The sequence below is a fragment of the Vibrio wakamikoensis genome, from assembly GCF_050337275.1.
In the GTDB taxonomy this organism is placed as follows: domain Bacteria; phylum Pseudomonadota; class Gammaproteobacteria; order Enterobacterales; family Vibrionaceae; genus Vibrio; species Vibrio chaetopteri.
The window spans coordinates 115343-173013 of sequence record NZ_JAKJST010000015.1 but is presented as its reverse complement, the minus strand read 5'-3'; the positions used below and the strand labels follow the sequence as shown (position 1 = coordinate 173013).

Below are 57671 nucleotides of genomic sequence, written 5' to 3'. Positions count from 1 at the left end.
TACCGACACGACTACCGTACTGGTGAATTTGTTCTGGGTCATCTACAACTTAATTGTGCTCGGAGTTGCATTAGCGGTTGCTGCCGAAGAAAAACAAGTGCGTATGGCGCACCGTATTGACGTCAATTATCCAGTGTCGTTTATGACCACATCGGGACACCATTACCCGGCGACACTTAAAGATTTTTCGTTTAGTGGCCTTGGTATGCAGATAGATCCAGCCATTGAAATTCAACTTGGTGACGAGATCCTAGTAGCGCTAGAGCGCTATGGCATTAAAGAGTCGTTTCGCTGCGTCGTACGCTTTAGTCGTGATGGAGTGGTCGGCACCCAGCTCTTGCCTATGACAATGGAAAAAGAAAAACGTTTTGTTCAGTGTACGTTTGCCCGCTCAGACACATGGTCTAAGTGGCAGCAAGCCTATGAACACGACAAGCCGCTAGAGAGTTTGAAAAGTATGCTCTATGCCAGCGCGGTTGGAATAAGAAAAATGATTGAGTTTAGCCCCTCGGTAATCAGAGTGGCAGTTTTTAAGTGGGTCGATATGATGAGGAACCTTGCCTCCTATCGTCCTCGCTGGATTGTATAGGATATTAGAATGAAACTGATTCACGCGTTAACGCGAGTGATGCTCGGGGCGAGCTGTTTGCTGTCTGCCTCTGCTTTGGCCGATTTTGTTGATACGTCTCCCAAGCAAGTAAGCTATACCTTCAGCGAGATTGCTGGTCCTTCGTCGATCACTATTCGTGGTAGCGGTGGCACTGCTTTTCTTGGGTTTGGCTCTCGCCTTGATCAGATCATAACGGGTGGCGAGCTAGAGTTGTATTTTTCGCCTTCTCCAGCATTGCGCGCACGCGTGTCACACCTTCGTGTCTATCTCAATGAAGAGCTGATGGATGTCGTCGACTTCCAGCAAGATGGTGCCCACAAGCTTGAGAAAACCATCCGTCTCGATGGTCGTTTCTTCAAAAACTACAATCAGATAAAGTTCGAGCTCATTGGTCGCATCGACCAAGAGTGTAGCGATGCCAGCGATCCGGCATTATGGTGGGAGCTAGGTTCAGCGAGTCGCATTACCCTTGATGTGCGTAATATTGATGTGGCTAACGAACTTAGTTTACTTCCCGCGCCGTTTTTTGATGCACGTGACCTAAAAAACGTCACCATTCCAGTGGTATTGCCGAGCGATTTTGGTACTCAAAATCTGCATTCTGCTTCAGTAGTGGCGTCTTATTTTGCTAGCCAAGCAAAATGGCGAGAGGTGAGTTTCCCTGTTTACCAACAAGATGCGCCGAGCCAGCATGCTATTGTGCTTGCGACCAATGATCATCGACCAGACCTAGTTAAAGATCTACCAGAGATCACTCAACCAACGATCCAAATGGTCACACACCCGACGGTTCCGGGAAAGAAGCTGCTGTTGGTATTGGGTAAAGATGAGCAGCAACTGGAATTAGCGGCACGCGGTTTAGTGGCTGGCAGTCAGTTGATGTCGGGCGAAGTTGCGTACATCAACAGCGTGACGAATGTTGCTCCGCGTAAACCTTACGATGCGCCCAACTGGTTGCCGACAGACAGAGCCGTTAAGTTCTCTGAGCTTATTGAGGGGAGTTACCAGCTTGAGTCGCAAGGGGTCGAGCTAAACCCTATTCGTGTTGATTTTACTCTGCCACCGGATCTGTTTACTTGGAACGCGAACAGCGTTCCAATGAAACTCAGCTATCGCTATTCGCCACCACTAAAAGGCACCAAAACCTCGCGTTTGAATATTTCCGTTAACGATCGCTTTGTACGTGCGTTTCCGCTCGATGAAAACAGAAGTGAAGGTGAGCAAGACACGTGGCGAGTACCTATCTTAGGCACCGAGTCGTTTACTGGTAAGTCATCGACGCAACTGCCAGGGTTTAAGATCTCACAAAACAACACGCTGGCGTTCAATTTTCAAATAGCCAATGTATCTACTGGTGTTTGTGAAGGGATTGGACCTACAATCAATTATGCGGCAATTGACGGTGCGTCGACACTCGATTTTTCTGGCTTCCCACATTACATTCGCATGCCGGATGCACAGTCCTTTGTAAGCTCGGGCTTCCCATATTCACGAATGGCTGACTTGTCTGAAACAGCTGTAGTGATCACTCCGAAGCCAAGTGCAAAAGAAGTCGAGCTACTGCTAAATACGGTGGGCTTTATCGCTAAGAAAACCGGTTTACCTGCTTATCAGTTCAGTTTGTCTGAGCAATGGGATGAGTCGGCTTTAAGTGACAAAGATATTTTGGTACTGGGCGTGCAGGCGGCGACTAAGCTCGATCTCACATCGACGGCGTTAACGCACGTTAGCTCTAGCGAGGCCGGTCGCTTTATTGAGGCGACAACCGTGTCTGAAAAGCCACAAACGCAAGGGCTGGCAAAGCTATCGGGTCGCCAAGCAACGGTGAGCGCCAACGTGCGTGCTCGCGGCGAGTTTGCGTCTATTGCCAGCTTTGAATCGCCGTTTTCTAAACAGCGCACAGTAACCGTGTTGTCTGCTCGTAATGATGGTTCCGTTCCTCTTCTGTATGGTGCAATGAACGATCGAGCCAATAACGTTAGTGGCTCAGCGGTGGCGATCACCCTAAGTGACATCGTGAGTCATCAAGTTGGTGACTACTATTATGTCGGTTCACTGCCGCTCTATGACCTGGTTTGGTACCACTTCTCTGATAGACCTATGTTGATGGTCGCCATCGCACTGCTATTGGTTGTGGCCTTTACTATGGTGATGTGGCGTATGCTTTCACGCTATGCAAGACGCCGCTTGGCGAGTCAGGTTAGCACTCACAAAGGAGCCTAATGATGAGAACATGGTTGTTCGCATTTGCCATGATGCTAAGTACTGTTGCACCCGTGAGCCAAGCCGAGACTTGGCAGCAGTGGCAGGAGTTTAAATCTGTCTACATGACCGCTGAGGGGCGCATTGTCGATGGCTCTGACGCCAGACTTATCACCACATCGGAAGGGCAGTCTTATGCGATGTTTTTTGCCCTTGTCGCTAATGATAAAGCCGCGTTCGATACGCTATATAACTGGACTCAACAGCACCTTGCTGGTGGCGATCTTACTGCTCGCCTGCCTGCTTGGTTATGGGGTAAAACGTCGCAAGGTTACGGCATTATCGACAGCAATTCGGCGTCAGATTCGGATCTGTGGATAGCGTATACCTTGATTGAAGCGGGACGCTTATGGGGCAGTGATTACTATCAAAACGTTGGATACCTATTAGCCAAGCGCATCCTCAAAGAAGAAACGGTCTCTTTTGGTGCGGGTAATAGACAGCTTCTGCCCGGCAAACAAGGCTTTGAGCAAGGTGACAAGGTCAAACTTAACCCAAGTTATGTACCGTTACCTGTTTTAGCTGCCTTCGCCCATCACGATACTGCGGGACCGTGGCGCGAACTGTACTCCGGCTCTCTCGCATTGCTTCTCGACAGTCAGCGCAAGGGCGTGAGTCCGGACTGGTTGCTCTATGATGGTAAGACAATTAGTTATGACGCAAAGACCACGGATATTGGCAACTACAATGCGATCCGTAGTTACCTTTGGGCTGGGATGATGCCAAGTGACATGGAAGGCGCACTGCCAATTGTTGACTCGTTTAAGCCTTTTGTCTCACTGGCCATTGAGCAGCAGTACACACCGCTTAATACTTATGCGCAGAGCGGAAAAATGGAGCAGAGTGCTCCTATTGGCTTTGATGCAGCGCTATTACCTCTGATCGGCTTGAACGCAGACGAAGAGGTGACATCAAACTGGGCAGAACGAGTGCGTGAAAACCTCGTCACCGATCGCAATAACGAGTATTACAACAATGTGTTAGCGTTATTTGGATTAGGCTGGTACGACAATCAATATCGATTCAATGGCCAAGGAGAGTTGTTAGTGCCGTGGGCGGAGAGTGGTCAGCCGTGAAGGTAACGAGAGCATTGAGCCAAATTTCTGCTGCGCTTTTGAGTGTACTTTGCTCCTCCGCGTGGGGCAGCGATGTACCTTCGGTGTTTTACCGCTCAGCACCAGACTGGCTTGAAAATCAGATAGTGATCGGTGAGCTCAAACAGGACGAGACCTTAGTTGAAGCGGCAGTAGAGCGTTGGCTAGCGATCACTCCAGAGAGTCCCGAAGCCTTGTTCGCGAAGGCGCGCTGGTTGGTAAGAAACAATCGATCTGATGAAGCAAGTGTTCTTTTTAAGCAATTGAATAATCAGGCCGATCCAGCTTTGGTTTCAGCCTTTGGCAATTATCTTGAATTACATACCACAGAGCGCGATCAATACAATCAAGCCTTGCTGTTGCAGCGCGGCGGTCAAAACGAAGCTGCGTTAAAACTGTTTGAGGAGCTTTATGGTTCCGAGCGTCCAGATATTATTAGTGAGCTTGATTATCTTGGACTCAAATCGACATTTCCACAGTACCAAGAGCAGGTACTTGAAGCGTATCAGCAGTTGGATCGCGCGTTTCCCAATGTGGGTGAAATTCGCTTAGGTCTTGCTCGGCACCTCTCGCGCTATGGGCGAGAGCCAGAAGCGTTAGCGATTTATCGTGACTTAGCGAATGACTCTCGTCTTGGCGTGTTCGCCAGTACTCTTTGGATGACTGAGCTACAAACTGAGCCTATGTCTCAACAGTGGATGGATACTCATGAGCTGATAGCCAGTTATCATCCAGAGAACTTAGGTATTCAACAGCAATACGAAACAGCTAAGCAGCGCTGGGATCGAGAAAAGATGCTGCGCAAAGACCCCGTATACCGTGGCAAGCTCGCTGCGTTTGCGCGCATTGAAAATCGTCAGTATGACGCCACCACATTCAAGGCACTGCAAGCGGCCAACCGCAAGTACCCAAACGATCCGGAAATCTTAGTTGCACTTGGTCGCTACCATTACCATAACAATAATTATCGAGCTTCAGTGAATGCGTTTAAGCAAGCGCAGCAGCTTGATGATTCGCCAGACCTCATCGATTTTTACCAATCTGAGATCAATTCGATTCGCTTTTGGCAAGCACTCGATGCTTCGAGGCGTGCTCTGAGTGCTGAGCAATACGATAAGGCAATGCAGCAAGCGGACTTAGCATTGTCTCTCGACAATAGTGAGCCTTTTGCTTATATCATCAAAGGGCGGGTTTATCTGGCGCAGCAAGAGTATTCCCAAGCGCATCAGGCTGCCAACAAAGCACTGACCTTGGCGCCAGACAACAGTTCTGCGCTGCAACTTTGGGTGCAAACTTATGCGCCAAATAAAGGGCATGCGGGGGAGTATGCTGCATTGCAGACGCTCAAACCGGCACAAATAGAGCAAATCGGAGCGTATGCAGCCGAGGTCGAGCACCTTGTGGTTTATGATAAGCTGCTTAAAAGCAAGTCTCTGCCAGAAAATGATCCGCTATTTCGCGCGCAGTTTAAACACGTACTCGACAGTGATGCTTACCTACCTTGGTTAAACAAAGACATTGCTGAACAGTTGCTGCGTTTAAACCAGCGCCGCTTGGCAGATACTGTGATGAGCCGTGCTTATCAACAGCACCAAGATAATGAACATACTCACGCTTATACCTTGTATTTGTCGGGTCAAGGGCGCTGGGATGAAGCGTTCGCGGTTGTGAATCAATCGCCCGCTCAGCAGCTTACGTCTGCGGAGCTTTCTACCTATTCTCGTGTAAAACTTGAATACTACCGCCAACAAATCGCTGAGCAGCAGCTTAGAGGTGATGAGCTGATCGCCTTTATTGAGAATGTTGCCCGTCATGATCGTCCAACTGCGATTGTATTGTGGTCAGAGACACCATTTGATGAGCGCGCTCAAGCAGAAATGGACGCAGTGGATATCGCGTCGCTTAGTACGCCAGAGCTTGAGCTGATGTCGCAAGCGGCGTTTGATATCGACAGTGCTAATTTTCACCGCGCTATCTATCAAGAAGCAGAGCAACGCAAAGTACTGTCAGACATTATTGAGCAGCGCCAGAGCTTGTTTGATGCCGATAGACTGCTGGCTGAAAACGAGGTTGAAGCAGCGTCAGAGATTTATTTGGCAAGTCTTAACGATGGTGTTGTACTTTCTCAACAGCGGCTGAGCACTTGGCTCAGCGCTGCGCCACAATACATCGACCCTGTGTTGGATATTCAAGCGCAGCGCGTGTTTGAGCTTAGCAACGAGCAAATCGTTAGCAGCTTATCTTTGGCGCTGGAAACCGACAATCAGCCCTACATCAACTTTTTCAACAACCATTTGCCATTAAAACCTCTGAACGCTTTCAATTATTGGCAGTTGCAAGAAGCGTCGTTGTCTCAATCTAGCGATGCGTTGACTCAGCAGTATTCGCGTCAAGCTTTGCTTTTGGATGATAAAGAGCGTTTGGGGCTGACCCGAGTCCGAGATATTGGTAGCGCGTATCGCGATGCCGATGATAACTGGATGACCAACGACATTATTGCCACACTTGATAGAATTGATGAGCGTCATCAGTCCTATTTCATTGTGGGCGGTGAGTTTAATAATGTGCCGGGTGGCTCTAAATACCTCACTGTTCCTTTTGAGCTTGGCATTGCTATCCCTGAGTGGGACGGTCGCCTTAAGCTTCGTACTGACAGCGTTTACCTCAATAGCGGCACGTTAACGTATTACGATACCAATATTGAGTTTGAGCGTGACCGAGTGGGACAAGCCTTCTCTGTTGGTTGGGAAGCTGAAAACTGGCAAGCGGATCTTGGCACCACCCCTGTTGGCTTTCGATATACCGATTGGGTAGGCGGCATTGAAGGGATCACCGAGTGGGGCGATGTGACTTTGCGAGGTAATGTCTCTAAGCGCCCTGTTACCGCGAGCTTTATCTCTTATTCTGGATTATCAGTGACGGATCGCACAGGCGTTACCACCGAGTTTGGCGGTGTGACTCGCAGTGGCGCCACGGTGAGCGCGTCTTGGAATGACGGACGCCCATACGGCGTTTGGGGTTATCTTGAGTACCATCAGCTAACTGGCAACAATGTCGCTGATAACGATAGAACCTCTGGCATGTTGGGTAGTTACTACAACTTTATTAGTAGCGATGATGAGGTGTTCTCTTTAGGTGGGGCTGTGTTTTACATGGGCTACGAGAAGAACGTCAATGAGGTAATTATCGGTCATGGTAAATACTACAGTCCGCAAAACTACACATCGTTGTCTTTGCCTGTCTCATATTATCGTCGCCACAGCTTTGATTGGACATATGGGGTGAGGGGCACGGTTTCTCTTTCGAACGCTTCCTTTGATGCGCCATACAATATCCCAGGCGGCACAGCTTCGTCATCAAGTGGCGTGAGTGCAGGACTGCAGTTTTATACCGAGTATCGAATGAGTGACCATTGGAGCTTTGTTGGCTATGTATCGCAGCAATTTTCGAGTGATTACCAGCCGAGTGTATTCAATGTCTATCTCAAGTATCACTTCGATCCTAACTGGCGTAAGGCTCGGCTACAGCCAGATCCACTAAGACTGTACGCGGACTATTTCTAGTCCGCGCATTTTGCTTTTTGTCGAGTTTACTGCGGGGGCTGTTTGAAGAATTTAGCGCGCTGTTTGACCCATTTGTTTGCCCAGTCAACAGGGGCATTTTGGTAGGCGCGTTCAACGGTTTGGTTTAAAACACGCACTGATGGTACATAGTTGAGTGTCTCTTTAGCACCACCCAGTTTAGCGATGTCGATGTCCGTCAATGAGCGGGCAGCAAACATCAATGAGTTGAGATAAACCGTTCCTGATTCGTATTTGTTGATGGCAGTATCAGTGAACAGCGCTAAGCCTTTTCTATTCATTGCCCATCGCTCACCAAGCCCAGGATAGCGCATAGTGTCAATGTGCTCGCCATCAATGTAGAGTTTGTAGGCGACATCTTCTGTCTCTGACGCAAAAAACACCATGGCAATACGATGCCAAGTATTGGCCTTAATAAGTCCTGCGTAATTCGGTGCGAGACCTATCTCGCCTTCCGGCGATAGGAAGATATCGGGTGCGCTGCTGCTGGTGTCAGCATCGATTATCGCTCGGTATTTACTGCTGTCATTTTCTAGCTCAGGCCATAGAGCATCAAAAACGATAGTGTAATAAGAGAGGCGGTCTTGATCGGCGAAGTCACCGTTAGTATCAAGTTCTGTAGCAAGCTGGAAGCGACCGTTATCTGATGCTCCTAAGGCGCCTAGTTCTATTACCGAAGCGTTGCTACCATCGGGAAGCAGTGGCAGAGAAAAAGATTCACTTGTGCCGCAGTTCAGTAGTTCGTCATTGCAAGATAAAAGTTCATCCGATGTATTCGTGAGCGTAAGGCTCGAAGCGATGTTTTGCTCTGGTGCAAAGATATCGTTCGCATCTTCAAAATTCCAAACAGAGGTAATGTTCGGGGCGTTTTCATCACAGCTGAACAGCAGTTCGTCAGTGTCGATGTATTGGCAGTTTGCGGTACGCTCACGGGCGTAGGCATCAAAAATCTCCCAAGCTTCGCCAACAAATTCTGCATCTTCTTTGCGGTAATAACTGCCATTAAAGAACAGCTCAGGATTCCAAGCAGCCGATTTAAAGAGGCCTACGTGATAGGTTTTGGCTGAATCGATATCGTCTAACGCTGGACCATGGTAATCAAGGCCACTTTCATAATTAAGCATAGCGCTAAGCGCTTCGCCTGATACGCTCACTTGATACAGTGATGAGAAACCTGGCGTATTGGCAGGCTGGCGCTCAATCGGGTAGGCGTGATGAAAGTCTTCTTGGGTCAACGAACCTGGAGCCCAGATTTCGCTATCTTCAATTTCTCCGCGATTGAGGAAGCTGGCATCTATCTGGTAATTGATCCCTGATTTGGGGGCTGTAAAGTCGGTCAAACTGTCATGCAGAATATCCAAGATGCCATCGCGGCTTGGCTGTTTGAGCGATACAGCAATTTCGGTGTTCGCATCGGGAGCGTAAGTTCCCATGATGCCATCAATACGACGTTTGGTTGTCTCGTTAACGGGTAACGATTCGGTAATATCAAGTTCGGCAATGGTTTCGGGCGTTATTGCGGCTTTGGTGGCTAGGTCAAACGTTACGGTGACGTCGGTGTAACCTTTGGCATTAAAATCAGGCAGCAGTACTGTTGTGCCATTTACTCTAGTGGTCTTTGGTGAGTCGTGAGTGTGTCCGCCGAGCACAAGATCGATGCCGTCAACAAAGGTCGCTAGAGCAACATCGGTGCCATGGCCAAGGTGGCTGAGCATCACCATATAGTCCACTTGATCGCCATAGGCGGCGATGATCTCGCGAGCGCGCTCGTTCCAGTCCCAACGCATTCTGAAATCGTCGATAAAGTCTACTTGAGGATTAATCTCTTCATCGAGCTCATTCCATGGCCCCGACGTCATGCCAAAGACACCCACCTTAATGCAGCCCACTTCTGCAATAGCAAAGTCTACCCCTGCAAATCCCGCAGGGTCATTGCCATAGTATTCGGTGTTGGAGGCAAGGACTGTTGATACATCATCTTTTGCGTACTCCAGTAATTGCTCAGGCCCCCAGGCAAAGTCGTGGTTACCAATCACGCGATAATCAAACTCCAACGCTTGCGTGGCCTCAAGCGTGGCATAGCCCCCTGATAATTGCTCGGCAACCGTCCCTTTTTCATAGTCATCACCACCGTTGGTAAACAGGGTATAGGGCTCTTCGGCAAGCGCATCGACATGAGCTTGTTTGATTTTGCTATAGAACTGCTCACGATAACCGAAGTGGCCGTGTAGATCTGCGACGTGGATAAAGCGAATGGTCTGCGTGTCGGCACTGGCGTCACAAGCTGGCCCATGAGACTTAGTTGGTGCAACTGGAATAGGATCGCCAAGCGATACGCTGGTGTCATCGTTACAACCAGAGAGCAATAGTGTGGATAGGGCGCTGCCTAATGCGAGCAATGTGAAGCGGGTACGTGTCATCGAAAAACCATAGCTAATCAAAGTGGAGAGCAAAAGCATGCATAGGATACCAGATTCTGGTTGGTAAAATATCATTAGCAATGGAGTTATTGGTGGGTTTTATGTGGTGGTTCGCATTCAGCAGTATTTGGGGGAGAGGGTTAGAGGGTAATAAACGCATATCGAGATGTATTGGAGCCGCCGTAGGCACTATTGGTTGGGGCGGTATAATGGCTGACTGCCAATAAATCCTGTGAATTTTTTGCGTTAAGTAAGGAAACTGTAAGAAAATGGGGGTTTCCTCCAATGTTTCTGCTTCAATGCCTTGCTGTGATGGCGCGGCATTGGTACATTTAGTGCAATTTTTGTCTTCTAATTCTTGCAGGACGAGCGAAGAATATGTTTAAAAAACTGCGTGGCATGTTTTCTAACGACCTATCGATTGATTTAGGTACTGCCAACACACTGATTTATGTAAAAGGACAGGGTATCGTCCTAGACGAGCCTTCTGTTGTAGCTATCCGTCAAGATCGTGCGGGTTCAGCCAAAAGCGTTGCGGCCGTCGGTCATGCAGCGAAACAGATGCTAGGTCGTACACCTGGTAACATTTCTGCCATTCGTCCAATGAAAGACGGCGTAATTGCTGATTTCTACGTGACTGAGAAAATGCTCCAGCACTTCATTAAGCAAGTTCACGACAACAGCGTATTGAAGCCAAGCCCGCGCGTACTTGTGTGTGTGCCTTGTGGTTCTACGCAAGTTGAGCGTCGTGCCATTCGTGAATCTGCGCTTGGCGCAGGTGCTCGTGAAGTCTACCTCATTGATGAGCCGATGGCGGCAGCAATTGGTGCTGGTCTACGCGTTTCAGAACCAACGGGTTCTATGGTGGTCGATATCGGCGGCGGTACAACAGAAGTGGCGGTGATCTCGCTAAACGGCGTGGTTTACTCATCGTCAGTTCGTATCGGTGGTGACCGCTTTGATGAAGCGATCATCAACTATGTGCGTCGTAACTACGGCAGCTTGATCGGTGAAGCAACGGCTGAGAAGATCAAACACGAAATCGGTTCTGCGTACCCTGGTGACACGGTTGAAGAGATCGAAGTTCGCGGTCGTAACCTTGCTGAAGGTGTGCCACGTAGCTTTAGCCTAAACTCAAACGAGATCCTAGAAGCACTTCAAGAGCCGCTAACAGGTATCGTATCGGCTGTGATGGTTGCGCTAGAGCAGTGTCCGCCAGAGCTGGCATCTGACATCTCAGAAAACGGCATGGTACTAACGGGTGGTGGTGCACTACTTCGTGATCTAGACCGTCTATTGACTGAAGAAACGGGTATTCCAGTTGTTATCGCTGAAGATCCACTGACCTGTGTGGCTCGTGGTGGCGGTAAAGCGCTTGAGATGATCGACATGCACGGTGGCGATCTATTTACTGAAGAATAATGGTTTCTCTCTAGTTTTGGTGTGGTACTGAAACTAGAGTCCGCATCAAGGTTATGAGTACATGAAACCAATATTTGGTCGGGGTCCGTCCTTACAACTTCGGTTATTTCTTGCTGTAACTCTATCAGCCGGCTTAATGCTGGCTGATAGTCGTTTAGACACATTCTCCAATTTCCGCTATCTGCTGAACAGTGCTGTTGCGCCTATTCAATATGCTGCCAACTTACCGCGTAGTATGTTTGATGGAGTCTATGAGCGTCTTAATACGCGTCAAGGCTTAGCTGAGCAGAATATCAACCTTAAACGTGAAGTACTGCGTTTGAAAAGCGACCTTATCTTGCTCGATCAATATCGTGAAGAGAATCAGCGCTTTCGTGAACTGCTTGGCTCGTCTTTTGTGAGGGGTGAGAAGAAAGTGGTCACCGAGGTAATGGCAGTGGACACGTCACCCTATCGTCACCAGGTGGTGATTGATAAAGGCCGTATTGATGGCGTTTACGAAGGTCAGCCGGTTATCAATGAAAATGGTATTGTTGGCCAGGTGACATTCGTTGGTGCGCACAATAGTCGAATTATGCTATTGACGGATACCAACAGCGCGATCCCAGTACAGGTGATCCGCAATGACATCCGTGTTATTGGTTCTGGCAACGGTTCAATTGATGAGATCCAACTGGAGCACATTCCTACCAGTACCGATATTCAGCCTGACGATCTTCTTGTGACGTCGGGTCTTGGTGGCATTTATCCTGAAGGTTATCCAGTGGCACACGTTAAATCGGTGCAACGTGATAATCGTCGTGAGTTCGCTAATATCATCGCTGAGCCCGTGGTTGATTTTGACCGTTTACGCTACCTACTTTTGATCTGGCCGAATAATGATAGGCAGCAGCAGGAAGTGGAAGATATCCTCAATGCAGAATAAAGGATTAACACACAATTATGGCTAACAGCTCTTTTCGCAGTCATATGGTGATTGGCACGTCGCTGCTGGTGGCATTGGTGCTGCAGACCATCCCATGGCCGGGTGTTTTGGATTTTGTCCGCCCTTCATGGCTATTTTTGGTACTCGGTTACTGGGTGCTGGCACTGCCGCACCGCGTTAATGTGGGTACTGCCTTGTTTGTTGGCTTGGTGTGGGATCTGCTGGTCGGCTCGACGCTTGGCATACGCGGCATGATGATGTCGATTGTGGTTTACGTCATCGCGCTTAACTTTTTGGTGTTGAGAAACATGGCATTGTGGCAACAAGCAACCATTATGGCGCTGTTGTCTATGGTGCTCGAAGTATGCATCTTTTTCGGCGAGTATTTGATCCAAGACGTGACTTTTAATCCAATGTCGCTGTGGAGTGGTTTGATTAACTGTATACTCTGGCCATGGATGTTTTTATTGCTTCGTCGAGTAAGAAGGCATTGGCATGTCAGGTAATCAGTCTGTATCACGCGTTGTATTGGCTTCCACATCACCACGCCGCAGAGAACTATTGACTCAACTGGGCTACGAATTTTCCATCGTTAGTCCCGATATTGAAGAGCAGCAGCAAGACAATGAAGCGCCGCAAGAGTACGTGGCGCGTTTGTCGTTAGAGAAAGCCTTAGCAGGTCTTGCTTTGAGTCATCAAGAGAGCGTAGTTTTGGGTTCCGATACCGTGGTCGTGCTCGATGGTCATGTGTTGGAAAAACCGCACGACTTTGACCATGCCAACCGCATGTTGAGTAGCATGTCAGGTCAAAAACACCAGGTGCTGACAGCAGTTAGCGTGGTAAGCAAATTAAAGCAAGCATCGGTGGTGGTGACCACGGATGTGTGGTTCAAAACACTTAGCCAACAAGAAATAGAACGATATTGGCACAGTGGTGAACCGAGAGATAAAGCTGGCAGTTATGGTATCCAAGGATTAGGTGGGCGTTTTGTTACTCGGATCGAGGGCAGCTATTACGCCGTAGTGGGACTGCCGCTGTATGAAACTGACCAGCTCTTGCAAGAATTTATAAATAATTAAAATATTGAGGTGCGCTCATGAGTGCAGAGCTGTTGATAAACGTAACTCCCAGTGAAACAAGAGTTGCGATGATAGAGAGTGGAATTCTTCAAGAAGTCCACATTGAACGCGAAGCCAAACGAGGCATCGTGGGTAACATCTACAAAGGTAAAGTCAGTCGCGTGCTTCCGGGGATGCAAGCGGCGTTCGTCGACATCGGTCTGGAAAAGGCCGCGTTTCTTCATGCCTCCGATATTGTCCCTCACACCGAATGTGTTGCCGAGAACGAGAAAAAACAATTTCAAGTACGCGATATCTCTGAGCTAGTGCGCCAAGGGCAAGACATTGTGGTGCAAGTGGTCAAAGACCCACTGGGCACCAAAGGCGCTCGCCTAACCACAGATATCACCCTACCTTCACGATACTTGGTATTCATGCCTGGAGCGAGCCACGTGGGGGTTTCTCAGCGTATTGAAAGTGAAGATGAACGCCTACGCCTTAAGCGAGTTGTCGCTGATTACTGCGATGAGAATGGCGGGTTCATTATTCGTACCGCGGCTGAGGGGGCGAATGAGAAAGAGTTGGCGCAAGATGCCGCGTTTCTTAAGCGCCTGTGGACTAAAATCAACGAGCGCCGTACTAAATACAAGACACGTTCTACCTTGTATGGTGAGCTGGGTTTAGCGCATCGTATCTTGCGTGATTTCGTTGGTACCGAAATCACCCGCATTCAGGTCGATTCTCGTTTGATATTTGAGAGCCTAAAAGAGTTTACCAGCGAATTTGTTCCAGAATTAGAGTCACTGTTAGAGCTCTATGAAGGCGATAAGCCGATCTTCGACATGTTTGATACGGAGAACGAAATTCAGCGCTCATTGGAGCGCAAGGTCGATCTTAAATCGGGCGGCTATCTGATCATTGATCAAACCGAAGCCATGACCACGGTAGACATCAACACGGGTGCCTTCGTCGGTCGCCGTAACCTAGAAGAGACCATCTTTAATACCAATGTTGAAGCGACTCAGGCGATTGCTCGCCAACTGAGACTGCGTAATCTAGGTGGTATCATCATTATCGATTTCATTGACATGGGGCTGGATGAACACCGTCAGCGTGTTTTGGCTTCTCTTGAAGCAGCACTGTCAAAAGATCGCGTAAAAACCAATATCAATGGCTTTACTCAGCTTGGTTTGGTGGAAATGACCCGCAAGCGTACCCGTGAAAGTATTGAACACGTGCTGTGTAGCGGTTGTCCAACTTGTGAAGGTCGTGGTTCGGTGAAAACGGTGGAAACCGTCTGTTATGAGATCCTACGAGAGATCACCCGAGTCAACCGAGCTTACGATGCTGATAATTTTGTGGTTTATGCGGCACCTGCTGTTGCGGAAGCGCTAGAAGGTGAAGAATCACATGCACTCGCGGAACTTGAAGTCTTTATTGGCAAGCAAGTGCGTATTCAAGCAGAACCACTGTATATTCAAGAACAATTTGATGTTGTTATGATGTGATGAGAAGTTTGTGAGTCCTCGCGTTAATCAAATCATACGCCTATTTCTCTGGCTGTTACTGACCGTGCTGGTGCTACTTGCCTCCACGGTCACAGTGCTGCGTGTCGGCCTGCCTCAACTGAACAAAGTCCAACCTGAAATCGTTACTTGGATAAACCAAGGTACAGGACTGAATGTCTCGCTCAAAGACGTACGTGGTTTCTGGCGTAATACTCACCCGTCAATCTCACTGCAAGGGGTATCCGTCGGTCTTCCAGACAGTCCTGAAACCCAGTTTGAAGTGACCAACCTTGAGCTCGAATTCGACCTGGTACAAACCGTGTTGCAGCGTCAGCCTGTATTGGCGGATATGGTGATCAACGGCATGACACTAGACGTTCGTTCGGTGGATCTGCTCAAGGCGGCGGAGAGTACACCGGAGGAGCCGGTTACCAATGCGCCTGCAAAAAGCGGTGAGCAGTTGATCCAACGTTTGGATAACTTACTGTTGAGGCAGCTTGATCGATTCACGGTAGCGGATTCGACCATTCACTACACCGCTATCTCTGATGAAGCTCGTCAGTTAGATATTGAGAATTTGCAGTGGCGAAACGAAAAACGTCGCCACTTAGCGCAAGGCGTGGTGTCCATCGCCGATGCTAATCTCAATGCGCTTGAAGTGCGAGCGGACTTTGTTGATAACGGCTCTTTGACCAGTGTGACGGGAGATTTTTACGTCACAGTGGATGAAATGTCGTTGTCTCCGTGGCTATCGGATGAGCAGAAGCAGCAAACTGGCATTGAATCTGGGGCGGTCAGCCTAAGAGCTTGGCTTGAGTTAGATAATAGCAAAGCAAAAGAAGTCTATTTGGATGTGCTTCCTTCTGAGCTCAGTTGGGAAAGTGGCAATCAGCAACATGATCTGATAGTTGAGTCTGCGGTATTGCATTTACTGCCATCCACATCGGGTTGGCAGTTGAATGTGCACCAAGTCCAGGCTCGTACTGATGAAGTGACTTGGCCTGAGTTGGATATTGCCGTTGATTGGAATCGTGATAATCAATGGCAAGTCAATGTCTCTGAGCTCGATGTTGATAGCTTAAAACCATTGGCGACACTGGCTAACAACGAGACTATTAACCAATGGCTGTCGAGACTTAACCCGGGCGGCCGCATCGAAGACATTCGTATTTCTCAACTTGCAGGTGCTGATTCGATTAAGTATTCGGCGTCATTAAAGCAAATGTCGTTATCGCAATGGGGACTGTTACCTGGATTTTCTCATGTCTCAGGCCATCTGCGCGGGAACACTGAGCGGGCTTATGCGCGAGTGTCGGTTATTGATGATAAGTTCCCGTACGGCGATGTATTCCAAGCGCCTTTAAATATCAAGCAAGGCTTGGTTGACATTCATTGGGAGAATCATGGTGAGCAAGGCTGGTCACTGTGGTCGGATAAAGTCACGGCTGCCACACCAGATTTGCAAGTGCTTGGTGCCTTCCGGCTCGATTTCCCTAAGAACGATAGTCCATTCTTGTCCTTCTATGCTGAGGCTGACCTATACAACGCAGGGGAGGTGTGGCGTTACCTGCCAACTCTAGCAATGGGGCAAAGCTTAACGGATTACCTATCTGCGGCGATTCAAGCGGGTCGCGTGAACACCTCTAAGCTTTTGTGGTACGGCAAGCTCTCTGATTTCCCGTATCGCGACAACAACGGTATGTTCCAGGCGTTTGTTGGCCTGCGTGATGCCAAATTCAGCTTTGACACCAATTGGCCGCCGCTTACGGATCTGCAGCTCGATTTGTTGTTCCAAAACGAGAGCATGTATCTCGATTCGCGCTCTGCGACTTTAATGGATGTGAAAGGGCAGCGTATTACCGGTCGAATTCCCGAGCTTCGTGGTGATGGTCATCTTGAAATTGAAGCGAAAGCGGCTGGCAAAGGCAGTGCGGTACGTGACTACATGACCGCTTCACCATTGGTTGACTCGGTTGGTGCTGCGCTAACAGCGGTTCAAGTCAGTGGCGACGTTACCGCTGATTTTCAGCTCTACATTCCATTTGGGGGGGATGACACGCCATCTAGAGCTTGGGGTCATGCTGACCTAAGTGACAATCATGTTGAGATTGATGCTCCACCGATGACGCTTGAGCAAGTCTCAGGTCGTATCAAGTTCGATAATGACGTGGTTAAAGCAACGGGATTGTCAGCGAACTTGCTTGATCAGCCAATCAATTTGGACTTCCAAGGACAAAATGCAAGCAAAGGCTATGCGGTGAAGATCAACTCCGTTGGCGATTGGAGTACAGCACCACTTGAACCTTACATTGGTGATAAGGTCGTAAGCCGCTTATCAGGGCATGCACCTTGGCACCTGGATGTCGACATCCAGCTCAATGATGTGGGTTTTACTTATCAGCTTGATTTGGATGCAAACCTAGTCACGATTGCCAGCGATTACCCTTATCCACTGAGCAAGTCGTTTGGTGATGCAGGGAAAGCAAGGCTTCAGGCTTCAGGTAATCAGGAAAATATTACCGCTCGCTTGCAATTGCCGTCGGTAAAATATCAAACTGAAATTGATATCACTCAGCCGGTCCCTGTGCTTAAAGCGACTAACTTAGTGCTTGGTGAGGGTGGATTTAAAATTAGCCCAATTGTCGGCCATCACTTCCAAGTGCGCTCAGACACTATCGATTTCGATAAGTGGAGTGAGGTATTTAAAGAGCCACCGAGTGACAAAAAAGCGGTGCTGGATGACTTGCCGAAGCCCGAACTACCACTGCCAAAGCGTGCCAGTGTAGAAGCTAAAGAACTGATATTAGGCGGAATTGAATGGCACGATGTTAATTTCGATGCTAGATATAAAAAGGGTGGTTGGCAGTTTGCACTGGATAGCCAAGAGGCGAAAGGTGAAGCCAGCTACAGTGATAACAATGAACTCCATGTCGCGTTGAACCGTCTTCATATTTATGTGCCGGAACTCGATGAGATTGCTGACCAAGATGAGTCAATTATCACCCAGGAAAACCCAGAAGCACCAATTGTGACGGATTTTGAGCGTTCGCTATTTAACGCATTGCCCGATACCTTGCTGACCATCGATAACTTTTGGTTCCAAGGTTACAAAGTGGGTAAGGTCGATATGGATGTCTCTAGGCAGGGCAATAAGCTGGTTTGGAACAAGCTGCAGCTTTCTAGTGGCGCCAACCAAGTGGATATCGATGGCAGTTGGATGATGTCTGATGACCAGAATAAGACTCAAGTGAACTTCGCGGTAAAAGGTGAAAACAACAGCGATCTTATGGAACGTTTTGGTATCACAACGGGTATTCAACGCGCGCCGTTTGAAATGAAAGCCAAACTTGATTGGGATGGGGCGCCTTGGTCAATGCGCCTTGATACCGTCAATGGTGACATGAATACTAAGCTTGGCAAAGGGGTGATCTCCGACGTTAGCGGTGCGGCGCGACTACTTGGTCTGTTCAGTCTTGATTCTATTATTCGCAAGATGCAGCTCGATTTCTCGGATGTGTTTGATAAAGGCATGGCCTTTAACTCAATAACAGGCAGCGGCCGAGTGCGTGATGGCGTGTTTGTCACTAACGACATTAAGATGGACGCGGTAGCCGGTGATATGAGAATCAAAGGGTTGGCTGATCTTTCTAAACAAACTGTAGATGCAGAGGTGAGCTTTACCCCAGACATGACCTCTGGCATTCCTATCATCACCGCGTTTGCGGTAACGCCACAAACGGCGCTAGTCGTGTTGGCTGTGACGACAGTGATCTCACCTGTCGTTGAGGTAGTCACGCAAGTCAACTACTCGGTAAAAGGGCCGCTTGACTCACCGACCGTGAGTGAAATATCCCGCAGTAGCGGTGAATACACGCTGCCAGAGGATCTTAAAAAGGAGAAATAAGTCGTCTATGAGCATGGAACGCTTTGGAATCATACAAATGACCTCGGGGCCTGACCCGCAACGTAACTTTGAGCACATTGAGCAAAAAGTGGCGTTTTTGGCAGACAAAGGCATGCGCTGGATATTAATGCCTGAAAATGCGTTGGTATTCGGCCAGCGCCGAGACTACCATCAGCACGCAGAGTACTTGGGGCAGGGTGAGTTTCAAACCAAGCTTGCCAACCTTGCTAAACAATATAGCGTGAATCTGATCATTGGCAGCTTCCCTATTCGCATTTCCGAAAGCGAAGTGTCGACCACCACATTGGTCTTTGACATTAATGGTCAGCGTATGAATCATTACGACAAGCTGCACATGTTTGATGTCGATGTGAATGACGCCCACAAGACGTATCGAGAGTCCGAAACCTTTAAGGCCGGGGGCAACATTGCTATGGTGCCGACAGATTTTGGCGCGATTGGGCTATCTATCTGTTATGATTTGCGCTTTCCGCACTTGTACTGCGCACTTAGGTCGCAAGGCGCTAACGTGATTGTTGTGCCAGCTGCGTTTACCGCGGTGACTGGCAAGGCACATTGGGAAGTGCTGCTGCGAGCAAGAGCTATCGAAAACCAATGTTGGATCGTTGCCGCCAATCAATGTGGTACTCACCCATGCGGTCGAGAGACTTGGGGGCGCTCTATGGTGGTGTCTCCTTGGGGCGAGATCCAAGGTCAACTTGAGCAGCAAGCGGGCACCATTACTGCCGAATTGAATTTTGATGTGGTCGAAGAGGTAAGGCAGAGTATGCCTGTCGCTAAGCATATCCGCTTCGAGCAACATCTCCACTAATTATACTTACTAAGAGCAATCAAATATGGAACGCATAGAAGACGCGCTACTAGGCCCAACTGGTCTCTCTGAGCAAGATATTGAAGCTACGCTGGCGAGCATTGCGACTCGCCAAATTGACTATGCAGATATTTATTTTCAATCCAGCTGGCACGAATCTTTAGTCCTTGAAGACAGCATCATCAAAGATGGCTCTTTTAACATCGACCGCGGTGTTGGTGTGCGCGCTGTAACCGGTGAGAAAACCGGTTTTGCATACTCCGACCAAATCACTCTTGAAGGGCTGAAGCAGAGCGCAGTCGCAGCTCGCGGTATTGCCCAGCAAGGTCAAAGCGCTCAAGTTAAAGCGCTGACCCGCAGCGACAACCAAGCCTATTATGCGGCAGTGAACCCGCTGGAAAGCTGGGAAAAGCAGCAAAAAACCGAGCTGCTGAAACAGCTCGATGCCTACATCCGCACCAAAGAGCCATTGGTCAAAGAAGTGTCAGTGAGCCTAAGCGGTGTGTATGAGCAGATGCTGGTCGCGGCAACCGATGGCACGTTGGCGGGTGATGTTCGTCCATTGGTTCGACTATCTATTAGCGTGCTCGCGCAAAAAGGCGATCGTCGCGAACGCGGCAGTGCGGGCGGTGGTGGCCGATATGGTTATGATTTCTTTCTATCAACGGAAGAAGGTCAGCAGGTTGCTTACAACTACGCAGACGAAGCAATTCGCCAAGCACTGGTTAACCTTGAAGCGATTGACGCTCCAGCTGGCATGATGCCTGTGGTACTCGGTGCCGGTTGGCCTGGCGTACTACTCCATGAGGCGGTAGGTCACGGTCTAGAAGGTGACTTCAACCGTAAAGAGTCATCAGTCTTCTCAGGCAAGGTTGGCGAGCAAGTCACTTCAAACCTTTGTACCATTGTTGATGACGGCACGCTGCAAGATTTGCGCGGCTCACTTAACGTTGATGATGAAGGTGTGCATGGTCAATACAATACCCTGATCGAAAACGGTGTATTGAAAGGCTACCTACAAGACAAGCTCAATGCGCGTCTTATGGGCGTGAACCCAACGGGTAACGCGCGTCGTGAGTCTTATGCGCACTTACCAATGCCGCGTATGACCAACACTTACATGCTGCCGGGTGAGCACTCTCCTGAAGAGATCATCTCAACGGTGAAGAAAGGCCTATATGCGCCAAACTTTGGCGGCGGTCAGGTGGACATCACCTCGGGTAAGTTTGTGTTCTCAGCCTCAGAAGCGTACTTGATTGAAGACGGCAAGATTACCGCCCCTGTGAAAGGCGCAACGCTGATTGGCTCCGGTATTGAAGCGATGCAGCAAGTGTCCATGGTCGGTAACGACTTAGCGATTGACCGCGGTGTGGGCGTGTGTGGTAAGGCAGGACAAAGCGTGCCAGTCGGCGTGGGTCAGCCTAGCTTGAAGTTGGATTCCCTAACTGTTGGTGGCACGGACTAACTTTACACGTACGACTATAATTACTGTCATTCGGTATCCCGTCATTTGATATAACGTTATCCTTGCGAAAGCGAGGATCTCTCACAGCGCGTCATGCGCTGGAAGAGATCCCCCTTTTTCAAGGGGATGACGCCTTCTCTTATGACGCACTAGTTTTATGACCCAGTATTGTCATTCCGTAGTATTGCTATCCCGCGAAAGACTCACAAATTCTCCTCAGCAAACTCCGCCAATCGGCTTCTCACCACACCATTGAGGTGAATATTGGCACTGCCACCAAAGTTCTTAAATCGCTCTACCATGTAAGTGAGCCCTGATGTCACCGGCGTTAAGTAAGGCGAGTCAATCTGCGCTAAGTTGCCAGAGCAAACAATTTTGGTGCCTTCACCACAGCGTGTGATGATGGTTTTAATTTGCGATGCGGTTAGGTTTTGGCACTCATCAAGCAGCACAAACGCATTTTGAATCGAGCGACCGCGCATAAAGTTAATCGACTTAAATTGAATGTTAGCCTTATCGCAAATGTATTTGAGTGACCCTTCAGTACAGTGATCGTTCTTGTGCAGCGCTTCAAGGGTGTCGGTAATCGCCGCCAACCACGGCATCATCTTCTCTTCTTCAGTACCCGGTAGGAAACCAATCGACTCACCAATGTCCGGCGTGTTTCGGGTTACGATGATCTTATCGAACATGCCACGCTCTATGGTCATCTCCAGTGCAGCAGCCATGGCAAGTAAGGTTTTACCACTACCTGCCGCACCCGTGAGAATGACTAAGTCAATGTCCGGGTCGAGTAGGGCATCCATCGCCATGCCTTGGTAGATATTTTTCGGTCTGATATCCCACGCTTGACGGCACAGCATGCGCTCTTGGCTCAAGTCGCGAATCGTCACCTTATCATCGTCGATGTCGGCAACTCGCCCTGCAAAGTCGCTCGACTCGTCGATGAGGTATTGGTTGATGAAGGTTGGGTCAATCGCCTCTCGGTCGAAGGTGTGATAGGTCTTGCTGGCCAAGGTTTTGGTTTCAACCTCATCAATGTGCTCCCAAAACGCGCCTTGCGATTTTTGGAAGCCTTTTGTCAGATACTGCACATCATCAATCAGTTGGTCGGTTCGATAATCTTCAACAAAACGTACGCCAGCCCCTTTAGCGCGTAGTCGCATATTGATGTCTTTCGTCACCAGCACCACCTCGCGTGGTGAACGTTTGTTCTGCAGATAGAGCACTGCGTTCAGTATCCGGTTGTCTCCCTCTTTGTCGGCAAAGGCTTTGACGGTTTCTTGCAGTACGTAATCGGCGAGGATGGAAATGGTGCCCGTTGCCTCGATGTTGCTGGAAAACGGAATGCCTTCTGAAATCTCGTCTGGTGTGGCGTCTTTGAAAATATCTTCGAGGGCTCGAATGGCGACACGAGCATCACGCGCGACATCGCGTTTGCTGTCTTTAATTCGGTCGAGCTCTTCGAGAACCGTCATCGGAATGACGACATCGTGTTCCTTGAAGGAAAAAATGGCGTGAGGTTCGTGGAGAAGGATATTGGTGTCGAGAACGAAAATTTTACGGTCGGTATCGCCCATAGAGTCTCCTTGCCGCAACTGGCGCTTGTCCTTTGCGGTTAACTCAGATGGCGATCGAGTCAGACTGTCTGTCCACATTCGCTGGTTCTAGCCGTTTCACTAGTTCTAGCAATGCTGGGGATCTACGCTGGCTCTGATGTCCTATCTTAGTGAGTCAACCGTGTTACGTTCAATTGGAATGATATCGAATTGAACCTGATTCCCTGTAAGGCTAACGAGAGAGGTGACTATCAGGGCTTGGCGAGTAGTCATATGTCGTTAACGTTTACATTCTGAGTATAAGTGAAAAATGTTACTTTCGTTCTCAGAAATGACACTGTTTTTTTGCAGTTTGATGTCAACCACGACAATTCAAAAAAAACTCAGCTTTTCCTTGTAATTGGCGTGACCTGTATCACGCCTTCAAGTAAGATTAGCGACCTTTCATCTAGGGGATGGGGTGAGCAAAATTTGCTCTATCACCTACTATTATTTGGGCGGAGTATTGAGCTCAGTGCGCCACGATTTGGCAGGCTGTGTTACCGCTGAAATGACAAAAATCGACACGAATTGAGGTAGTCTCTCTATGACATTTGCTTTAGGGCAGCGCTGGATTAGCGATACGGAAAGTGATTTAGGTTTGGGTACGGTCGTCGCACTGGATGCGAGAACAGTATCACTTATGTTTGCAGCATCAGAAGAGAATCGCGTATACGCTCGTAGTGATGCGCCTGTCACCCGAGTTACGTTTAATGTCGGTGATGTCATTGAGTGCCAAGAAGGCTGGTCGCTAGAAGTTGAAGAAGTGATCGAAGACCAAGGTATCTTCACTTACGTGGGTACCCGTCAAGATACTGAAGAAGCGAATGTCGCTTTGCGCGAGATCTTTCTAAGCCACCAAATTCGCTTTAACAAGCCACAGGACAAATTGTTCGCGGGTCAAATCGATCGCATGGACAACTTTGTGCTGCGTTACCGCGCGCTGAGCAACCAGTATGAACAACACAAGAGTCCAATGCGTGGTCTGTGTGGTATGCGTGCAGGCCTAATTCCTCATCAGCTGTTTATTGCCCATGAAGTGGGTCGCCGCTACGCGCCTCGCGTACTGCTTGCCGATGAAGTAGGCCTAGGTAAGACCATTGAAGCGGGCATGATCATTCATCAGCAGGTACTATCTGGTCGAGCGCAGCGTGTGTTGATCGTGGTACCTGAAACCCTGCAGCACCAGTGGCTTGTCGAAATGATGCGTCGCTTTAACCTGCATTTCTCTATCTTTGATGAAGAACGTTGTATTGAAGCGTACGCGGAAGCTGAAAACCCGTTCGATACTCAGCAGTTTGTGTTGTGTTCACTGGATTTCCTTCGCAAGAGCCGCAAGCGTTTTGAACAAGCGCTGGAAGGCGAGTGGGACTTGTTGGTGGTCGATGAAGCACACCACCTAGAGTGGAGCCAAGAGCAGCCAAGCCGTCAATACCAAGTGGTTGAAGCGCTAGCAGAAAAAACGCCGGGCGTGCTGCTACTGACTGCTACTCCTGAGCAGCTTGGCCGCGAAAGCCACTTTGCCCGTTTGCGTCTTCTCGATGCAGATCGTTTCTTTGACTACGACGCATTTGTTAAAGAAGAAGAGCAATATGCTCCGGTTGCCGATGCGGTAACAGCGCTGTTTTCAGGTCAATCTCTGGCGAATGATGCTAAAAACCAAATTACCGAACTGCTGTCCGAGCAAGATGTAGAGCCACTGCTTAATGTGCTAGAAAGTAAGGCCAGTGATGAAGAGAAAGCGATAGCGCGCCAAGAGCTTATCGATAATCTGATGGATCGTCACGGCACAGGTCGCGTATTGTTTAGAAACACTCGCGCCGCCATCAAAGGTTTCCCTACACGTAATGTTAACTTGGTGCCGATGCCAATCCCGCAGCAGTACACCACTTCAATGCGTGTTTCTGGCATGATTGGCGGTAAGATGACGCCTGAAGCGCGCGCCATGAAGATGCTTTACCCAGAAGAGATCTTCCAAGAGTTTGAAGGTGAAGATTCAAGTTGGTGGCAGTTTGACTCGCGAGTTAACTGGCTGATTGAGAAGATCACCGCGAAACGCAGTGAGAAAATCTTGGTCATTGCGTCTCGTGCGAGTACTGCGCTGCAACTTGAGCAAGCATTGCGTGAGCGTGAAGGTATTCGCGCGACTGTCTTCCACGAAGGCATGTCGATTCTAGAGCGTGATAAAGCGGCGGCTTATTTTGCGCAGGAAGAGGGCGGTGCTCAGGTTCTGATCTGTAGTGAGATTGGCTCTGAAGGTCGTAACTTCCAGTTTGCTAACCAGCTTGTGATGTTCGACTTGCCATTCAACCCAGATCTTCTAGAGCAGCGTATTGGTCGCTTAGATCGTATTGGTCAAAAACGTGATATCGATGTACACGTCCCTTACCTAGAAGGCACGTCGCAAGGCATTCTAGCGCGTTGGTTTAACGAAGGTCTGAATGCGTTTGCTGAAACTTGTCCAACGGGGCGCATGGTATATGACCGCTACCAGGAAAGCATCATTAACATGCTAGCCAGCGGTGATATCAGTGAGCTTGATGATGTGATTGAAGGTTCTCGTCAATACAACCAAGAGCTGAAACACGAGCTGGAGCAAGGCCGTGATCGCCTGCTAGAAATGCACTCCAATGGCGGCGAAGCGGCGCAGCAGATTGTAGAGAAGATCTCAGCAACGGACGGCGATACTAACCTAGTGACATTTGCGCTGAGCCTCTTTGACACCATAGGTCTAAACCAAGACGACAAAGGTGAGAATGCTCTTGTGGTGACTCCATCTGAGCACATGATGGTGCCAAGCTACCCAGGTCTTCCATACGATGGTGCGACCATTACGTTTGATCGTGATACCGCGCTGTCTCGTGAAGATATGAACTTTATCAGTTGGGAGCACCCAATGATCCAAGGCGGTATCGACTTGGTGATGAGTGAAGGTGTAGGCACGAGTGCAGTATCGCTACTGAAGAACAAAGCGCTGCCAGTGGGTACGATTTTGCTTGAGTTGGTTTACGTTGTGGATGCGCAAGCACCGAAGCAAAGTGGCATTAGCCGTTTCCTACCGCCAACACCAATTCGCATGATGATGGATGGCCGTGGCAACGATCTCTCTTCACAAGTTGAGTTTGAAGGCTTCAACCGCCAACTTAGCCCAGTAAACCGTCATCTAGCGAGCAAGCTAGTAGGCTCAGTTCAAGCGGACGTTCATCGTCTAATTGAAGCGGGTAACGGCGCGGTTGAAGAGAAGGTGACTGCAGTTCGTGAAGATGCGCACAAAGCGATGTACGCGAGTCTTAACGGCGAGCTTGAGCGTCTGCAAGCCTTGAAAGCGGTTAACCCAAATATCCGTGATGAAGAGATTGAAGCGATTGAGTCTCAAATTGCTGAGCTAGATGGCTACATCAATAAGGCACAAGGTCAGCTTGATTCGCTGCGCTTGATTGTCGTCAGCCATAACTAAGCTTATATATTCGGCTTTTTAATTAAGCATTTCGCCAACCCGAGATGCGATTGATACAATGGCGCAGCGTAAGTTGCGCCTTTTGTTTTTCCTGTCAGCTATTCTGATTTCCATTGCGAGACCTTGTTATGGCCATGCTAAGCTACACCCCACCCACTGATCCTTGGACTGATATTGTCTATGAGGATGAGCACATCCTTGCGGTCAACAAGCCCTCTGGACTGTTGTCGGTTCCTGGAAAAGCGGCGGAGCATTACGATAGTATGTGGAGCCGTTTAGTCACCGACTACCCTGATATTCAGGTGGTGCACAGACTTGATATGTCGACATCAGGCCTTATGCTGCTGGCGAAAACCAAAGAGGCAGAGCGTTCGGTAAAGAAACAGTTTCAATACCGTCTGACGCACAAAATTTACTATGCTCGCGTTTGGGGCACGCCGAAAGAGAGTGAAGGGCTGATTGATCTGCCTTTGATTTGTGATTGGCCAAACCGCCCGTGCCAAAAGGTGTGCTATGAGCATGGTAAGCCGTCACAAACCTACTACCAAGTGGTTGAGCGGGAAGAGGAAACCAGTATCGTTCGTCTGTTTCCGATCACTGGGCGCTCTCATCAATTGCGCGTTCACTTGCTGGCTCTCGGTCATTCTATTGTGGGTGATGAGTTCTATGCTCATGAAGAGGCCATGAACTATTCTGACCGTCTAGAGCTGCATGCCTCAGAGCTCTGTTTCTATCATCCACAAACCGAGCAGCTTCAGGCGATTTTTGTCCCGTGTGATTTTTACCCACAGACCGAGCAACTTGTGATTGAGCACTTTGACCCAGCGCCACAATTACCGGATTATAAGACTCTTCCTCGGCCATAAATAACTGTCGGCCGTGAACATCAAAGGAGAGGTCATGGCCGCCAAAAAGATTGTATTCCTAGACCGAGATACGATCCCAGCTCACATTCCTATACCTACGCCTGCTTTTGACCACCAATGGGTCAATTACTCCAAAACTGAACCTCATGAGGTGAAACAGCGAATTGCTGACGCTGATATTGTGGTGAGCAATAAAGTGGTTTTGGGAGCCGATGTGTTGAGTAACGCAGCCAAGCTTGAGCACATCGCCGTTGCAGCAACAGGCGTCAACAATGTGGATTTGGACTACTGCCAACAGCGTGGCATTCGCGTCACCAATATTCAAGGGTATGCGACCCAATCCGTCCCTGAACACATCATTGGTTTGCTATTTGCCTTAAAGCGAAACCTTTTGGCCTACCATAGTGATATTGCTGCGGGCGAGTGGCTGCGGCAAAACAAGTTCTGTTTCTTTACTCATCCAATTCAAGATATGGCGGGCTCTACACTCGGTATCATTGGTAGTGGTGCGTTAGGGCAGGCTACGGCGGTATTGGCACGTGCCATCGGTATTAAGGTGCAGTTTGCTGAACGTAAAGGTGCTGCCCAGTGCCGCTCAGGGTATGTCGCATTTGAGGAGTGTTTAGCCAGTAGTGATGCGATAGCGCTGCTGTGCCCACTCACTGAAGAAACTCGAAACCTGATTGATACTGCTGCGCTGAGTAAAATGAAGTCGACGGCCGTGCTTATTAATACCGGTCGTGGTGGCTTGGTTGATGAGGCGGCGCTTATCGCAGCACTAAAAGAGGGAGATATTGCCGGTGCTGGCGTTGATGTCTTTATCGAAGAGCCTGCGCCTATGGATAACCCGTTAGTCGCCAATCAGCAACTGCCCAACTTAATACTGACGCCGCATGTCGCGTGGGGTAGCGATTCATCGATAACCAAGTTGTGCGAAATACTGGTCAGTAACCTTGAAGTCGCGATGGAAGGCGTTGATCAGAACCGAGTGGTATAGAGGAGCGCCATTTAGAAACCGCACAAACAAAAAGCCCCACGTGAGGTGGGGCTTTATAGTATGCATACGGTTAGCTTGCCTGTGGCTTAACTTGTCTGTGGTTTTACGACCAGCACGTTAATAGGCGAATTTTGCACCACTTTACTCGCCACAGATCCAAGGACAACCTTATCAATTTTCGAGCGTTTATGGCTTGGCATGACGATGAGATCGGCGCCAAGGCGCTCGGCATAATCAAGGATAGTCGCATAAGGCTTGCCCTCTGCAACATGTACCTTGTACACCACATCTTCGGAGATATGCTGCTCGGCAAACGCTTTTAATTGTGCTTTCACATCATTTTTCATTTGTGCTGCCGCATCTTTAGGGAAGTAGCTTGCGACCATAGACATGTGAATGCCAGGCAGAACATTCAGCAGATGCACTTCTGCATTGGAGTGTTTGGCGTGCCAAACGGCGATTTCGACGGCTTTGTCTGAAAAGCCTTTGTCATTCAGATCGACAGGAACAAGGATTTGCTTGTACATGTTATTTCTCTTTTTGGTTCCTACCCTACTAGCATAGGGTAAAGCATAAGCTTGGCTAGTATTATCCGTTCCGTTTAAAGGTAGAAGGCTCCAAGCATTAAACTTGGAGCCTAACTTACCTATGCGCTCAGGTTTTCACGACGAGCGCGACGCTTTTGATTCATCGCCATAGCAATAAGTAAAAGCAGGGCAGGTACAAATACCCACTCTTTCATTGGTCTATCCGCTTCCTGCACGATAGATTTAATTTCCCAGTCAAAGTCTAGACCAGATGCCTCAGCTGGGCTGCCAAATTCAACCATATCGATAATCATTTTACCGTCAGTTTCATTAAGCATTAGACCCATAGATGAGATACGATCGTCTGCACCAACGGCGTCATCTTCAAATGGTAGACGAACGGTCTTCTCGACGTATTTACCTTCCAGTGTTTCACCGGCGACTCTTAACTCAAGTGATTGTCCAACATTTAGGTTTTCAGTAATTTGAGCTATCTCAACCCCAGGTGAAAGAACCTTAGCTGGATAGATCATGTCCCACCAGAAACCCGGTCGGAAGAAGGTGAAAGTGAGCGCTAGAAGCAGCACCGTTTCCCACCACTTGTTCTTAGTAAACCACCACCCTTGCGTCGCTGCAGAGAAGATAAGCATCGCAATGATCGCTGAAATCACCGTCAGTGCCAAATGCCACCAAGAATCAATGCCCATCATCAATAGCTGTGTATTGAAGATAAACATAAACGGCAGAATGGCAGTACGAATATCGTAGGTAAAACCTTGAATACCGGTACGGATAGGGTCTGACTTAGCAATGGCTGCAGCAGCAAAGGCGGCGAGACCTACTGGTGGCGTATCATCAGCAAGAATACCGAAATAGAACACGAACAAGTGAACAGCAATCAGTGGGATGATAAGACCGTGTGCCGCGCCAAGCGTTACAATCACTGGCGCCATCAGTGTTGATACTACGATGTAGTTCGCCGTTGTCGGTAGACCCATACCTAAGATAAGTGAGATAACCGCGGTAAACAGCAGCATCAAGATGATGTTACCGCCGGAAATGAACTCAACGAAGTCGGTCATCACAAGGCCAATACCGGTTAGAGTAACAACACCCACTACGGTACCTGCAGCCGCTGTGGCCACGCCGATACCAATCATGTTTCGAGCACCAGAGACAAGACTTTCTGCTAGGTCAACGAAGCCCGCTTTAAGTTCTTCGGTAACATCATTGGTTTTCGCCATTAAAGCAATCAAAGGACGCTGAGTGATCAGGATAAAGATCATAAACACAGTTGCCCAGAATGCGGACAGACCTGGTGAGAAACGTTCAACCGTCAAACACCAAACCAGTACCACGATTGGTAGCAAGAAGTGTAAACCAGACTTAATGGTTGGACCCGGATCAGGAACCTCATTTAGTTCTGCATCAATCTCAAGACCGCCCTCTTTGGCGTACTTAGCCGAAATGCGTAACAAGCCAACATAAGCAAGCAGGAGAACTGCACCCACAATAGGTGTTGCTGCATCACCGAACACACCTTTAGTCCAGCCAATACCGTAGTAGACTACGGCGCTGATGACGCACAGACCCAAAATAGTACCGGTAAACGACAGCAGGCTTTGTACCAGTGTTGGGGTGTGGCGACGAGGAAGACCCGTCATACCAGCCTTACATGCTTCTAGGTGAACGATGTAGATAAGAGCAATATAAGAAATCAGTGCTGGCAGAAGTGCAGCTTTAATAACCTCAACGTAAGAGATACCGACATATTCCACCATCAAGAATGCCGCTGCACCCATAATTGGTGGTGTGAGCTGTCCATTGGTGGACGCGGCCACTTCTACTGCACCAGCTTTAGTGCCAGGAAAGCCAACACGCTTCATCAGTGGAATGGTAAAGGTACCTGTGGTTACTACGTTGGCAATCGATGAACCCGACACTAGGCCAGATAAACCAGACGCAACCACCGCGGCTTTTGCAGGGCCGCCGCGCATATGGCCAAGCAGTGAAAACGCAACTTTAATGAAGTATGCACCCGCACCAGCACGTTCAAGCATTGCGCCGAATAGTACGAATAGGAATACAAACGAGGTCGATACACCAAGTGCAACACCAAACACACCTTCAGTGGTGAGCCATAGGTGTGACATCGCTTTGTTAAGGCTTGCACCTTTATGCGCGATGACGTCCGGCATGTATGGGCCACCAAAGGTATACAGCAAGAACACCGCAGCGACCACCATCAGCGGTGGACCGAGTGCACGGCGTGTCGCCTCTAATAGCAACACCATGCCCGTGACTGCAGCGACGATATCCATTGTCGTCGGTGCTCCAGAGCGCCCAGCAAGCTGGGTATAGAATAAATAGATATAGGCGGCAGAAAAACTGCCTGCAAGCGCCAAAATCCAGTCGATGGCAGGAATTCTGTCTCGAGGCGAATTCTTCATCGCTGGATAGGCGGTAAACGCTAGGAAAATAGCGAAGGTTAGGTGAATAGAGCGCGCTTCAGTGTCGTTCAGTACGCCAAAGTTAAATATAAATGGCAGTGGTGAAGCGTACCAAAGTTGAAACAGTGACCAACATAGCGGCACGAACCAAAGAATTTTGGCAGGGATCCCCTTAGGGCTTCGTGCGCCAGTGTCAGCCTGTGCGACCATGTCTTGCACATCTTGCGACGGTTGTGTTGTCTGCGTCATGTACGTTGTCCTTTATTATTTTTGGATTCGTGACGTTTAAGCCAAAGGCTAATTAAAAAGGCACGAACCTATTTCGCATTTAACATTGTAGTCAATGGATGCAAACGTGTAGCAGTTGTTGTGTTTTTGGGCTCTTAATGACGGGCTTGGAAAGAGAGCCCAAATAGCCACACCAGTTGGATGCACTGGTGTTAATTGTTTTGAGTGTTACTCATAATAGAAAAGCTGTAGGGGAAGCGATGCCTCCCCTACGAAGTGGTCTTATTTTAGTAGACCGACTTCTTTGTAGTACTTCTCAGCACCTGGGTGAAGCGGGATAGATAGACCTGCTTTCACCATGTCTTCTTTCTTCAGGTTAGCGAACGCTGGGTGAAGACGTTTGAATGTATCGAAGTTTTCAAATACTGCTTTAGCCACATTGTATGCTGTTTCGTCAGAAACGTCTGATGTGGTTACCATAGTGGCGGCAACACCGAAGCTGTTTACGTCACCCTCTGTGCCACGGTACATACCTGCCGGTACATTGCTGTAAGCGTAGTAAGGGTTTGCTGAAACGATTTCATCGATTTTTTCGCCAGTCGCAGAGATTAGTTTAGCTTCACAAGATGTTGTTGCTTCTTTGATTGATCCGTTTGGATGGCCAACAACATAAACGAACGCGTCGATTTTGTTGTCACAAAGAGCTTGTGAACGTTCAGAACCTTTTAGTTCAGAAGCCAGTTTGAAGTCATCGTTAGTCCAACCCATTGCATCCATGACAACGCCCATTGTTGCGCGGTCACCAGAACCAGGGTTACCGATATTCACACGCTTACCTTTTAGGTCAGTCACGTTGTTGATACCAGCATCAGAACGAGCGATGATGTTGAATGGTTCTGTGTGCAAAGAGAACATCGCACGAAGCTTTTTGTAAGGGCCTTGCTCTTCAAATTTGCTCGTGCCGTTGTAGCCGTGATATTGCCAGTCAGATTGAACGATACCGAAATCTAACTCACCAGCACGCATAGTGTTGACATTGTAGATAGAACCACCAGTGGACTCTACTGAACAACGGATGTTGTGTTCCTTACGGCCTTTATTCACAAGCTTACAGATTGCACCGCCAGTAGGGTAATAAACCCCCGTTACCGAACCTGTACCGATTGTGATGAACTCTTGAGCATTAACAGCGCCTGCGCCCATTATTGCAGCGGCAATAGCACCGATTTTAACAAGTTTCTTAAATGCCATGAATTTCCCTTCCTTATTCATTATTAGCCCTGAATAACTATAGTTGTCTTCAGAGGTTTCCTATGTGGAAACGGCATCTTTTTCAATCCATATGTTGAAAAAGTGGCGCAATCATACCAAATAAATTGGAAGAAAATTACTGGATTGTTAATAGATATAGGGGATTTGTCTGTGCTAGAAATGGCAGGAGGCGATGTATTTTTGGAATATAAGTCAAATAAAACAGATAATTAAGACGAATTTAAGGGGTAGAGTTTGATTTTTTTAAGATGTGATGAGTATCACGGAACGGATTGCTCCGTGACAGATTGTTCTGAATGTTAACGTTTAAAACTTAACCAGCGTATTCAAACAAATCACATACAGAATCAAATAGTTGTTTCGTAGAGACTGTAAGCGTTGGAGTAATAAAGATGGTGTCATCGCCAGCGACAACGCCCAAGATACCTTCAGCTTTACCCAGTGAGTCTAACAATCGAGCGATGAGCTGTGCAGCTCCGGGACCAGTATGAATGACGACTAACGCGTTGTTATGGTCGATATCGAGTACCAGTTCACGCAGTGAACTCGATACAGTCGGAACGCCAAGTTCAGCAGGTAAACAATAAACCATTTCCATTTTGGCGTTGCGGGTTCTCACTGCGCCAAACTTAGTCAACATACGCGACACTTTTGATTGGTTAATATTTTCAAACCCTTCGTGTTTTAACGCGTCGACAATCTCACCTTGAGAGCCAAATCGCTCTTCTTTTAATAACGCTTTAAACGCGCGAACCAGATTATCTTGTTTGTCATTATTGCGCATATACGCCTCTTATTCTTCGTTCTACTCGCAGTGATCGCCGTATTGTGGCACAGAACCTCTATGTTAACCAACTTATCCATGGTTTCTGCCGACAATATCACTTAAACCTATGTCACGGAAAAATACCATAACCTCATAATTAACAAGGTAAAAGGTGGGTTTTAACGAGGGGGTTTACGTGCTAGTTTAGTGGCACGTTATTAGCGAGTTGCGTGACCTCGCAAAGCTGGGGTTAATTGATTGTAATCGATTAGTGAATGCTATAGCTTTTTACTAGCTGATGAAAAATTACCCTACAAAACTATGAATAAGAGATACCAATCTCAAGGAGAACTACCATGAAAGTAGCTGTTATTGGTGCCGCGGGTGGCATCGGTCAAGCCCTAGCTCTACTACTTAAGAACCGTCTTCCAGCAGGTTCTGATTTAGCCCTTTATGATATTGCCCCTGTAACTCCTGGTGTAGCGGCTGACCTTAGCCACATCCCGACGCCAGTTTCCATCAAAGGTTATGCCGGTGAAGACCCAACGCCAGCGCTTGAAGGTGCCGATGTGGTGCTAATCTCAGCGGGTGTTGCACGTAAACCAGGTATGGATCGTTCTGATCTATTCAATGTTAACGCTGGTATCGTGAAATCTTTGGCGGAAAAAATCGCGGTAGTTTGCCCGACAGCGTGTATTGGTATCATTACAAACCCAGTGAACACGACTGTGCCAATCGCAGCAGAAGTGCTTAAGAAAGCCGGTGTTTATGACAAGCGTAAGCTGTTCGGTGTGACAACACTGGATGTGATTCGCTCAGAAACCTTCGTTGCTGACCTAAAAGCAAAAGATCCAGGCGATGTGCGTGTACCGGTTATCGGTGGTCACTCTGGTGTCACGATTCTTCCTCTTCTTTCTCAAGTAGAAGGTGTTGAGTTTACGGCTGAAGAAGTAGAAGCGTTGACCAAGCGCATTCAAAACGCAGGTACTGAAGTTGTTGAAGCGAAAGCGGGTGGTGGCAGCGCAACGCTATCAATGGGTCAAGCGGCGTGTCGATTTGGTCTAGCGCTAGTGAAAGGCCTACAAGGTGAAGAAAACGTCATCGAATGCGCGTACGTTGAAGGCGATGGTGAACACGCTCCTTTCTTCGCACAGCCAGTTAAGCTAGGTAAAGATGGCGCAGAAGCTATCCTTAGCTACGGTGAGTTAAGTGATTACGAGAAAGCAGCTTTAGATGGCATGCTTGAAACGCTAAACAAAGACATCGAGATTGGTGTTGAGTTCGCGAAATAATCACCGAACCTTGCTAATTTAGCCGCTTAATATTCAAACCCAGTCTTTACTAGACTGGGTTTTTTGATCTATCCCTTAAGGAGCACGTAAAAACAGTGTTGCAAGATGGGGGATGGATGATGGAAATAGACAAAGTACGTAAGGGGATGTGGGTCGAGTCCCAGCATGGCGTGGGTCAGGTATTAGTAATCGACAAAACGTCTAATTCGGTATTGGTCGAGCCACTTGGCAGTGATGTTCAGTGGGCGTTAGACGCCGACGAGATCCAAGAAGACCAACAACTGCATAATGGCTGCGAACAATACTACTAGGATAGCGCTGAGCGAAGTCAAAGTAAAAAGGGGTAGCAACTCGAGCCGCTACCTCTTTTTTATGCGCTGCGTTTAACTGCCATATAGGCAAGTGCGACGAGTGCCTCTTTATATTCGCTATCAGGAACCACAGAAAGCGCATCAATCGCTTTATCTGCTTCTCTAAAGGCGATGTCTTCGGTGTATGTAAGCGAGCCGACACGTTCCATTGTCGCCATGATGGCGTCGATTTTGTCCAGGCCATTACCTTTCTCAATCGCTTCGCGAATCATCTCGCTCTCGTGTGCTTCACCGTGTTGCATTGCGTGGATAAGTGGTAGAGTCGGTTTGCCTTCTGCAAGGTCGTCACCAACATTCTTACCCATATCTTCACCGCTAGAGGTGTAGTCCATGACATCATCGATAAGCTGGAACGCGGTACCTAAGTATTTACCGTAGTTTTGTAGGGCAAGTTCTACTTCTGGCGTAGCGTCATTGAGTATCGCGCCAACTTGCGTAGCGGCTTCAAATAGACGCGCGGTTTTAGAATAGATAACCTGCATGTAGCTGTCTTCGCTTGTATCAGGGTCGTTACAGTTCATTAACTGTTGAACTTCGCCTTCTGCAATGACATTCACCGCATCACTCATTAGCTCCAAGATACGCAGTGAGCCGAGTGCCGTCATCATTTGGAACGAGCGTGTGTAGATGTAGTCACCCACCAATACACTCGCCGCATTTCCAAACGCCGCGTTTGCCGTTGCTTTCCCGCGTCGCATGTCGGACTCATCAACCACATCATCATGTAATAGAGTGGCAGTATGTATAAATTCTATAAAAGCAGCAGCTGTCGTGTGAGCATTGCCCTGATACCCCAGCGCTTTGGCTGACAGGATAGCAAGAAGTGGTCTTAATCGCTTACCACCGCTGCTCACGATGTAAAAACCAAGCTGATTGATAAGGCTAACTTCAGAGTTTAATTGTGCTTGTATTGTTTCATTCACTTTTGCCATATCATCGGCAGTCAGTGCTTGGATAGCTTTAAAATCCATTACGTACCCGGTTGAGCTTAGAGCCTGTAAGGCTTAATCGTTGGTTATAATCTGTGAATAATACACTAAAAAACGTTGATTAATACATGGTGAAAGGGCATTATTGCGGCACTTTCGATTGGCGATTAGTGTTTCGCCAATTTTTTCAAAATATGGCTTGTCATAGGGTAATCATTCGCGTAGAATCTGCGCCCTATTGATGATTAGTTTAGCGCACACCCTATTTGTTGAAATAACAATCAAAAGGCTGTGCGGAAAAAGCGGAGTAAAATATGTACGCTGTTTTCCAATCTGGTGGTAAACAACACCGTGTAAGCGAAGGTCAAACTCTTCGTTTAGAGAAATTAGACGTTGAAACTGGTGCAACTGTTGAATTTGATAAAGTTCTTCTTGTTGCTAACGGTGAAGATATTCAAGTTGGCGCTCCTCTAGTAGAGGGCGGCAAAGTGGTTGCTGAAGTAGTACAACACGGTCGTGGCGATAAAGTTAAAATCGTTAAGTTCCGTCGTCGTAAGCACTCTCGTAAGCAACAAGGTCACCGTCAGTGGTTCACGGAAGTGAAAATCACTGGCATCAACGCTTAATCGATTAGGAGAGTTTAACAATGGCACACAAAAAAGCTGGTGGTTCTACTCGTAACGGCCGCGATTCAGAAAGCAAACGTCTAGGTGTTAAGCGTTTCGGTGGTGAGTCTGTTCTTGCAGGTAACATTATCGTACGTCAACGTGGTACTAAGTTCCACGCTGGTACTAACGTTGGTATCGGTAAAGACCATACTCTTTTCGCTCTTACTGAAGGTAAAGTGAAATTCGAAGTTAAAGGTCCTAAGAACCGTAAATTCGTTAGCATCGAAGCTGAGTAATTAAGCGTCTCGCTAAATTACACAATGCTTTCAAGCTGAATTCAAAAGCCCTGCCGAGTCGGCGGGGTTTTTTATTTTTATTGAAAATGAAGGCAGTCGATAGAGACGAAACTCTAGGTTTAGACAGGGTCTAGCTTGGTGGGGAGTCGTCTCTGTCATCTGCTAAAATGTAGTGATAATCGAATGAAGCCATAAGGTGCGTCGTGATGACGTCTTATCCTTATGGTGGGTAAGCGAAGAAGTAGTCGGAGTAAGAGATGAAGTTCGTTGATGAAGCGGTAGTAAAAGTCCAAGCGGGCGACGGCGGTAACGGTGTTGTTAGCTTTTGGCGTGAGAAATTTGTAGCGAAAGGTGGCCCAGATGGTGGCGACGGCGGCGACGGCGGCGATATCTATATCGAGGCAGATGAAAACCTTAACACGTTGATCGACTACCGTTTCCAGCGTTTCTATGAAGCGGAACGCGGAGAAAATGGCCGTGGTGGTAACTGTACTGGTAAGCGTGGCAAAGATAAAGTCATGAAAGTGCCAGTAGGTACTCGTGCGGTTGATATTCACACCAACGAAATCGTGGCAGAAGTGGCTGAACATGGCAAAAAAGTCATGGTTGCTAAAGGTGGTTGGCACGGTCTTGGTAACACGCGTTTTAAATCGTCGGTTAACCGCGCACCTCGTCAAAAGACGCTAGGTACCAAAGGTGAAATGCGTGAGTTGCGTCTTGAGCTACTTCTGCTTGCAGACGTGGGTATGCTTGGTTTGCCAAACGCAGGTAAATCAACCTTCATTCGCGCGGTATCTGCTGCGAAACCTAAGGTAGCCGACTACCCATTTACGACCTTGATCCCAAGTCTTGGCGTTGTGAGTGTGGTTCCTGAGAAAAGCTTTGTAGTGGCTGACATTCCAGGTCTAATCGAAGGTGCTGCGGATGGTGCTGGCCTTGGTATTCGTTTCTTGAAGCACTTAGAGCGCTGTCGCGTGCTGCTTCACATGATCGATATTATGCCTATCGACCAATCTAACCCAATCGAAAATGCATTGACCATCATCGATGAGCTTGAGCAGTACAGTGATAAACTGGCTGATAAGCCACGTTGGTTGGTATTCAACAAAGTTGATCTGATGCCAGAAGAAGAAGCAAATGAAGTGATCCAAGAGATCCTTGATGCGCTTGGCTGGGAAGATGAATACTTTAAGATCTCTGCGGTTAACAAGAGCGGTACTAAAGAGCTTTGCTACAAGTTAGCTGACTTTATGGAAACGCTACCACGTGCGGAAGAAGAGGTCTCTGAAGAAGAGAAAGTCGACTTCATGTGGGATGACTACCACAAAGATGCCATGTCAGGTAAAGACGTGATTACTGAAGACGATGACTGGGATGATTGGGATGACGAAGAAGATGACGGCCACGTTGTCTACGTTCGTGACTAAATCCGCATCTAGAATGAAAAACCGCAATTGTTATTGCGGTTTTTTTGTACCTAAATCATTTCTCTGACTCAGAAACTGAGGCAAACTAACCGGCTCAAACGTTTGCACTTTGTTTGGCAGAAACCAATCGGCCAAATAAATTATGGATTGGCAAAACATTTGCCTAGAACAACATGCTTGGAAGGATACATGGCACCTAATCAAAGAGCAGTCTCTCGGCTGATTGCTCAAGCAGGCCAAATGCTGTTAGCTCATGGCGCTGAAAGCACCCTGGTTGGTCACATTACACATCGAATCGGCAAAGCAGCGGGCATGGATGAAGTGGAAGTATCGCTCTCTGCTAGCTCTCTAGTCGTCACTACTGTTTACAACGAACATTGCGTCACCACGGCACGTCGAAGCCCAGATCGCGGCTTGAATATGCGGGTCGTTACGCAGATTCAGCGCATCTGCATCATGATGGAAAAGGGCATTCTCGACTATCAACTGGCTCAAAAAAAGCTTAACCAAATCAGCCCAGAACGTTACAACCGCTGGTTAGTGGTGGTGATGATAGGTCTTTCTTGTGCTGCTTTTAGCCGCTTAGCCGGAGGAGATTGGGCGGTGTTTGGTATGACCTTTTTAGCGTCTGGCTTGGGCATGATTGTGCGTCAGGAGTTTGGTCATCGTCACTTCAATCCGCTACTCAATTTCGCGATCACTGCTTTTGTCACTACGCTCATCTCCGCACAAGCCGTGATTTATGGAATCGGAGACAAGCCACAGTTAGTGATGGCCTCTTCGGTACTGATGTTGGTGCCTGGTTTTCCGCTGATTAACTCGGTGGCCGATATGCTCAAAGGCTACATTAATATGGGGATTGCCCGCTTTGTGATGGCAAGCTTACTAACGCTCGCGACCTGTTTAGGTATCGTTGGTGCGATGAGCATTACCAACGTATTAGGGTGGGTACAGTAATGATGGAACTGCTACTCGCTCTACTTAATGATATGTTTTTTGCCGCCATACCAGCGGTGGGTTTTGCTCTGGTATTTAACGTGCCGCAAAATGCGTTGGCGTACTGCGCTATTGGTGGCGCGATCGGTCATGGCTCGCGTTTTTTAATGATGCATTACGGGGTGCCGATTGAGTGGGCGACCTTTTTTGCCGCAACTCTGGTTGGTATGATTGGTGTGCATTGGTCTCATAAGTTTTTGGCTCATCCAAAAGTGTTCACAGTCGCCGCTTTGATCCCTATGGTGCCAGGTGTATTTGCTTTCAAAGCCATGATTGCGATGGTGGAGATCAATCACTTAGGCTACACCCCAGAGCTGCTAGCAACGCTTCTTGAGAACTTTTTGAAGGCGATGTTCATTATCGCAGGACTCGCGGTTGGTCTTGCGATGCCAGGGCTGTTATTCTACCGCCGTCGCCCAATCGTCTAATTAGGAATAAACAATCATGATCATCAGTATGATAGCCGCTATGGCAGACAATCGTATCATTGGTAAGGACAACCAAATGCCGTGGCATTTACCGGCTGATTTTGCTTGGTTTAAGCGCTGCACGATGGGTAAGCCTGTGATTATGGGTCGTAAGACTTATGAGTCTATCGGACGCCCACTACCGGGGCGTCGCAATATTGTTGTGAGTCGTAATAGTGAGCTGTCTATCGAAGGTGTGGATACGGTGACCTCGCTTGAACAGGCATTGGAGCTGGTTAGCGATGTCGAAGAAGCGATGATCATTGGTGGCGGTAGCTTCTATAGTCACTGTCTTCCGATGGCAAATAAACTGTATCTGACCCATATTGATGCCAAGCTTGATGGAGATACGCAATTTCCTGACTGGGGAGAAGGTTGGCAGCAGAGCCATAGTGAGCATTACAGTGCGGATGAAAAAAATGCCTACAACATGGAGTTTGTGGTGTTAGAGCGTTAAGTTTTTACAGCTCGCCAGTTCATTGACTGGCGAGTTTTATCGATTGTTACAGCGCAGGCTGACTAAATAGCGCTTTGTCTTCCCAGCGGATCATGGTCAGTTCCCCACCCCATACACAGCCGGTATCAAGCCCTATGACCTCTTCGCTGACATAACCACCCAGCGCTGCCCAATGACCAAAAATCACAGTTTTACTCAGTGGCTCACGTGATGGTAGGGCAAACCAGGGTACATATTCACTCGGATTGACTTCTGAAGGAGGGAGCTTGCAACCCATGTCTAAGCGACCATCAGGAAAACAAAATCGCATTCGGGTGTAAGCATTGATGGTATAGCGAAGTCGCTCAATCCCTTTGAGTTCAGAAGACCAGGCGTCCGGCTCGTTGCTATACATGTTTTTGATCAGTGACTGCCAATCGTCTCCGCGTAGCTTTTTTGCTACCTTTTTTGCGCATTTCTTCGCTTGTTTCAGTGTCCATTGTGGTGAGATCCCCGCATGACAAACGACAAACTCATCATGTTCAAGCAATAATGGTTGTTGTCTTAGCCAGTTAAGTAACTCGTCTCTGTCGCTCGCTTCGAGGATGGGTAACGTTTTGTCCTTTGGCTTTGTTTTGTGAACGCCTAAAGACACCGCAAGAAGATGTAAATCGTGGTTGCCTAAACAAACCTTAGCCGCATCTCCTAGTGATTTAACATACCTAAGTGTTTCTAAAGACTTTGGTCCTCTTGCGACGAGATCGCCAGCGAACCAAATGGTATCTTGTTGCGGGTTAAAGCTAACGCTAGCTAATAAAAGCTGCAGTTCATCGAGACAGCCTTGAATGTCTCCGACAATGTAGTTGGCCACAGTGTTCCTTAATTCAGTATGTTGGGAATGGCTAAGCGGAATGGCTCAATTTCGGCGGTAAACTGTTTGCCGTTGGCATCTAGCATGATGTAGTGCCCTTGCATCACGCCGAGTGGCGTTTCGATCGCGGTACCGCTGGTGTAGGTATACTCATCATTTTTCTCTATCACTGGCTGCTGACCCACGACACCGTCGCCCTCTACGGTAAGCTGTTTGCCATTGGCATCGGTAATGAGCCAACGTCGGCTTATCAGTTGAACCGTTTCCTGACTTAGATTTTTGATAGTAATGATGTAGGCAAAAACATAACGGTTGTTGTCTGGATCGGATTGTTCTTCAACGTACTTAGTGTGTACTTGGCATTTAATGCATGGCGTGGTCGACTCCATGTCAATCTCCTAACTGCTTGAAGTGCATATTCAGATATGACAAAAAAAACGCTCAATAGCAAGCTAGTGAGCGTTTTTTCTGTTATTGATTTGTATTATCCATGGTTGGCGTCGAGCCAGTTTGCCATGTCAACAAACTGTTGCAGCGTCAGGTTCTCTGGGCGCATTGATGGGTTCACACCAAGCTCTTCCAGGGTTTCTGCCGACATGAGTGCTTTATAGCAGTTACGCACGGTCTTACGACGCTGGTTGAAGCCTTCGCGACATACGCGATCGAGCCATTTAAGGCTGGTTGCTGGGTACGGTAGCTCCTCGTAAGGCACTAGGCGCACAACCGCTGAGTCAACTTTCGGCGGCGGCACGAATGCTGTTGGCGGAACTTCAAGTACAGGTACCACTTTACAGTAGTACTGCGCCATGACCGTTAGACGGCCATAAGCTTTACTGCCTGGCCCTGCTGCTAGACGGTTAACTACTTCTTTTTGAAGCATAAAGTGCATGTCTTGAATGTCTTTATGGAATTCAAATAGGTGGAACATCAAAGGCGTAGAGATGTTATATGGTAGGTTACCAAAGATACGCAGTTTGTTGTTTGGCTTCACCAGCTGAGTGAAGTCAAAACGCATTGCATCGCCTTCGTGAATCGTTAGCTTGTCAGCAAGATCTGGGTGAGTACGCAGACGCTGTGCCAAGTCACGGTCGAGTTCGATAACCGTAAACTTGTCGACTTCTTTACCCACTGGCTCAGTAATCGCGCCAAGACCCGGACCGATCTCAACCAGGTTTTGGCCCGGTCTTGGGTTAATTGAAGATACGATACCATCGATGATGTACGGATCGTTCAGGAAGTTCTGACCAAAGCGTTTTCTGGCCTTGTGCCCTAAGTGGACATCATTTCTCATTGTCTGCTCTCTACTAAGTCTATTGCGTACGCCAGCGCTGTCTCAAAGCTGCCAAAGTCTGCTTGGCCTGTGCCAGCAAGATCAATCGCAGTGCCATGATCAACCGATGTCCTTATAAAGGGTAGACCAAGAGTGATGTTTACTGAACGACCAAAGCCTTTGTATTTCAATACAGGAAGGACTTGATCGTGATACATGCCTAAGACAGCATCTGCTTCGCGTAAGTATTTGTCATTAAATATCGTGTCGGCGGGTAGTGGGCCAACAAGCTGATAATTTTTCTCTGTGCGAAGTTTCTCTAGGGTAGGAGTGATGGTTTCAATCTCTTCCATACCTAGGCAGCCATCTTCACCCGCGTGAGGGTTTAGGCCGCAGACATAGATGTTTGGCGTTTTGATGCCAAACTTGGTGACCAAATCGTGATGCAGTATGTCGACGATTCGCGTTACGCGATCCTCGGTGATGGCATTAGGCACCTCCGTTAAAGGAAGGTGTGTTGTAACCAGTGCCGTTCTTAACCCTTCCGTTGCTAGCATCATCACCACAAGTGGTGTATTGGATACCTCAGCAAAGAACTCAGTATGGCCACTGAAGCTAACGCCAGCGCGATTGATCACCCCTTTGTGCACAGGGCCGGTGACAATAGCATCAAATTGACCATTCATACAGCCTTTTGCGGCTTTTTCTAGGGTATTTAGTACGTACTGACCGTTTCTTTCATCCAGAACGCCAGCTTTTGCAGGAACGGATAACGGTTCATGGAGAATGACCAGGCGCCCTTGCTGTTGGGAATCAAAGTTCTGCTCGTCGAAGTCAACCAGTTCGACGTTGATACCAAGTTGCTTAGCTCGATTCGCTATCAGTGACTTATCTGCGCAAATGACCACTTGATGTGGCCATGATTTTTGCGACAAAGCTACCGCCAAATCGGGGCCGATGCCCGCCGGCTCACCGGCGGTAACGATAATGCGCTTAATTGGTTGCATTCTCTTCGTCCTCAACCATCTCTACAAAGGCACTCGCACGAAGTTCTTGGATCCATGCTGATGCTTCTTCATTAAACTTACGGTTAAATAGGATACGGTATGCACGGTTTTGCATCGCAGAACCTGTTTTGTCGACATCGCGGCGATCCAGAACTTCTACAATGTGCCAGCCGTGAACGGTTTTAAATGGTTCACTGATCTGTTTAACCGGTAGGGTTTCCACTTGGTGCTTAAATTCAGGCACATAAAGCTCTGGGGTTTGATAGCCGAGTTCACCACCTTGTACTGCTGAGCCTGGATCTTGGCTGAACTGTTCAGCCATTTCGGCAAAGCTCGCTTCACCAGATTGAACTTTTTGAATAATGGTGTTGAGCTGACGTTTCACGCCCTCATCACTAAGGATAACCGTTGGCTTGATCAGAATATGACGGGCATTTACTTCAGTCACAGAGACGGTTTCTAGACCTTTCACGTCTTCGATTTTCAGGATGTGAAAACCAACGCCGCTACGAAATGGACCAATGATGGTTCCTTTGGTCTGCATGTTGATTTGGTCAGCAAAGATAGTTGGCATTTCCTCTTTACGCATCCAGCCCCAATCACCACCTTCTAGTGCTTTTGGACCTTTCGAGAAGGTATAGGCCATGGTTGCGAAGTCTTCACCGCCGTTTAGTCGTTCGATAATGGTTTCTGCTTGCTTCTCTTGAACGCTCTTATCTTCACCATCGTTAAAGCGAAGCTGAATGTGGCGGATCTTGTAAGTCACTGTCGCGTCACTTTCTTTCGCGAGCAGCTCAGAAAGGTTATCAACCTCTGCAGGAAGAATGTTGATGCGCTGTCTTACCATAGCATTACGTGCTTCACTGGCAGCAATTTCATCACGAATTTGCTCGCGAAATGCTTCCCATGATAGGCCTTCTTCGGCGACCGTTTGACGAAGCTGCTCTTGGGTTTGCTCGTTGTTCGCTGCGATATCGCCAAGGGCTTGTGACAAGCGGTTATCGTCGATACGAACACCGATACGCTCAGCTTCTTGAAGCTGCAGTTTTTCTAGGATCAGTTTATCTAAGATCTGTTCTAGCAAAATATCGTCTGAAGGCAGCTCTTGGTTGTTCTTACGCGCGTTAGCTGTGAGGGTTTTGGTAGCTGAGTCGATATCACTTTGCAAAATCACGCCATCGTTAACAATGACTCTAACACGGTCAAGCTCAACGGGCTCCGCTGCTGCTTGAAACGACATGGCCGCCAATAGGCAAGTTGAAAAGAGTGTACTAATAAATTTCATCGATATTCCCAGTGAAAACTTCACAGACTATGAGTCTGTGAAGTGAATTAAGTTCCTTGCATGATGTCATCGTGTGACGGCTTGGCGATTATTGGTTAAGTATAAACGGTCTGCCGTATTTCAGCGCGTTACCATTTGGTGGCTCAGGGGCACGTGAGCTGCCACCAAGACCTGTGATACCAAAGCTAAATCGAATGTTGTCTTCGAAGTTAGCGCCGCCAATACCCACAATACCAGACTCCCAGCTACGAAGTTGGCGGCTGTAGTCGACACCAAAATACCAACAATCCGATTGATACTCTAATTTGGCCAGCCATTCAATGGATACGCGCTCGGTCATGTCATAGTAATACTGACCAGTTGCGATCCAGTTGCGGTTAATTTGATAACCACCTAAAAGGCCAACTTGGTTTATACCGTTACGTGTTAACTTTGACAGTTCATCGTTGCTATAGCTGTTAATACTTTCGATGTACTCTTTGGTCACGTAGCGATAGTTGGCTTGGATGAAGTCGTCTTCGACCCGATACTCGACTGCACTATTGGCGAGTGATACCGAAGATGAATCAATATCATATTGAATCCCGCCATGGTAGAACACGCGATCGTTGTAGTTAAAATCGGTCTCAATTGCCCATGATGAGTAGTTTGAAGACTCATTGTCGGTGGCGCTATTTGGGTTTTTACTTGCCGGATCAAGGTAGTAAATTTGACCAAATGAGATTGCTAGACGTTCTTTTTGTCCACCATCGTAAAAACGCGACGTCGCACCGTAGCTAATTTGGTTGGCTGCTGCGACTTTGTCCACGCCACTGAAACGGCGGCTACGGAACAGGCCGTAGTAATCGGTTTGCAATAAAGTGGTGTCGTAATTAAAGATATTACTTTGATCAACTTCTGGCACGTACAAGTATTGAACCTGCGGCTCTAGGGTTTGTGTGTAACCATTAATAAAGGCGGTATCGCGCTCAAACACCATGCCCGCATGAGTGCGAAACTCTGGCAATGCACGAGTGACTTTCTCTTCCAACGGACCGACATCAGCGATGTTTAGGTTGTCAATTTCTTGATTATATTGCGTTAAGAGGTAGCGAGCTTCGGTTGTCCAAGTACCCCAAGTATTTGAAAGAGGCAGAGTGATGCCAGGCTCCACGTGAACACGAGTCGCCGAAGGCTTTTTCTCATCGTCGGTCTCAAAGCGAGAGATACTGCTGACCAAATCAAAGTTCAGGTTTTGATAAATTTCAGGGCGGTAGTAGTTAAATTCAAACTGCGGCATTAAGCGGTAAGGCTTAGTATCATCAACCAGAATTTGGAAGTCTTGAACCGTGATCGCTGCATCCCAGAACTGCTCGCGATAGGCAACAGTCCCTTTTTGCGACAGTTGACCTTCTGAGCGGCTACCGATGCTAGAATCGAGATCTTGGAAGTAGTCGTTATCACTTACCTGAGAGTAATCGACATCCAATTTCCAGTGCTGACCAAAATTACTGTTATTTTTGTATTGGAATGCCCAGCGCTGATCTTTTTCAGGGTATTTTTGGTCGTCAGCAAGGTACTCGCCTTTCAATTCACCACTACTGGTTGAGGTCAGATAGCGAAAATCCCCTTTTAGTTGCAAGCCACGCGTTTGCATGTAGTGGAAAGTGGTAAGCAAGTCGTAGTTAGGGGCTAGGTTCCAGTAAACTGGGATCTGTAGCTCCAGGCCGTTTTTTGAGCCTAGTGAAAGTGACGGGAATAGGACACCGGTTTTTCGCTTGTTACTGGTAGGCATCGTCATATAAGGCATGTAGAAGATCGGGACATCTTTTACTTCCACACGACTCCCGTAAAGGGTAGCTACTTCATTGTCTTGATCGACTCGAATGTCATCGGCTAGAAAGCGCCATGAATTGTCATCTTCTGGACAAGTGGTGATCGAGCCATCGTTGATTTGATAGAGCGACTTGCCCGTTTTTGAAATGTACACAGCATCGCCGCGTCCACCCCCACACAACATTTTATACTGCGTGTTTTCAGCAGTAATGACATCTTTATTTAAATCGTTAGTGATTTTGTCAGATACGGCATTAAACTGGCCATCGTCAATGGTGACATTGCCTTCAGCGACGACGACGTTGTCGTCTTGGTGGAGCGTCACGCTGTCAGCAGTAATGGTTTTATTACCTTGGACAACCACCACGTCGCCTTTGTAGGTTGCACGCTCGCCATTGATGGCCTCCAGAGAGTCGGCCTCAATATTGATTGGCTCTTGATTGGAGTCTGAACTTTGTGCAGTATCAACAGAGCACTGCTCTGCTGGTGGCATGGATTGTCCACTGTTTTTCGATGTTTCTTCGGCATTTGCGTAAGACGCTAGCAGCGCAGCACCAATAGAGGCCGCTAGATAAGTGCGGGAAAAACGTGACATCGAGTTGTACTATCCTGTTTAACTTGATTCATTCAGTTGAATTCGATTGATATTGAATCGTTTATAAGACGGTCTCTATCATAAAGGAAATTGACCTCAACGACACTAGTAGACTGCGAATCAGCGCAAAAATTCATAAATAAAGAGCACATACATCACATGATAGGTAAAATTTTAGGCGTATTTTTCGGCATGTTGTTTGGTGGCCCGTTAGGGGCGCTGTTTGGCTTGTTTTTGGGGCACCAGTTTGACAAAGCGCGCCGACTCAACCAATCCGGCTTTGCTCGTGGTGGGTTTAATCGCGGCGGGTTTGGTGGTGCGGACCAAGCGCAGCGTCAAGAAGAGTTTCTCAATGCTGCTTATGCGGTGATGGGGCACGTTGCCAAAGCTAAAGGGCAGGTGACACCAGAAGAGATCCAGCTAGCGACTATCATGATGGATCGCATGAACCTCAACAATGAGCAAAAACGTGCGGCACAAGAAGCGTTTCGTGATGGTAAATCAGCTGAATTTCCGCTTGAACGTGTACTTGATAAAGTACGTATCTCCTCTGGTGGTCGCCATGACCTATTGCAGTTTTTCTTAGAGCTTCAAATCTCGGCTGCGTTCGCAGATGGTAGTGTTCACCCGACAGAGCGAGAGGTCTTGCATCGTATCGCACAAGGCTTAGGCTTCTCGGCTCAACAGCTTGAACAGCGCCTGCGTATGCAAGAAGCGGCATTCCGCTTCCAGCAAGGCGGTGGCAACTTTGGTGGTGGTCACTACCAAGGTGGTCAGCAGGGAAATTGGCAGCAAGCAAGCAGCGCCTCGCAGCTTTCTGATGCCTATGATGTGCTGGGTATTTCTGAGGATGCTGATTCAAAAGCCGTTAAACGTGCTTACAGAAAGCTAATGAATGAACACCACCCAGATAAGCTTATGGCGAAAGGTCTACCTCCAGAGATGATGAACGTAGCAAAAGAGAAATCGCAAGAGATCCAAAACGCTTATGATCTCATCAAAAAAGTGAAAGGGTTCAAATAATGCTAACCGACAAGGATGTACTCGATTTCTGGTTTCAAGAGTTATCACCAAAGGATTGGTTTTCTGGAGATACAGCGCTAGATGAGCTTATTACTCAAAGGTTTGCAGCGCTTCATGAACAAGCGCGCCAAGGGGAACTCTATCATTGGCGCTCAACGGCCGAAGGCAGACTTGCGGAAGTGATCGTTCTTGATCAGTTTTCTCGAAATCTGTTTAGAGGAACCCCCGAGTCTTTTTCCTCGGATCCTATGGCTTTGGCATTAGCTCAAGAGGCAGTCGCGAGCGGTGCTGATGAAAAGTTAACATCCGAACAGCGCACCTTTCTTTACATGCCCTATATGCACAGCGAATCGTTGAAAATACATGAAGAAGCGGTACGGTTATTTAAAAGCAATGGAATAGAAAATAACCTAGATTTTGAGTATCGCCACAAAGCGATTATCGAGCGATTTGGACGATACCCTCACCGAAATGAGATTTTAGGTAGAGCCTCTACCTTGGACGAAATCGAGTTCTTGAAGCAGCCAGGCTCAAGTTTTTAACCCTTACTTACTGTTTAAGTTCCAATCGTAATCGTATTTGATCTTGCCATCGAAATTGGCAAGATCAGGGCGATACTTCGCCATATGCTTCAATGCACCGCCATCTTGCACAAAGTCTGCCTCAAACCACTCATAAATAGACGACAGAGTTATGGTGTCGCCAGAAATGCTAGCGCCTTTCGATGAGTTCACAAATGCATTGGCTGCACTTTCTAGCAGTGCTTCGGTGTTATCGGTAGTGAATGCCTGAGTCTGCAGATTTGGGCAACCAAGGCTGGCACAGTTAACGGCATAGTGTGTTCTAGGATCGTTCCAAATTGGGCGCAGTATGCGGTGCTCAATATCGTTTAAGGTGAGCGCTTGCCCGGTAATAGTAATGACCTCATCACCCCACGGTCCAAAGCTAAATAGCCCTCCAAGCTTAGTGATGGATTTCACTGGGTACTCATCAAGGATCAAATCGACAGTGATGGCGTTATAGAGGTTGACCCAGTAGGCATACTGCTCAGCGCGGCTGAGCAGTCTAGGGTCTATTCGGGCTAGGTCGTTAATGTAAGTTTTGAGTGCTTGCTTATCGTTGGGAGAAACACGGACATAGCGCACTAGAGTATTCTCGCCTTCGGTGACCAAGTAGCGGTCTAGAAAGCTCTGCCAGTCTTGATGGGAGACACTTTGCGTGTTGCTGTCATTACTTTTATCCCAATACGACCAAAGCTCAGATTTTGGTGCTGCGAAAACACTGGTGGTAAACATGAGAAAAACCAAAGAGAGAACACGTAGCATAGCGAATATCCATTCCGTTAAGTGATTAATCCAACAGACCCGACTCTTGGCCGAGTTCTTTCAGTGTAGTGACAATCTATATAAAAAAATCCCAGCCTTACTAAGAAAGTAGGGCTGGGATTGGATAGTTCAACTAAATCGTTAGCGATTTATTTCAAGAAGCTAGGGATCTTCGCTTCGTAAGCCGCAATCTTCTCTTCGTGTTGAAGCGTTAGGCCGATGTTATCAAGACCGTTCAGTAGGCAATGACGGCGGAACTCATCGATTTCAAAGCTGTAAGTTTGACCATTTGCCGTCACTTTCATTGCTTCTAGATCAACGGTGATCTCAGCACCCTCATTCGCCTGAACATAAGTGAACAGCTCATGAACTTCTTGCTCGGTAAGACGAACTGGTACCATCTGGTTATTGATGGAGTTACCGTAGAAGATGTCTGCGAAACTTGGGGCAATCATCACTTGGATGCCGTAATCGGCCAGTGCCCAAGGGGCGTGCTCACGGGATGAACCACAACCGAAGTTTTCGCGCGCAAGCAGAATGCTCGCTCCCTGGTAACGAGGCGCGTTCATCACAAATTCTGGGTTATCTTGTTTACCCGCATCGTCTAGGAAGCGCCAGTCGTGAAATAGGTGCTGACCAAACCCCGTACGAGTTACCTTTTGCAGGAACTGCTTAGGGATAATCGCATCGGTATCGACGTTGGCGGCATCAAGAGGTACGACTAAGCCGGTGTGTTGTTTAAATCCTGACATGGTATGTTCCTTCTTAGTCTAGCTCTCTGATATCAACGAAATGTCCAGCAATGGCGGCTGCCGCGGCCATCGCAGGGCTTACTAGGTGCGTACGACCATCACGACCTTGGCGACCTTCGAAGTTACGGTTACTGGTCGATGCACAGCGCTCTTGTGGGCCTAAACGGTCATTGTTCATGGCAAGACACATAGAGCAACCCGGTAGGCGCCATTCGAAGCCTGCGTCCTTGAAGATAGCGTCTAAACCTTCCGCTTCTGCCTGAGCTTTAACTTGCTCAGAGCCAGGTACGATAAGCGCTTGAACGTGAGAAGCAACCTGACGACCTTTGGCAATTTCTGCCGCTGCACGCATGTCTTCGATACGAGAGTTAGTACAAGAGCCAACAAATACCTTGTCTACTTTATAATCTTTTAGCGATTTACCCGCCTCTAGACCCATGTAAGCCAGCGCTTTTTCTGCTGATGCTTTCTCAACAGGATCGGCGAAGCTTTCTGGAGCGGGAATTGGCTGATCAACGGCGATAACTTGACCTGGGTTAGTACCCCAAGTGACTTGAGGTTTGATGTCCGCGCCGTTTAGTGTGACGATCGCATCAAAGGTCGCATCAGCATCAGTTTTGAATGTTTTCCAGTACTCGACAGCAGCATCCCATTCAGCGCCTTGAGGGGCGAATTTACGGCCTTTTAGGTATTCAAACGTTGTCTCATCTGGTGCGACAAGACCTGCTTTCGCGCCTAGCTCAATAGCCATGTTACATACCGTCATACGACCTTCCATAGAAAGATCAGTGATGGCTTCACCACAGAACTCCACCACGTAGCCAGTACCGCCAGCTGCCGTTGTTTCACCAATGATCGCAAGAACAATGTCCTTTGCTGTCACGCCAGGAGCCACTTTACCTTGAACTTCGATTTTCATGGTCTTAGCGCGCGATTGCTTGAGAGTTTGCGTCGCTAGAACGTGTTCAACTTCTGAGGTACCAATACCGAAGGCAAGAGAGCCAAATGCACCGTGCGTCGCGGTATGAGAGTCACCACATACGATAGTCATCGCTGGCAAGGTAATACCCAGCTCTGGACCCATAACGTGGACGATGCCTTGGTATTTGTGGTTGATGTCATAAAGAGTCACGCCAAACTCTTCACAGTTTTTCGATAGCGTCTCCATTTGGATCCGTGCCATCTCACCAGAAGCGTTGATGTCTTTAGTGGTGGTAGACACATTATGATCCATAGTGGCAAATGTTTTGCCTACTTGGCGCACTTTACGACCTTTTTCACGTAGGCCATCGAAAGCCTGTGGTGAAGTTACTTCGTGAACCAAGTGACGGTCGATATAAAGGATTGGGTTTTCACCCTCTGCTTCGACGGCGATATGAGCGTCGTAGACTTTTTCGTATAGAGTTTTTGACATTGCTTAATTCCTTGCTTCCCCTAGCCGAATAGAACGGCCATCGGCTAGGGCAGTGTTTTTAATTATGAATTCAGTACGTATGCAGCGATCTTGTCACCCATCTCAGAGGTGCTTAGCGCTGGCTTGTCACCCGCTAGGTCAGCGGTAAGCTCACCCGCTGCTAGGGCTTTACTCACGGCCGCTTCAATATCTTGTGCCGCCGCTTCTTCACCTAGGCTGTAGCGTAGCATCAGCGCAGCAGAAAGGATCTGAGCAACAGGGTTTGCAATGTTCTTGCCGGCGATGTCTGGTGCACTACCGCCTGCTGGCTCATAAAGACCGAACTGACTTTCGTTAAGGCTTGCTGATGGCAGCATGCCCATAGAACCTGTAATCATCGCACACTCATCAGAGATGATATCGCCGAAGATATTTGAGCAAAGCATGATGTCGAACTGTGCAGGGTCTTTAATAAGCTGCATCGTCGCGTTATCGATGTACATGTGGTTAAGCGTCACATCTGGGTAATCCTTCGCAACTTCTTCCACTACTTCGCGCCATAGGATAGAGCTTTGTAGAACGTTGGCTTTATCGATTGAGTAAACGTTCTTGTTACGAAGGCGTGCTGATTCAAACGCGATCTTAGCGATGCGTTCGATCTCGTAGCGGTGGTAAACCTCAGTATCAAAGGCTTTCTCTGTTGGGCCTTCGCCCTCACGACCTTTTGGCTGACCGAAGTAGATACCGCCAGTAAGCTCACGAACTACCACGATATCGAAACCTTTTGCGGAGATATCTGCGCGCAGTGGAGAGAAATCCTCTAGGCCTGCGTGAATCTGTGCAGGACGTAGGTTACAGAACAGTTGGAAGTGTTTACGAAGTGGAAGTAGCGCACCACGTTCAGGTTGATCGTTTGGTGGCAGGTGTTCCCACTTAGGACCGCCAACTGAACCGAACAGAATCGCGTTTGACTCTTCACAGCCTTTTACCGTGCCCTCTGGAAGCGGGCAGCCGTGGTTATCAATAGCAATGCCACCTACATCAAACTCTTCACGCTCTAGGGTAATGTTGTGTTTCTCTGAAATTGCATCAAGCACTTTATGAGCCTGAGCCATTACTTCTGGACCAATACCGTCACCCGGTAGAACCGCAATCTTGTAAGTACCTGCCATGGGGCTAATTTCCTTAAATGTTGTATTTGCTTATATTTTTAGGTCTACTCGTTGTAGTACGAGCAAACAAATTTTTGGCTCGGCTCCGTCTAGTAGAGAAGCCGAGTATTAACTTTTATACCGCTTCAACTTTGTTTTGCTTCATCACTTCGATTTGATCAGCACGATGGATACTATTGATAACATGAAGTAGTGCCTGACCTGAAGCCTCAACGATGTCGGTTGAGACCCCCGTACCGTGATATTTTCGGCCCTTGTAGTTGGCGATGATATCCGCTTGGCCTAAGCCATCTTCACCTTCGCCTTTTGCTGTCAAATCAAACTTGTCTAGCACAATGTCGTAACCCGTTACGCGATAGATACATTGGTAAAGTGCATCAACCGGACCGTTACCTACTGCCGCTTCGCATTTCTCTTCGTCACCGCATTGGATCTTAATGCTGGTGGTCGCCATGATGCTGCCTGATTGAACGCTCAAGTAGTTCAACTTAAAGAAGTCGTCTTCTTCGCGCAAGTTAGCAAAGTGCATTAATGCTTCTAGGTCGTAGTCGAATACCTGACCTTTGCGATCTGCAAGCTTCAAGAAATCTTGATACAAGGTATCTAGGTTGTACTCATGCTCGTTGTAACCCATTGAATCCATATGGCTCTTGACGGCTGCACGACCAGAACGGCTAGTTAGGTTCAACGCTTTGTTTTTTAGACCAATAGACTCAGGCGTCATGATCTCGTAAGTATTCTTATTCTTTAGCATGCCATCTTGGTGGATGCCTGAAGAGTGACTGAACGCGTTCGCGCCAACAATCGCTTTGTTATCCTGAATCGGCATATTACATAGCTGAGACACTAGCTTGCTGGTGCGGTGGATTTCTTGGTGCTGAAGGCCTGTGTGCACACCTAAGAACTCTTGACGAGTCTTGATGATCATCGCGATTTCTTCTAGTGAGCAGTTACCTGCACGCTCACCGATTCCATTGATAGTACCTTCGATCTGACGAGCACCAGCTTGTACTGCTGCGATAGAGTTTGCCACTGACATACCCAAGTCATCGTGACAGTGCACAGAGATGATGGCTTTGTCGATGTTTGGAACGCGATTGAAAAGGGTCTGGATGATGCCACCAAATTCATTTGGGACGGTGTAGCCTACGGTGTCTGGAATGTTGATGGTACGAGCGCCAGCATCGATAGCGGCTTCCACCATACGACACAAGTTATCGATAGGGGTACGACCTGCGTCTTCACACGAGAATTCAACGTCATCGGTGTAGTTGCGAGCATGCTTGACCGCTTTTACGCCCATCTCAACCACATCGTCGTAGCTGCGGCGCAGTTTGTCTTGAACGTGGACGGTCGAGGTTGAAATGAAGGTGTGGATACGGAACGCATCCGCTACTTTCAACGCTTCAGCCGCCGCATCAATGTCTTTCGCTACGGCGCGAGACAAGGCACATACGCGGCTATCTTTAATGTGTTTCGCAATCGTCTGCACCGATTCAAAATCACCCGGAGAGGAGATAGGGAAACCAGCTTCGATAACATCAACACCTAGACGCTCGAGCGCATAAGCAATTTGCAGCTTCTCTTTCACTGTTAGACTTGCTGAAAGTGCTTGTTCGCCGTCACGCAATGTGGTGTCGAATATAATCACCTGATCGTTCATATTTGCTTCCTCTTTATCCAGGTTAATCGTTTACGTCCAGTTCAATCGATATAAAAAAACCCGCTTGTGTAAGCGGGTTTTTTTGGAATTCTTTATGTGGTGTTTTTCGTCCACTACCTACCCGCGCGATTTTTTCACGATAAGGAGGAGGTTCAGGAGTAGAGAAAAACGTAATGACACTGTTATGCGTTCCACAAAAATAAGTTACAAGATTAGTACCGCACTCAGCTTCATGCGTCAAGGGTTAATCTGAATTTTTATGGATATCGGAGCAGTTCGCTCTATATGCTAAGAGAGGGAGGTGGTCGCCAATTTATAATTAATCATCTGATTAATATTTGATGAATTTAACTGTTCGCGGATTGAACAAGCTTTACTCTACAATTAATCGATGATTAATAAAAGCAAGGATTGGTATGACGAACGCGATTGAGGCCACACGTAAAGTTGGTCGCCCCAAAGAACGCACGGATGCTAGGCACAAGCTGCTTACCCATGCTCGTGATCTGTTCGTAGTAATGCCATATGACAAAGTGTCGACACGCCTTATCGCGCAAAAGGCGGGCGTTAATATTGCCATGATTCGCTACTACTTTGGCAACAAAGAAGGCTTGTTTGAGACCATGGTGCGCGAGACCTTACAGCCGATGAAAAGCAAAATGGAATCGCTGATGAAAAATGGCGATTACGGCAATCTTACTGACTTTATGCGTACTTATTATTTTGAAATGAATAAAGTACCGCAGTTTCCACGCTTGATCTCCCAAGTCATGCACATGCCTCCGTCAGCCACGCAGCGTCGCTTGTTTGAAAAGGTGTTTGCAGACATTGGTCGTCCAGACCAAGATTTCATGTTCAATAAAATGTCTGAGCTCGGGTTGTTACGTGAAGGGCTGAGCCCACGTATGTGCAAAATTTCACTCATTAGTCTAATGGTGTTTCCATTTGTCGCACCGCCTGGTCTTCTGAGTTTGCATGGCATTGAAGTCAATGAAGAATTTTTAAACGAACTCCTCGAACATAACATCGCCTTGCTTAAGCGTGGGTTGTTGCGTGACCCATCCTAATTAAAAGAATCATATCTCTATGAAGTCTATCAATAAAAAACTCCTTTTTTTTCCAGCACTTGCAGTTGGCGTTGTGGCTTTAATTGCCGCCGTGAACCTGCGCCCTGATGTACCAACCAAACCTGCAGGCGATCGTTCACGTGTGGTGGATATCATGCCGCTACAACCTCAGATGTCATCACCAATGGCGATTGGTTTTGGTCGCGCTGAGCCGAAAGTGCAGTGGCAAGCCATTGCTGAAGTGACGGGCGCGGTTACTTATAAGCACCCTAACCTTGAGAAAGGCACAGTGATAGCCGCGGGCACAGAAATTCTCCGAATTGACCCTTTAGATTATGAGCTCAAGCTATCTCAAGCCATTGCTGATTTGAAATCCAGTCAGACTCAACTGGCGCGTCTTGATCAGGAAGAGACAAACCTAAAGCAGACTTTGTCGATTGAGATGAATCGTTTGAAGCTGGCAGAAAACGAGTATCAGCGCCGCGTGGATCTGAATAAGCGCGGGCTCACTTCACAGTCCGATGTTGATACTCAGCAGCTAAATATGCTTTCACAGGAGAAGCTAGTCCAAGAGATTGAAAATCAATTGGCGCTGATGCCAGATGAGCGTGGTGTATCTGAAGCATTGGTTAAGGTCAATCAAGCCAAAGCCGATGAAGCGCAGCGCTCGCTAGAGAAAACTCGTATTGCGCTGCCAATGACGATGCGTATCTCAGAGGTTGATGCTGAGATCAATCAGGTGGTGAACTTACAGCAAACCATGGTCACCGCGCACCTAAACGATGTCATGGAAGTGGAAGCGCAATTGTCTATCCATGACTTACAACTGCTTTCGGACACCCTCTCATGGGATGAAGACCAAACCGAGCGCGGCGAGCTAGGTAAGTTACAAGCGACAGTCGAACTCAGTAGCGGCAACCTTACTGCAACGTGGCCAGCGAAAGTCGCGCGCGTGAGTGAAACGGTTGATGCCAACCAAGCAACCGCAGGAGTGATCCTAGAGGTCTCGCAATTACCAAGCAGTAGTGGCTTGGCAGGGACTCCTGTGCTGGTTAATGGCATGTTTGTGAAGGCGACAATTGAAGGTCAAAAACAGCAGTCTTGGTCTGTCCCTGAGCGAGCTTTGCACGGTGATAAGATCTATTTGATGAACGCGGAAAATCGTTTGGAAATGCGCGATGTGAATGTCGAATATCGCCGTGACAACCAGGTGATCATTTCTGGTAATCTTGAAGCGGGTGAAAAGGTGATCCTCAATGATATCTTGCCAGCCATTGAGGGGATGCTGTTGCGTGATAGTCAAAGTGATGATCACGGTGTTGGAGAGGTTACCCAATGATTCGATTTTTCTCCAAACACCCAACGGCGGCGAATCTACTGATGCTGGCGCTGCTGATACTCGGTATCAGCTCGCTGTCGACCATCAAGCGTGAGACCTTTCCTGAGTTCGATCCTCCCTACATTATGGCCGCGATCACTTACCCTGGTGCCTCGCCGCAAGAAGTGGAAGAGAGCTTGTGTGTGCGTATGGAAGATGCGGTTGACGGCCTTTCAAACATCGTAGAGACCAAATGTGAAGCGATTGAAGGCTCAGCAAGATTGACCCTCAAGCTTGATGAAAAAGCCGACATTGGCCGAATGCTGGTGGATGTTCAAACTCAGATCAACGCGATCAATGACTTTCCTGATGAGATTGAATCACCAGTGGTACAAGAGCTGGATTGGAACGAACCCGTAGTGGATGTTGCGATTACTGCTGAGACCAGTTGGCCAGAGCTAAAAGCGTACGCTGAGCAGTTAAAGCGCACGCTAAAACTTGACTATGGTGTCTCGCTCGTCGATGTCAGTGGCTTTTCTGATCACCAATACCGTGTAGAGCTCAATACTCAAATCATGCGTCAGCTAGGGTTAAGTATCGGTGATATTGCTACCCAGATTGGTCATCAAAACATTAAGCTCCCAAGCGGCAATGTCGAAACGGAAGATAAGAACTTTTTGATTCGCTTTGATGAGAGGCGTATTACGCCTCAAGAGTTAGAGTCGATCGTTGTGGGCTCAAGCCCAAGTGGCGCGTTAATTCGTCTCAAAGATGTCGCCACTATTACCGACCGTTTCGAACTGGATGAACAAAAAGTTCTGTTTAATGGCAAGCCTTCGGCTTTGCTTAAAATCAGTAAGAACAAGGAAGATGACGCGCTACGTGTGAAAGAGAAGGTAACGGAGTTTGTAGAAGCGCAGCGTCTGATTGCCCCTGAGGGGGTTACGCTTGAATTGACCAATGATATGTCATCCATATTGTGGGATCGTCTGACCATGATGGTAACAAACGGCTGGCAAGGTATTTTGCTGGTATTTGCGACCATGTGGC

The 57671-nt window shown here is 47.9% G+C and carries 46 protein-coding genes (2 of these 46 running past the window's edge); 28 read left to right on the top strand and 18 right to left on the bottom strand.

The annotated features are described in order from the left end of the window. The 4 genes in view from bcsA to L4C42_RS06735 are tightly spaced (at most 14 nt apart) and all read left to right on the top strand, a layout consistent with a single transcriptional unit that may run on beyond the window. Nucleotides 1-589: the 3' end of a UDP-forming cellulose synthase catalytic subunit gene (gene bcsA, locus L4C42_RS06750; RefSeq protein ID WP_353497090.1), read on the top strand. 1955 nt of this gene lie to the left of the window's left edge; only the last 589 of its 2544 coding nucleotides appear in the window; its start codon lies off the left edge, out of view; the stop codon is at nucleotides 587-589. Between the two features lie 9 nt (nucleotides 590-598). Beyond that, nucleotides 599-2833 (top strand): cellulose biosynthesis cyclic di-GMP-binding regulatory protein BcsB, encoded by a 2235-nt coding sequence (bcsB, locus tag L4C42_RS06745; RefSeq protein WP_429759874.1) that lies wholly within the window; start codon nucleotides 599-601, stop codon nucleotides 2831-2833. Continuing rightward, nucleotides 2833-3948: a cellulose synthase complex periplasmic endoglucanase BcsZ gene (bcsZ, locus tag L4C42_RS06740; protein WP_418641959.1), complete on the top strand. Its 1116-nt coding sequence runs from the start codon at nucleotides 2833-2835 to the stop codon at nucleotides 3946-3948. Before bcsB ends, bcsZ begins: the two co-directional genes overlap by 1 nt. A gap of 14 nt (nucleotides 3949-3962) precedes the next feature. After that, nucleotides 3963-7529 carry a cellulose synthase subunit BcsC-related outer membrane protein gene (locus tag L4C42_RS06735; protein WP_418641960.1) on the top strand — a complete coding sequence of 1189 codons (3567 nt, stop codon included), beginning with the start codon at nucleotides 3963-3965 and terminating at the stop codon, nucleotides 7527-7529. A gap of 26 nt (nucleotides 7530-7555) precedes the next feature. Here the strand turns inward: L4C42_RS06735 and L4C42_RS06730 are convergent, their stop codons facing one another. Further along, nucleotides 7556-9967, bottom strand: a complete 2412-nt coding sequence (locus L4C42_RS06730; protein ID WP_418641961.1) for a metallophosphoesterase — start codon at nucleotides 9965-9967, stop codon at nucleotides 7556-7558. Nucleotides 9968-10345: 378 nt separating this feature from the next. On the opposite strand from L4C42_RS06730, the gene L4C42_RS06725 reads away from it, so the two are divergent. The 8 genes from L4C42_RS06725 to tldD all read left to right on the top strand — a co-directional run bounded on the left by L4C42_RS06725 (nucleotide 10346) and on the right by tldD (nucleotide 21082). Beyond that, a complete protein-coding gene (locus tag L4C42_RS06725; protein ID WP_042473407.1) occupies nucleotides 10346-11389 on the top strand; it encodes a rod shape-determining protein in 1044 nt (347 codons plus the stop codon). 61 nt (nucleotides 11390-11450) lie between these two features. Beyond that, nucleotides 11451-12314, top strand: a complete 864-nt coding sequence (gene mreC, locus L4C42_RS06720) for a rod shape-determining protein MreC (protein ID WP_353497085.1) — start codon at nucleotides 11451-11453, stop codon at nucleotides 12312-12314. Between the two features lie 17 nt (nucleotides 12315-12331). Further along, nucleotides 12332-12820, top strand: a complete 489-nt coding sequence (gene mreD, locus L4C42_RS06715; protein ID WP_353497084.1) for a rod shape-determining protein MreD — start codon at nucleotides 12332-12334, stop codon at nucleotides 12818-12820. Then, nucleotides 12810-13394, top strand: a complete 585-nt coding sequence (locus L4C42_RS06710; protein ID WP_353497083.1) for a Maf family protein — start codon at nucleotides 12810-12812, stop codon at nucleotides 13392-13394. The genes mreD and L4C42_RS06710 overlap by 11 nt, the downstream gene beginning before the upstream one ends. Before the next feature lie 17 nt (nucleotides 13395-13411). Beyond that, nucleotides 13412-14881, top strand: a complete 1470-nt coding sequence (gene rng / locus L4C42_RS06705; protein WP_353497082.1) for a ribonuclease G — start codon at nucleotides 13412-13414, stop codon at nucleotides 14879-14881. 10 nt (nucleotides 14882-14891) lie between these two features. After that, nucleotides 14892-18785, top strand: coding sequence for a YhdP family protein (locus L4C42_RS06700; protein ID WP_429759869.1), 3894 nt, complete (start codon nucleotides 14892-14894; stop codon nucleotides 18783-18785). A 13-nt stretch (nucleotides 18786-18798) separates the two neighbouring features. Then, complete coding sequence (locus L4C42_RS06695; RefSeq protein ID WP_429759922.1) at nucleotides 18799-19617, top strand: carbon-nitrogen hydrolase family protein; 819 nt, start codon at nucleotides 18799-18801, stop codon at nucleotides 19615-19617. Between the two features lie 25 nt (nucleotides 19618-19642). Next, nucleotides 19643-21082, top strand: coding sequence for a metalloprotease TldD (gene tldD, locus L4C42_RS06690; protein WP_353497080.1), 1440 nt, complete (start codon nucleotides 19643-19645; stop codon nucleotides 21080-21082). A 203-nt stretch (nucleotides 21083-21285) separates the two neighbouring features. Here the strand turns inward: tldD and L4C42_RS06685 are convergent, their stop codons facing one another. Continuing rightward, a complete protein-coding gene (locus tag L4C42_RS06685) occupies nucleotides 21286-22662 on the bottom strand; it encodes a PhoH family protein (RefSeq protein WP_353497079.1) in 1377 nt (458 codons plus the stop codon). A 565-nt stretch (nucleotides 22663-23227) separates the two neighbouring features. Here L4C42_RS06685 and rapA point away from each other — a divergent pair. The 3 genes from rapA to L4C42_RS06670 all read left to right on the top strand — a co-directional run bounded on the left by rapA (nucleotide 23228) and on the right by L4C42_RS06670 (nucleotide 28000). After that, a complete protein-coding gene (gene rapA / locus L4C42_RS06680) occupies nucleotides 23228-26137 on the top strand; it encodes an RNA polymerase-associated protein RapA (RefSeq protein WP_353497078.1) in 2910 nt (969 codons plus the stop codon). Between the two features lie 128 nt (nucleotides 26138-26265). Beyond that, entirely contained in the window at nucleotides 26266-27003 is a 738-nt protein-coding gene (rluA, locus tag L4C42_RS06675; RefSeq protein ID WP_429759866.1) for a bifunctional tRNA pseudouridine(32) synthase/23S rRNA pseudouridine(746) synthase RluA, read from the top strand. Between the two features lie 34 nt (nucleotides 27004-27037). Further along, nucleotides 27038-28000 carry a D-2-hydroxyacid dehydrogenase gene (locus L4C42_RS06670; RefSeq protein ID WP_353497076.1) on the top strand — a complete coding sequence of 321 codons (963 nt, stop codon included), beginning with the start codon at nucleotides 27038-27040 and terminating at the stop codon, nucleotides 27998-28000. Between the two features lie 86 nt (nucleotides 28001-28086). Here the strand turns inward: L4C42_RS06670 and L4C42_RS06665 are convergent, their stop codons facing one another. The 4 genes from L4C42_RS06665 to argR all read right to left on the bottom strand — a co-directional run bounded on the left by L4C42_RS06665 (nucleotide 28087) and on the right by argR (nucleotide 33261). After that, nucleotides 28087-28527, bottom strand: a complete 441-nt coding sequence (locus L4C42_RS06665) for a universal stress protein (protein ID WP_353497075.1) — start codon at nucleotides 28525-28527, stop codon at nucleotides 28087-28089. A 119-nt stretch (nucleotides 28528-28646) separates the two neighbouring features. Further along, nucleotides 28647-31226 carry a TRAP transporter permease gene (locus L4C42_RS06660; RefSeq protein ID WP_353497074.1) on the bottom strand — a complete coding sequence of 860 codons (2580 nt, stop codon included), beginning with the start codon at nucleotides 31224-31226 and terminating at the stop codon, nucleotides 28647-28649. A 261-nt stretch (nucleotides 31227-31487) separates the two neighbouring features. After that, nucleotides 31488-32456, bottom strand: coding sequence for a TAXI family TRAP transporter solute-binding subunit (locus L4C42_RS06655; RefSeq protein ID WP_353497073.1), 969 nt, complete (start codon nucleotides 32454-32456; stop codon nucleotides 31488-31490). Between the two features lie 334 nt (nucleotides 32457-32790). Next, nucleotides 32791-33261, bottom strand: a complete 471-nt coding sequence (gene argR, locus L4C42_RS06650; protein WP_042473435.1) for a transcriptional regulator ArgR — start codon at nucleotides 33259-33261, stop codon at nucleotides 32791-32793. A gap of 338 nt (nucleotides 33262-33599) precedes the next feature. Here argR and mdh point away from each other — a divergent pair, with 338 nt between their 5' ends. Then, a complete protein-coding gene (mdh, locus tag L4C42_RS06645; RefSeq protein WP_353497072.1) occupies nucleotides 33600-34535 on the top strand; it encodes a malate dehydrogenase in 936 nt (311 codons plus the stop codon). Between the two features lie 116 nt (nucleotides 34536-34651). Continuing rightward, entirely contained in the window at nucleotides 34652-34846 is a 195-nt protein-coding gene (locus L4C42_RS06640) for a hypothetical protein (protein ID WP_353497071.1), read from the top strand. Between the two features lie 59 nt (nucleotides 34847-34905). Here the strand turns inward: L4C42_RS06640 and ispB are convergent, their stop codons facing one another. Continuing rightward, entirely contained in the window at nucleotides 34906-35877 is a 972-nt protein-coding gene (gene ispB / locus L4C42_RS06635) for an octaprenyl diphosphate synthase (RefSeq protein ID WP_353497070.1), read from the bottom strand. A gap of 272 nt (nucleotides 35878-36149) precedes the next feature. Between ispB and rplU the strand changes: the two genes are divergently transcribed. The 6 genes from rplU (at nucleotide 36150) to folA (ending at nucleotide 40086) form a co-directional block, all read left to right on the top strand. After that, nucleotides 36150-36461 (top strand): 50S ribosomal protein L21, encoded by a 312-nt coding sequence (gene rplU / locus L4C42_RS06630; RefSeq protein ID WP_006074830.1) that lies wholly within the window; start codon nucleotides 36150-36152, stop codon nucleotides 36459-36461. A gap of 20 nt (nucleotides 36462-36481) precedes the next feature. Beyond that, entirely contained in the window at nucleotides 36482-36739 is a 258-nt protein-coding gene (gene rpmA / locus L4C42_RS06625; protein WP_004409945.1) for a 50S ribosomal protein L27, read from the top strand. A 257-nt stretch (nucleotides 36740-36996) separates the two neighbouring features. After that, nucleotides 36997-38166, top strand: coding sequence for an Obg family GTPase CgtA (gene cgtA / locus L4C42_RS06620; protein ID WP_353497069.1), 1170 nt, complete (start codon nucleotides 36997-36999; stop codon nucleotides 38164-38166). 189 nt (nucleotides 38167-38355) lie between these two features. Then, nucleotides 38356-39123 (top strand): threonine/serine exporter family protein, encoded by a 768-nt coding sequence (locus tag L4C42_RS06615; protein WP_353497068.1) that lies wholly within the window; start codon nucleotides 38356-38358, stop codon nucleotides 39121-39123. After that, complete coding sequence (locus L4C42_RS06610; protein WP_162631228.1) at nucleotides 39123-39590, top strand: threonine/serine exporter family protein; 468 nt, start codon at nucleotides 39123-39125, stop codon at nucleotides 39588-39590. Before L4C42_RS06615 ends, L4C42_RS06610 begins: the two co-directional genes overlap by 1 nt. A gap of 16 nt (nucleotides 39591-39606) precedes the next feature. Then, nucleotides 39607-40086: a type 3 dihydrofolate reductase gene (gene folA / locus L4C42_RS06605; RefSeq protein ID WP_353497067.1), complete on the top strand. Its 480-nt coding sequence runs from the start codon at nucleotides 39607-39609 to the stop codon at nucleotides 40084-40086. 46 nt (nucleotides 40087-40132) lie between these two features. On the opposite strand, the gene apaH is transcribed toward folA, so the two are convergent. From apaH to lptD, 6 genes are all read right to left on the bottom strand, one after another. Further along, nucleotides 40133-40936, bottom strand: coding sequence for a bis(5'-nucleosyl)-tetraphosphatase (symmetrical) ApaH (gene apaH / locus L4C42_RS06600; RefSeq protein WP_353497066.1), 804 nt, complete (start codon nucleotides 40934-40936; stop codon nucleotides 40133-40135). Between the two features lie 8 nt (nucleotides 40937-40944). Beyond that, nucleotides 40945-41325 (bottom strand): Co2+/Mg2+ efflux protein ApaG, encoded by a 381-nt coding sequence (gene apaG / locus L4C42_RS06595; RefSeq protein ID WP_353497065.1) that lies wholly within the window; start codon nucleotides 41323-41325, stop codon nucleotides 40945-40947. A 95-nt stretch (nucleotides 41326-41420) separates the two neighbouring features. Beyond that, entirely contained in the window at nucleotides 41421-42227 is an 807-nt protein-coding gene (gene rsmA, locus L4C42_RS06590; protein WP_353497064.1) for a 16S rRNA (adenine(1518)-N(6)/adenine(1519)-N(6))-dimethyltransferase RsmA, read from the bottom strand. Further along, a complete protein-coding gene (gene pdxA / locus L4C42_RS06585; protein ID WP_353497063.1) occupies nucleotides 42224-43213 on the bottom strand; it encodes a 4-hydroxythreonine-4-phosphate dehydrogenase PdxA in 990 nt (329 codons plus the stop codon). The genes rsmA and pdxA overlap by 4 nt, the downstream gene beginning before the upstream one ends. Continuing rightward, nucleotides 43200-44453 (bottom strand): peptidylprolyl isomerase SurA, encoded by a 1254-nt coding sequence (gene surA / locus L4C42_RS06580; protein WP_418642259.1) that lies wholly within the window; start codon nucleotides 44451-44453, stop codon nucleotides 43200-43202. Before surA ends, pdxA begins: the two co-directional genes overlap by 14 nt. Before the next feature lie 133 nt (nucleotides 44454-44586). After that, nucleotides 44587-46908 carry an LPS assembly protein LptD gene (lptD, locus tag L4C42_RS06575; RefSeq protein ID WP_418641966.1) on the bottom strand — a complete coding sequence of 774 codons (2322 nt, stop codon included), beginning with the start codon at nucleotides 46906-46908 and terminating at the stop codon, nucleotides 44587-44589. 159 nt (nucleotides 46909-47067) lie between these two features. Here lptD and djlA point away from each other — a divergent pair, with 159 nt between their 5' ends. Both djlA and L4C42_RS06565 read left to right on the top strand, forming a co-directional pair. Further along, complete coding sequence (gene djlA / locus L4C42_RS06570) at nucleotides 47068-47931, top strand: co-chaperone DjlA (RefSeq protein ID WP_418641967.1); 864 nt, start codon at nucleotides 47068-47070, stop codon at nucleotides 47929-47931. Next, nucleotides 47931-48473, top strand: coding sequence for a DUF924 family protein (locus L4C42_RS06565; RefSeq protein ID WP_418641968.1), 543 nt, complete (start codon nucleotides 47931-47933; stop codon nucleotides 48471-48473). Before djlA ends, L4C42_RS06565 begins: the two co-directional genes overlap by 1 nt. A gap of 3 nt (nucleotides 48474-48476) precedes the next feature. On the opposite strand, the gene L4C42_RS06560 is transcribed toward L4C42_RS06565, so the two are convergent. The 5 genes from L4C42_RS06560 to leuA all read right to left on the bottom strand — a co-directional run bounded on the left by L4C42_RS06560 (nucleotide 48477) and on the right by leuA (nucleotide 54236). Continuing rightward, nucleotides 48477-49256 (bottom strand): DUF547 domain-containing protein, encoded by a 780-nt coding sequence (locus tag L4C42_RS06560; RefSeq protein ID WP_353497059.1) that lies wholly within the window; start codon nucleotides 49254-49256, stop codon nucleotides 48477-48479. A gap of 149 nt (nucleotides 49257-49405) precedes the next feature. Continuing rightward, entirely contained in the window at nucleotides 49406-50008 is a 603-nt protein-coding gene (leuD, locus tag L4C42_RS06555; RefSeq protein WP_353497058.1) for a 3-isopropylmalate dehydratase small subunit, read from the bottom strand. A 13-nt stretch (nucleotides 50009-50021) separates the two neighbouring features. Further along, a complete protein-coding gene (leuC, locus tag L4C42_RS06550; RefSeq protein ID WP_353497057.1) occupies nucleotides 50022-51422 on the bottom strand; it encodes a 3-isopropylmalate dehydratase large subunit in 1401 nt (466 codons plus the stop codon). Nucleotides 51423-51484: 62 nt separating this feature from the next. Further along, nucleotides 51485-52573 (bottom strand): 3-isopropylmalate dehydrogenase, encoded by a 1089-nt coding sequence (gene leuB, locus L4C42_RS06545; RefSeq protein ID WP_353497056.1) that lies wholly within the window; start codon nucleotides 52571-52573, stop codon nucleotides 51485-51487. 115 nt (nucleotides 52574-52688) lie between these two features. Then, nucleotides 52689-54236, bottom strand: a complete 1548-nt coding sequence (leuA, locus tag L4C42_RS06540; protein WP_353497055.1) for a 2-isopropylmalate synthase — start codon at nucleotides 54234-54236, stop codon at nucleotides 52689-52691. 416 nt (nucleotides 54237-54652) lie between these two features. Here leuA and L4C42_RS06535 point away from each other — a divergent pair, with 416 nt between their 5' ends. The 3 genes in view from L4C42_RS06535 to L4C42_RS06525 are tightly spaced (at most 19 nt apart) and all read left to right on the top strand, a layout consistent with a single transcriptional unit that may run on beyond the window. Next, a complete protein-coding gene (locus tag L4C42_RS06535) occupies nucleotides 54653-55303 on the top strand; it encodes a TetR/AcrR family transcriptional regulator (RefSeq protein ID WP_353497053.1) in 651 nt (216 codons plus the stop codon). A 19-nt stretch (nucleotides 55304-55322) separates the two neighbouring features. After that, on the top strand, nucleotides 55323-56642 hold the full coding sequence (locus L4C42_RS06530) for an efflux RND transporter periplasmic adaptor subunit (protein WP_353497052.1): 1320 nt from the start codon (nucleotides 55323-55325) through the stop codon (nucleotides 56640-56642). Beyond that, a protein-coding gene (locus tag L4C42_RS06525; RefSeq protein ID WP_429759853.1) for an efflux RND transporter permease subunit crosses the window boundary here: on the top strand, nucleotides 56639-57671 show its start. Its footprint extends 2069 nt past the window's final position; only the first 1033 of its 3102 coding nucleotides appear in the window; its start codon is at nucleotides 56639-56641; its stop codon lies off the right edge, out of view. The genes L4C42_RS06530 and L4C42_RS06525 overlap by 4 nt, the downstream gene beginning before the upstream one ends.

Excerpts from the sequence above, each read along its gene's own strand:
- tldD (WP_353497080.1), top strand. The coding sequence starts at position 19,643 with ATGGAACGCATAGAAGACGCGCTACTAGGCCCAACTGGTCTCTCTGAG.
- argR (WP_042473435.1), bottom strand. The coding sequence starts at position 33,261 with ATGCGCAATAATGACAAACAAGATAATCTGGTTCGCGCGTTTAAAGCG.
- djlA (WP_418641967.1), top strand. The coding sequence starts at position 47,068 with ATGATAGGTAAAATTTTAGGCGTATTTTTCGGCATGTTGTTTGGTGGC.
- L4C42_RS06640 (WP_353497071.1), top strand. The coding sequence starts at position 34,652 with ATGATGGAAATAGACAAAGTACGTAAGGGGATGTGGGTCGAGTCCCAG.
- leuD (WP_353497058.1), bottom strand. The coding sequence starts at position 50,008 with ATGTCAGGATTTAAACAACACACCGGCTTAGTCGTACCTCTTGATGCC.
- L4C42_RS06610 (WP_162631228.1), top strand. The coding sequence starts at position 39,123 with ATGATGGAACTGCTACTCGCTCTACTTAATGATATGTTTTTTGCCGCC.
- L4C42_RS06710 (WP_353497083.1), top strand. The coding sequence starts at position 12,810 with ATGTCAGGTAATCAGTCTGTATCACGCGTTGTATTGGCTTCCACATCA.
- L4C42_RS06615 (WP_353497068.1), top strand. The coding sequence starts at position 38,356 with ATGGCACCTAATCAAAGAGCAGTCTCTCGGCTGATTGCTCAAGCAGGC.
- L4C42_RS06730 (WP_418641961.1), bottom strand. The coding sequence starts at position 9,967 with ATGACACGTACCCGCTTCACATTGCTCGCATTAGGCAGCGCCCTATCC.
- cgtA (WP_353497069.1), top strand. The coding sequence starts at position 36,997 with ATGAAGTTCGTTGATGAAGCGGTAGTAAAAGTCCAAGCGGGCGACGGC.
- L4C42_RS06535 (WP_353497053.1), top strand. The coding sequence starts at position 54,653 with ATGACGAACGCGATTGAGGCCACACGTAAAGTTGGTCGCCCCAAAGAA.
- rplU (WP_006074830.1), top strand. The coding sequence starts at position 36,150 with ATGTACGCTGTTTTCCAATCTGGTGGTAAACAACACCGTGTAAGCGAA.
- rng (WP_353497082.1), top strand. The coding sequence starts at position 13,412 with ATGAGTGCAGAGCTGTTGATAAACGTAACTCCCAGTGAAACAAGAGTT.
- folA (WP_353497067.1), top strand. The coding sequence starts at position 39,607 with ATGATCATCAGTATGATAGCCGCTATGGCAGACAATCGTATCATTGGT.
- leuA (WP_353497055.1), bottom strand. The coding sequence starts at position 54,236 with ATGAACGATCAGGTGATTATATTCGACACCACATTGCGTGACGGCGAA.
- L4C42_RS06670 (WP_353497076.1), top strand. The coding sequence starts at position 27,038 with ATGGCCGCCAAAAAGATTGTATTCCTAGACCGAGATACGATCCCAGCT.
- L4C42_RS06655 (WP_353497073.1), bottom strand. The coding sequence starts at position 32,456 with ATGGCATTTAAGAAACTTGTTAAAATCGGTGCTATTGCCGCTGCAATA.
- L4C42_RS06530 (WP_353497052.1), top strand. The coding sequence starts at position 55,323 with ATGAAGTCTATCAATAAAAAACTCCTTTTTTTTCCAGCACTTGCAGTT.
- ispB (WP_353497070.1), bottom strand. The coding sequence starts at position 35,877 with ATGGATTTTAAAGCTATCCAAGCACTGACTGCCGATGATATGGCAAAA.
- surA (WP_418642259.1), bottom strand. The coding sequence starts at position 44,453 with ATGTCGTTTCAAGCAGCAGCGGAGCCCGTTGAGCTTGACCGTGTTAGA.
- leuC (WP_353497057.1), bottom strand. The coding sequence starts at position 51,422 with ATGTCAAAAACTCTATACGAAAAAGTCTACGACGCTCATATCGCCGTC.
- mreD (WP_353497084.1), top strand. The coding sequence starts at position 12,332 with ATGGCTAACAGCTCTTTTCGCAGTCATATGGTGATTGGCACGTCGCTG.
- leuB (WP_353497056.1), bottom strand. The coding sequence starts at position 52,573 with ATGGCAGGTACTTACAAGATTGCGGTTCTACCGGGTGACGGTATTGGT.
- apaG (WP_353497065.1), bottom strand. The coding sequence starts at position 41,325 with ATGGAGTCGACCACGCCATGCATTAAATGCCAAGTACACACTAAGTAC.
- L4C42_RS06560 (WP_353497059.1), bottom strand. The coding sequence starts at position 49,256 with ATGCTACGTGTTCTCTCTTTGGTTTTTCTCATGTTTACCACCAGTGTT.
- mdh (WP_353497072.1), top strand. The coding sequence starts at position 33,600 with ATGAAAGTAGCTGTTATTGGTGCCGCGGGTGGCATCGGTCAAGCCCTA.
- L4C42_RS06660 (WP_353497074.1), bottom strand. The coding sequence starts at position 31,226 with ATGACGCAGACAACACAACCGTCGCAAGATGTGCAAGACATGGTCGCA.
- bcsB (WP_429759874.1), top strand. The coding sequence starts at position 599 with ATGAAACTGATTCACGCGTTAACGCGAGTGATGCTCGGGGCGAGCTGT.
- lptD (WP_418641966.1), bottom strand. The coding sequence starts at position 46,908 with ATGTCACGTTTTTCCCGCACTTATCTAGCGGCCTCTATTGGTGCTGCG.
- mreC (WP_353497085.1), top strand. The coding sequence starts at position 11,451 with ATGAAACCAATATTTGGTCGGGGTCCGTCCTTACAACTTCGGTTATTT.
- pdxA (WP_353497063.1), bottom strand. The coding sequence starts at position 43,213 with ATGCAACCAATTAAGCGCATTATCGTTACCGCCGGTGAGCCGGCGGGC.
- L4C42_RS06725 (WP_042473407.1), top strand. The coding sequence starts at position 10,346 with ATGTTTAAAAAACTGCGTGGCATGTTTTCTAACGACCTATCGATTGAT.
- rpmA (WP_004409945.1), top strand. The coding sequence starts at position 36,482 with ATGGCACACAAAAAAGCTGGTGGTTCTACTCGTAACGGCCGCGATTCA.
- rapA (WP_353497078.1), top strand. The coding sequence starts at position 23,228 with ATGACATTTGCTTTAGGGCAGCGCTGGATTAGCGATACGGAAAGTGAT.
- L4C42_RS06685 (WP_353497079.1), bottom strand. The coding sequence starts at position 22,662 with ATGGGCGATACCGACCGTAAAATTTTCGTTCTCGACACCAATATCCTT.
- L4C42_RS06565 (WP_418641968.1), top strand. The coding sequence starts at position 47,931 with ATGCTAACCGACAAGGATGTACTCGATTTCTGGTTTCAAGAGTTATCA.
- rsmA (WP_353497064.1), bottom strand. The coding sequence starts at position 42,227 with ATGAGAAATGATGTCCACTTAGGGCACAAGGCCAGAAAACGCTTTGGT.
- L4C42_RS06665 (WP_353497075.1), bottom strand. The coding sequence starts at position 28,527 with ATGTACAAGCAAATCCTTGTTCCTGTCGATCTGAATGACAAAGGCTTT.
- rluA (WP_429759866.1), top strand. The coding sequence starts at position 26,266 with ATGGCCATGCTAAGCTACACCCCACCCACTGATCCTTGGACTGATATT.
- L4C42_RS06695 (WP_429759922.1), top strand. The coding sequence starts at position 18,799 with ATGGAACGCTTTGGAATCATACAAATGACCTCGGGGCCTGACCCGCAA.
- bcsZ (WP_418641959.1), top strand. The coding sequence starts at position 2,833 with ATGATGAGAACATGGTTGTTCGCATTTGCCATGATGCTAAGTACTGTT.